The following is a 57,671-nucleotide window of genomic DNA, read 5'->3' as shown; positions in this document are numbered from 1 at the left end:
ACGCGGACTGCAACGTATCGATCGGGTTGAAGTCGATGCGCCTGTGCGCACCGGTGGTGGTGACAGCGAAGAATAAAATGGCTGTAACTTCTTAACCGACAGGGCACATTTGTGCCCTGAAATCGTTTGAGAGGGTTGCAGCGGCCTGAGACTGTTGTGCAGTGCAAAGATTTTACATTTGTATCAATAAAACCGTTGTGCCCTGCTGAATGAGGCTTGAGAATAGTTCACCTCACAGGGAGCGAAACTGCACAGGTTTCTTACCGGCTTCGGCTGTAGTTTTAAGAGGATGTTATGTTATTTATTTTGCGTCTGATTATCGTGGTGGTTTACTCGATTCTGGTCTCTGTTTTTGGTTGTATTTATTGTCTTTTCAGTCCGCGGAACCCGAAACATGTGTCGACTTTCGGTAAGCTGTTTGGTCGTCTGGCACCCGTATTTGGCCTTCGTGTAGAACAACGTATTCCTGCAGAAGCAGTGAATAACGGCAACTGTATTTATATTGCCAACCATCAGAACAATTATGACATGGTGACGGCTTCGTCCGTCGTCATGCCAGGAACGGTGACCGTCGGCAAGAAAAGCCTGGCCTGGATCCCGTTCTTTGGTCAGCTTTACTGGCTGACGGGCAACCTGCTGATTGACCGTGATAATCGCGCCAAAGCGCACGGTACCATTTCTCAGGTCGTGACCCAGATTAAGAAAAAGAATCTGTCGATCTGGATGTTCCCGGAAGGGACCCGCAGCCGTGGCCGTGGCCTGATGCCATTCAAAACCGGCGCTTTCCATGCTGCCATTGCTGCCGGTGTGCCGATTGTGCCGATCTGCGTATCGAACACCAGTAACAAGGTGAAGTTAAATCGCTGGTCAAACGGCCTGGTGATTGTTGAAATGCTGCCGCCAATCGACACCAGCGGTTATACCAAAGAGCGCCTGCGTGAATTGTCCGAGCACTGTCGTCAGATCATGGCGGACAAAATTGCCGAGCTGGATGCCGAAGTCGCCCAGCGCGAAGCCGCCGCAAAAAAATAAAATTCAGTTGATGCCATTTTTCCCGCTGCCATTGATGGCGGCGGATTCTACACAGTTCCTGATCTTGTTTTCATGGAGAAGATATGTCACTCAGTCGTCGCTCGTTCCTGCAAGCCTCCGGCGTGGCTCTTGCCGCAGGTGCTCTGCCATTAAAAGCAGAAGCGAGTGGTTCGCAACCTGTATTGCCCGTTCCGCCGTTGCTCGAATCGCGTCGCGGACAACCCCTGTTTCTGACTTTGCAGGCTGCTCACTGGTCATTCCTGGGTGGCGCAAAAGCGCCGGTCTGGGGCATCAATGGCATGTACCTTGGCCCGACGGTCAAAGTACACAGCGGTGATGACGTAAAACTGATTTACAGCAACCGTCTGGCAGAAGCTGTTTCTATGACCGTCAGCGGTCTGCTTGAACCGGGCACCTTAACCGGTGGCGCCGCGCGTCTGATGCAGCCGGGCGTTGACTGGTCCCCGGTATTGCCTATTCGTCAGGCGGCGGCGACCTGCTGGTATCACGCCAATACCCCGAACCGCATGGCACCGCACGTTTATAACGGTTTAGCGGGGATGTGGATTGTCGAGGACGAAGTCAGCAAAAATCTGCCGTTACCGAACCATTACGGCGTGGATGATTTCCCGATCATCATTCAGGACAAGCGTCTGGATGGGTTCGGCGTGCCGCAATACGACACACCGGCTTCCGGAGGATTCTTTGGCGATACCATGCTGGTGAACGGTGTGCAAAGCCCGTTCGTAGAAGTTTCACGTGGCTGGGTGCGTCTGCGTTTACTCAATGCCTCGAATGCGCGCCGTTATGAACTGAGCATGACCGATAACCGCGCGTTCCACGTTGTCGGTTCCGATCTGGGTTTCCTGCCAGCGCCAATGACGGTAAAACGTCTTTCTCTCGGGCCGGGCGAGCGCCGCGAAGTGCTGGTGGATATGTCACAGGGCGAAGAAGTGTCGATTACTGCCGGTGAAGCCGCAGGCGTGATGGACAGACTGCGCGGCCTGTTCGAACCTTCAAGCATTCTGGTTTCTACCATTGTGCTGACCCTGAAACCGACCGGCCTGCTGCCGCTGGTGACGGATAATCTGCCGATGCGTTTGCTGGCCGATCAGATCCTGACCGGCAACGTCGTCCGTACCCGTGACCTGCGCTTAGGCGACAGTGAACCGGGGATCAACGGCGCGCTGTGGGATATCAACCGTATCGATCTGACTGCGCAGCAAGGCACGTGGGAACGCTGGACGGTGCATGCCGATTTACCGCAGACGTTCCATGTTGAAGGGGTGTCCTTCCTGGTGAAAAGCGTCAATGGCGCCGCGCCGCTGGTGGAAGATGCCGGATTCAAAGATACCGTTTGGGTCGATGGCGATGTCGAACTGCTGGTGTATTTCAATCAGCCTTCTTATGAGCACTTCCCGTTCGTCTACCGCAGTGGCGCGCTGGAACTGGCCGACCGCGGCTCAGCGGCCAATATGCTGGTACAGCCTTCGATGTAAGCGTCATTCGCGCAATAAAAAACCCGCCTCGGCGGGTTTTTGTTTTTCTGCACTCTCAAACGGCTTACAGATCTTTTTCCGGATCCGGCCCCAGACGCTGCTCTTTATCCAGCTTGGTGACTTCCGCCAGTTCTTCTTTTTCCAGTTTGAAATCAAACACGTCGAAGTTTTCGCGGATGCGTTTTGGTGTTACCGATTTCGGGATAACAATCAGCCCGTTATCTAAGTGCCAGCGGATAACAATCTGCGCAGGCGTCTTGTCGTATTTTTCCGCCAGTTTCTGGATCAGCGGCTGATTAAACACGCCTTCGCCGCCCTGTGCCAGCGGGCTCCAGGATTCGGTGGCGATGGTGTGTGTGGCGTTCCAGGCATGCAGCTGGCGCTGTTGCATCAGCGGGTGAAGCTCAATCTGATTCACGACAGGGAAAATGCCGGTTTCATCTTTCAGCTTCTGCAAATGTTGCAGCGGGAAATTACACACGCCGATGCTTTTCGCCAGACCTTGTTCTTTCAGTTTCAGCAGCGCTTTCCAGGCATCGACGTAATGTCCCTGAGCCGGTTGCGGCCAGTGGATCAGGTATAAATCGACATAATCAGTTTTCAGCTTTTTAAGGCTGGTTTCAAGCGCTTGTGGTGCGTTCAGCTGATCGTCATTCCACAGTTTGGTGGTGATAAACAGCTCTTCGCGAGGCACCAGATTGGCGGCAATTGCTTCGCCGACGCCTTCCTCATTTTTGTAGATGGCGGCGGTATCAATATGACGATAACCGGTTTCGATCGCCGTTTTCACCGCGCTGGTGGCTTCCTGATTACTGGCTTTCCATACGCCAAGTCCTAACTGAGGCATCAGATTGCCATCGTGAAGTTTGATGATGGGTTGCGTTGCCATGAGTTTCTCCTTTCAGGGCAGAGTACCCGCCGCAGAGGACGGGCACCGTGTAGGGATTGACGTTAAGTCTAGTAAACGAAACGGCATCTTGCTGAGCAGGCTACGTATATTCAGACACGGAAGATGCCTAGGCGTTCATATCCAGCACCACGCGATAGCGCGCTTTCCCTTCATGCAGATGCTCCACGGCATCATTGATTTTGCTCAGCGGGAAGTGCTCAACCTGCGGCGTGATGTCATGACGGGCGCAGAACGCCAGCATGTCAGCCAGACGGGAAGGGGAGCCGGTCGGTGAACCGGAAACCTCAGCCTGTTTGCTGATCAGCGCCATCACATGCAGCGGTACCGCTTCCGGCACCACGCCGACAAAGTGCAGACGGCCTTTCGGTGCCAGCGCGCCAATAATGGCGTCCCAGTCCAGCGAGGCATTGGCGGTGACCATAATGAAGTCCAGCTGACCGGCGATTTTCTTCAGTTCATCACTGTCACGGGTAGCAATAACGCGGTGCGCACCGAGTGAAACCGCTTCGTCACGTTTCGCCATCGATGACGTAAACGCAGTGACTTCGCAGCCCCAGGCATTCAGGAAACGCAGCGCCATGTGGCCTAAACCGCCGATGCCAATCACGCCAACGCGGTGGGTCGGCAACACGCCAAACTGCAACAGCGGGTTAAAGACGGTAATACCGCCACAGAACAACGGACCGGCGCTGGTGATATCCACGCCTTCCGGCAGCGGAATAGCCCACGCCCAGTGGCTGCGGATCTTGTCCGCGAAACCGCCGTGATGGCCGATGATGGTGGCTTCCACGTCATGACAAAGGTGCTGATCGCCGGACATACAAGGATGACAGTGCATACAGCTGCCACGGTTCCAGCCCACGCCGACAATCTGGCCGACTTTTAGCCCTTTGTTCTGCGCATGATTACCAATTTTGACGATTTTGCCGACCACTTCATGGCCCGGAACAAACGGATACTGCGTGATGCCCCAGTCATTATTAAGCATCGACAGATCCGAATGGCAAACGCCGCAATAATCAATGGCGACTTCAATTTCTTCGTCGCCAATCGGGCCGGCGTCGAAAGCAAACGCTTCGAGTGGCTGGTTCGGGCCGGCAGCGGCCCAGGCGTTAAAGGTATTTTCAGCAGCAACAGGTGCAGACATACAATCCTCCGAACTCTCGGTTAGACGAATAATGAATTGAAATAAGGATTTATCAGAAAAAAAGAATCGGTGACCGAAGGTCGCTCACGATCAGCGAATGAAAAGTACGTCCATACAGACTAGCAGTTCATCGCATTTATGCAGGTGTGTCCCCCTGCGGAAGGCGACATTAACTGTAAGAGAAAATGGGCAGCAGCATGATGCCCATTTCTGCCAGAGTCTTGCCTGTTTCTGCTTGTCTCTGTAGGAACGCAGGAGGTTATGGCAGAATCAGTGCCAGTTTAGTGAATATGTGGAGCGAAATAATGGAAAACGTGAACAGCCTGTGCGCCCGCATGGCGGCAAGAGTCGCCCGGCTCAGTGGTGATAAAAATCTCGTGCCGTCGGCGGTTCCGCAGGTGACGCTGATGTACACCACACGTTACCATCCGCGTCAGCCGGTTTTGTACAATCCCGGCATTGTGATCCTTTTTCAGGGACGAAAAGTCGGTTATCTGGGCAAGAAAACCTTCTCTTACGATCCGCACAATTATCTGATGCTGACCGTTCCGCTGCCTTTCGAATGTGAAACCTTCAGCAGCCCCGAAGAGCCGCTGGCCGGTATTCAGATCAGCATTGATAACCTGATGTTGCAGGATCTGCTGATGGATATGGGCGACGAAAGCATGGCGCGTCAGAAAGAATCGTCAACAGGCATCAACTCCGGCGTGCTGGATGGCGATATTCTTTGTGCGACCGAACGCCTGCTGGATGTGATGGATAAGCCACTGCACGCCCGCATTCTGGGGCCTAAAATTATACGCGAAATCCTGTTCTTTATTCTGACCAGTGAGAACGGCGGCGCGCTCCAGGCGCTGGTTAATCGTCATACCCATTTCAGCCAGATTGCCAAATCCCTGCGCCGTATTGAGGCGCAGTACGCCGACAATCTCAGCGTGGAAACGCTGGCCAGTGAAGTGAACATGAGTATTTCGGCGTTTCACCATAACTTCAAAGCCGTAACCAGCACGTCGCCGCTGCAGTATCTGAAAACCTATCGCCTGCACCGTGCGCGTACCTTGATGATTTATGATGGCGTGAAAGCCAGCGTGGCGGCATTACAGGTGGGGTATGAAAGCGCGTCCCAGTTCAGCCGGGAGTTCAAACGCTATTTTGGCGTCACGCCGAGTGATGAGATGGCGCGTCTGCGCGAAGGGAGTTCCGGTGTGCTGGCGTTAACGGACGTGGCATTTAAGGCCTGAACCGGTCTGTTGCGAAAGGTTTCAGAAAGGGCTCAGAAACGGCATTTCCGTTTTTTCCAGATAACCAGCACCGCGCCAGCCAGACCGACGACCAGCAACAGAACCGGTAAAATCATCAGTCCCGCCATGACCTGATCTTCATGGCGTTTAACAATCGGAATGTGGCTCAGTGCGAAGCCCAGAGAAATCACCACACCCACCCACAATATGGCGCTCAGCCAGTTAAAGAACTGGAAACGGGCATTGTTGAGGCCGGAAATCCCAGCCATTGTCGGTAACAGTGTCCGCACGAAAGCCAGAAAACGCCCGACAAGCAGCGCCATCAGCCCGTGCTGAATAAACATCTGATGCGCTCGCTGGTGATAATGCGCCGGAAGCTGTAACAGCCAGCCTTTGACCAGTTTGGTGTGACCCAGCCAGCGTCCCTGAATATAACTCAGCCAGCAGCCGAGGCTCGCGGCCGTCACCAGAATAATCAGGGTAGGAACGAAGCTCATGACGCCTTTAGCAATCAGCGCGCCGGTCAGCAGCAGCAGGCTGTCACCGGGCAGGAAAGAGGCAGGTAATAAGCCGTTTTCCAGAAACAGCGTGGCAAACAGGACGGCATAAATGACCCAGAGAAGATTCGGGTCGGCGAGCATACTGAAATCATGCTGCCAGAGCGCATGAAAAATGTCGCAAAGCACTGCCATATTCTGTCCTGTTTCTGTTCATTAAAAACTGTCGCCTGCCAGTGTAACGCGGATCGATGTTGGATATGTTGATCTGAGGACACTGTAAAAAAGACAGAAGGCTCCGGCATCAGTCGCCCGGGGCTCTAAAGAGCTTACAGATTATTATCATTTTGCGAATGAATATCCGCCACTTACCTTACCGATCTGCGCGTTATGTCGCAATCTCTGTGGCTCAGGAAGTCGTTATCCGTTCAAAAGCTGTTGAAAGATCGGCAATCAGATCGTCACAGTTTTCCAGCCCGATATGTAATCTAACCAGCGTACCGGTAAAATCGACGGTTTCCGCCGGGCGGATAGCCTGAATTTCTTCCGGCTGATTGGCCAGAACCAGCGATTCAAAGCCACCCCACGAATACGCCATGCTGAAATGCTCGAAGTGGTCGAGATAGTCAGAAAGCTGTTGTTTGCTCAGGCGCTGTTTCAGCACAAAAGAGAACAGGCCGCAGCTGCCGGTGAAATCCCGCTTCCAGAATTCATGGCCTTTGCTGCCGGGCAATGCCGGATGATTGACCACTGCCACTTCCGGACGCTCCGCCAGCCACTGTGCGATGCGGATACTGCTTTCTGCATGCTGTTTCAGCCGCACGCCCATGGTGCGCAGCCCGCGGCTGGCGACATACGCGGTATCAGCATCGACCATTTGCCCCATCAGATAGGAATGTTCACGTAACTGCGCCCAGCAACGTTCATTAGAAACGGCGGTGCCAATCATCGCATCAGAATGACCGACGATATATTTGGTGCCTGCCTGAATCGAAATATCGATATCAAATTCCAGCGCTTTAAACAGAATGCCCGCCGCCCAGGTGTTATCGATCATGATGACAACGTCCGGATTTACTGCGCGCACCGCTTTCACCATCGCCGGGATATCCGGGACTTCCATGGTGATCGAGCCCGGCGACTCGAGGAATACCACTTTGGTATCCGGCTGCATCAGCGAACCTAACTCAGCACCGATATTGGCAGGAAAATAGGTGGTGGAAACACCGAGTTTTTTCAGCACTTTTTCGCAGAAATCCTGCGTCGGTTCGTAAGATGAACCGGCTACCAGAATGTGGTCTCCGCTGCTGACAAAGGAAAGCACCGCATTACTGACCGCCGCCGCGCCGCACGGATACAGCGCGCACCCCGCGCCGCCTTCCAGCTCAACCATCGCTTCCTGTAGCGAGAAATGCGTCAGGGTGCCGCGGCGTCCGTAAAACAGCTCGCCGTTAGCACGGTTGGCGGTGGCGTGTTTTTTATCCGCGACGGTTTCAAAGACCAAAGATGACGCGCGCTGAATGACCGCATTCACGGAGCCTTGCGTGAACTTCTTGTCCCGTCCGGCGCTGACCAGCGCGGTTTCAATTTTTTTAGACGTCATAATCCGTATTTCACCCTGTTACGTTGCACGGCATGCACCAGCATCCGCCGATATGTCATTAACTTAACATGATGAATTTCAGGGATCAGGCTTTTGGCGGGTGGATGAGAAAATTTCAGCAGCCTGCGCCCGTTTCACAGAAAAAAAGCCCGTCGTGACGACGGGCAAGGGAGAAACGAGTTTTGGGCATCAGCCGGTATAGACGCCGAAGAGTTTGGGCAGGAATAGCGAAATGGTCGGAATATAGGTCACCAGCATCAGCACCACGAACAGCACGCAGTAGAACGGCATCATGGCTTTCACCACTTTCTCAATGCTCTGTTTACTCACCGCACTGGCGACAAACAGCACCGAGCCGACCGGCGGGGTGATCAGCCCGATCCCCAGATTCACCAGCATGATCATGCCGAAATGCACCGGATCAATGCCGAGTGATAACACCACCGGCAACAGCACCGGCGTCAGGATCAGAATGATCGGCGCCATGTCCATCAGCGTACCGATCAGCAACAGCATGATGTTGATCCACATGAGGATCACGTACTTGTTGTCGGAGATCGAAGTGAAGAATTCGGTGATGCGCATAGGCAACTGCATGTAGGTCATCACTGCGCCAAAGCTGGCGGCAAAGCCGATCAGAATCATGACGATGCTGACGGTTTTGACCGTGCGGTACATCAGTTTCGGCAGCTCGCTCCACTTGTAATCGCGGTAGATAAACATGGTGACGAAGAATGACCACAGACAGGCAATCGCCGCAGATTCTGTTGCGGTAAATACTCCGCTGAGAATACCGCCCATGATGATGACAACGGTCATCAGCCCCCACAGCGTGTCGATGAAAATCTTCAGCGCCTGGCGGAACGGCACGCGTTCGCCTTTTGGATAACCGCGTTTGTGCGCAAACACCACGCACATCACCATCAGCGTCAGGCTGAGCAGTAAACCGGGCAGAATACCGGCGATGAACAGCGCGGCAATCGACACCGTGCCGCCGGTCGCCAGTGAATAAATCACCGAGTTATGGCTGGGTGGTGTGAGGATAGCCTGCACCGAGCCGCTGGCGGTCACCGCTGCCGCAAAGTCACGCGGATAACCTTTCTTCTCCATTTCAGGGATCATCACCGAGCCGATCGACGCCGTGTCTGCTACCGAGGACCCGGAAATCGCGCCGAAAAAGGTCGAGGCGACGATATTCACCAGCGACAGTCCGCCGCGGATAAACCCGACAAAGATGTAGGCAAAACTGACCAGCCTGCGGGCGATCCCTCCTTCGGCCATGATCGCGCCCGCCAGAATAAAGAACGGGATCGCCAGCAGAGAGAACTTATTCACGCCATTGGTCAGCTGGATCATCAGCGCTTCAAACGGCAGGTCAATCCACCAGGCTCCCGCCAGCGCGCTCAGCCCGACGGCGTAAGCGACCGGCACGCCAATCGCCAGCATTACCGCCAGCGTTAACAACAAGATTAATGCATCCATAACAGGCTCCGGTCAGGCGTCAGAATTGCCCAGCATCACCACTGGCCGCTGATGCTGCGGGCCGGCAATGATCTGCTCAATGATGAATAACAGCGTCAGCGCAGAACCTATGGGCAGCGGCAGATAGGTTTGTCCGGCGGTCAGCAGCGGGAATTCCGCCACCGGCTGTTGCCAGAGTTCGCTGCACAATTGCAGGCTGTACCAGAAAATAAACACGCTGATCGCCAGCATCATCAGGTCAGCCAGCAGGGCGGAGAATTTTTTCAGCGCAGGCGGCAGACGGTCGGTGACCATCGCCACCACAATGTGCGAACCGGCGCGGTAACTGACGGCGGCACCGATAAAGGTGAACGTCACCATGCACATAATCGCGATCGGCTCCGGCCACGACAGGGCGCTGTTCATCACGTAGCGGGCGAAGATCCCAACCGGGATCACCGCGACCATCAGCAGTAACGCAATACCGGCGAGCCACATCGCGCAGCGGTAAAGAATGTCCATCAGGGTGTGATAACTCGAGACCATAAATCCCCCGGCGAAAGATCATAAAGAGGCAGCCCGCAGGCTGCCGGAGTCAGGGTTTACTGAACGTCAGCGATTTGCTGCATCAGTTCCTGATGGTCTTTGCCGAATTCATCGCGCACGGATTGCGTGGCTTTGACATAAGTCGCAGGGTCGATCTCATAGAATTTCACGCCGCCTGCTTTCATCGTTGCCAGCGCTTTCTCGTTATAGGCTTTCCACAGTTCGCGTTGCTCGTCCTGTGCTTCTTTCGCCAGCTTGAGGATTAACTGCTGGTCTTCCGGTTTCAGTTTGTCCCATTTCACTTTTGAATACAGGAACAGCTCCGGAATGATGAAGTGACGGCTGTAGGTGTAGTTTTTTACCACCGGCAGATAGTTGTGGGCGACAAACGTCGGCGGGTTGTTTTCGGTGCCGTCGATAACCCCGGTCTGCATGCCGCTGAACACTTCACTGACGCCCATCGCCACCGGGTTTGCGCCCATGGCTTTCAGCGTCGCCAGCGCAATCGGACTGCCTTGTACGCGGATTTTCATGCCGTGCAAATCTTCCGGTTTCACCACCGGCTCTTTGGTGATCAGGTTACGCGTGCCGCCGTCCATCCAGCCGAGGAACACCAGACGGGAGTTCGGGTTGTTGGTGATTTTGTCGCCGATTTCTTTGCCAATCTGACCGTCGAGCACTTTGTGCATGTGGTCTTCATCGCGGAATATATAGGGCAGGGTGAAGACGTTTATCTCCGGTAAAATCGAGGCAACCGGCGTCATCGATACGCGGATAATATCCAGAGCGCCAAGCTGTGCCTGTTCAATTTCCTGCTTTTCATCCCCCAGAACACCGCCCGGGAACGTTTTGATTTCGAGGCGTCCGTCCGTTTGCTTTTGCAGCTTTTCGCCCATGTGCTGAACGGCGACGACGTTCGGATAGCCTTGCGGATGCACATCGGCGGCCTTCAGCGTTTGTGCGGATACACCCGCGGTAAATAAGAGGGTCGCGGAACTCAGGCAAAGGCTGAGAAGTGCTTTTTGCATTTTCATCAGTTTGTCTCCAGGGTACTCAGTAAGGGAAAGATAAATGAGAGCAAGTGTTGATCAGAGCCAACGGAAGGTCCGGCCTGTTCATTATGAAAAATGTGTAAATAAGCTTTTAAATTATAGGGATACAAGCATTGCCGGTATGCGGTCTTCGCCTGAGTAAGCACCTTATCCTATTTTTTACTGTGCGGTATTTGAGCATTATCACAAACTCGCAACAAATGTAAAAAGGTGTTACTTAATATTTAAAACATTGTTTTGACTTAGATGTTGAAGCTCAGATGATTGATTTACCGCGTAATTCTTTTGGAAAGTGTGACGCAGATTAAATTGTTCATCCCTTGTGCAAACACGAAAAACCTTGTCGTCTGTCAATGACACGCCAGCCTGCAGGCGCGACAATGTAAATAATAATGAGAACGACTATCAATTAGGCCTTTTTCTTTGATATCATTCGGCGTTATTCATTCCTTCTACACACTGATTCTGGCTGGAGGCGACGCGTGAAAACGGCTCGCAATAAGATGAAAGAGGCGACCTCATTACTGATGTCGTTGATGTTGGTTGCTGGCTTAAGCGGCAACGCGATGGCTGCACCTGCGACGCCGGCTGGACAAGCCGTCAATTCTGCAACAACTCAACCGGCAGCGGCGGATGCCCCTGCACCGGCGAACAGTGATGCAACGCCAGCACCGGTGATGCAACCGACTCCGTCCGAAGCGACGCCTGTCATTCCTACCGATTTGTCTGTTATGGGCATGTATCACCACGCCGATGCGGTGGTGAAAACCGTCATGATTGGCCTGCTGCTGGCCTCTGTCGTCACCTGGGCGTTGCTGTTCAGCAAAGGTGCTGAAGTGTTCACTGGCAAACGCCGTATGCGCCGCGAGTTTGATGCGCTGTCTTCTGTCCGTACGCTGGACGAAGCCGCTGAGCAAGCCGAAAGCTTCGCCGCCAGCAGCATCAGCGCCCAGATGATCCGTGACGCACAGAATGAACTCGAGCTGTCAGCAGGTTCCACCGACAACAACGGCATCAAAGAACGTACCGGTTTCCGCCTTGAGCGTCGCGTCAGCGCAGCCGGCCGTTACATGGGCCGTGGTAACGGTATTCTGGCGACTATCGGGGCAATCTCTCCGTTCGTCGGCCTGTTCGGTACTGTGTGGGGCATCATGAACAGCTTCATCGGTATCGCGCAAACGCAGACCACTAACCTGGCCGTTGTAGCGCCGGGCATTGCAGAAGCTTTACTGGCAACGGCTGTCGGTCTGGTTGCCGCGATCCCTGCCGTGGTTATCTACAACATTTTCGCCCGTACCATTACCTCTTACCGTCATCAGGTTGGCGATGTGGCGGCGCAGATTATTCTGTTGCAGGGTCGTGATTTGGATCTGGCTGCCAGCAAAGGCGATGCGCCACGCGGTCAGACAGGTCAGTTACGCGTAGGGTAAGAACAGATTATGGCTATTCGGTTAAACGACGATATCGACGAAAGCGGTGAAATGCATGACATCAACGTCACGCCTTTCATTGACGTCATGCTGGTATTGCTGATCATCTTCATGGTGGCCGCACCGCTGGCGACCGTAGATGTGCGGGTTGATTTACCCGCCTCTACGGCGAAACAGCAGCCGCGTCCTGAGAAACCGATCTTCCTGTCGGTGAAAGCAGACAAACAGCTGTTCCTGGGCGACACGCCGGTCAACAGCGATAATCTGACCTCGATGCTGGATCAACGTACTCAGGGCAATAAGCAGAGCACGATTTTCTTCCGTGCGGATAAGACAGTGGATTACGAAACGCTGATGAAAGTGATGGATAACCTGCGTAAAGCCGGTTACCTGAAAGTCGGACTGGTTGGCGCTGAACAAACCGGTGCCGCTGCGGCGCAGTAAGTTTTTCCTCGAGATCAGACGCACAAAAAAGGCCAGCGATGCTGGCCTTTCGTTTATCTGTAAAACCGAAACTCAGGTCACCGGCGCCGGGTTAAACACCGCCAGCGCATTATGGATGCCCCAGGTGTCTGACCAGGTTTTCTTGCGCCCGCTGGCGATATCGAGAATGAAGTGGAACAGTTCCCAGCCCACATCTTCGATAGTCGCGTCGCCGGTCGCAATAGTACCCGCGTTGATGTCCATCAGATCGTGCCAGCGGTTAGCCAGCGTGGTGCGGGTCGCCATTTTAATCACCGGCACCGCCAGCAGGCCGTAAGGCGTACCGCGTCCGGTGGTAAAGACCTGCACGGTAATCCCGGATGCCAGTTGCTGTGTTCCGCAGACAAAATCACTGGCAGGCGTGGCAGCGTAGATCAGGCCTTTTTTGGTCGGACGCTGACCCGGAGACAATACTTCTGAAATTGCGCTGGTGCCGGATTTTGCAATCGAGCCGAGCGCTTTTTCCACCACGTTGGCCAGACCGCCTTTTTTGTTACCCGGAGACGGGTTGGCGCTGCGGTCGGTTTGTCCCATCGACAGATAATCATCGTACCAGGCCATTTCTTCCAGCAGACGTTTACCCACTTCGACATCCGCAGCGCGCGGCGTCAGTAAGTGGATGGCGTCGCGCACTTCAGTCACTTCTGAGAACATCACGGTCGCGCCACAGCGCACCAGCAGGTCCGAGGCGTAACCTACCGCCGGGTTAGCTGTCACGCCGGAGAAAGCATCGCTGCCGCCACATTGCGTGCCCACGACCAGATCAGACGCCGGACAGGTTTCGCGCTGACGGCGGTTCAGGCGCTCGAGATGGAATTGTGCAACGGTGAGGATATCGTCCACCATCGACTGGAAGCCGACATGCTGTTCATCCTGCAAACGGACGATATGCGTATCGTCGAGGGAAATCGCCTGCACGTCCGGCGTGCCTTCCAGCAGGCGCTCGGGTTGCAGCTTTTCACAGCCCAGACCGACCACCATCACTTCGCCGCCAAAGTTCGGGTTCAGCGCCAGATTGTGGATAGTGCGGATCGGCACCACCGCCGCGGGGGCGTTAATTGCCACGCCGCAACCGTAGAGATGGTTCAGCGCCACGACGCCATCGACGTTGGGGAATTTCGGCAGTAAATCACGCTCGATGATTTTGACCACGTAATCCACCACGCCCGCCACACAATGCACGCTGGTGGTTATACCGAGCAGATTTTTAGTGCCTACGCTGCCGTCGTCGTTGCGGTAACCTTCAAAGGTATAGCCTTCCAGCGGCGGTAAGGCGGGCGGAACGCGGGTGGCCAGCGGCAGGCTGTTAAGCTCCGGCGCGACCGGCAGTTCCACCAGGGATTCGTCAATCCAGCCGCCCTGTGCGATATCACGCACCGCATAGCCGATGACTTCACCATAACGAATAATATCGCCACCCTGGGTAATCGGTTCTAAGGCAACTTTATGGCCTTGTGGAATATGCTCAATTAATTCCAGACCATTAGAAAATCGGGTGCCGGCTTTTAAACCGTTATCGTTCACAATAATAGCAACGTTATCGCTTTCATGAACCTTAATGAAAAGTGCTTCGGTTGCATGTTCTTTATCTTTATTACGTGACATAACTGTCTCCGCGTTTATTAAACATCCCGGAACAAAAGGCTCCGGTTAATTCTCTGAAGTTGACGCTTAACGACGTTTCTCAAAACATGCTCTGTAATACAGGGTATGACGCTCATTATAAGACAGACTTCCACGAACCTCATTGTGCAACTGACCAGCTTTTTACCGGTTTAACATCATTCTGTGGGGCAGGTGACAGAATAAATGTGATGGATATCACCCTTTGATTTGAGCGGTTATCAGCGCGAGATAATCTGTGATTCTCCTCCCACATCGATGTGTGTATGCAAAAGAATAGTCACAATTATCTGCTATATTCTTGGGCGAATGCACAGTGTTATTTCGGGGCCTCTTTTTTATACTGTATTAGCCCTCTGAAGGTGACGTTTTAAGTAATACAGGTAAATTTCGTACAAGGATTAATAAAGGATTAATTCGCCAGATCGTATAAATGCTTCTTATAAAGAAACTATAGGGTAAATAACGCAGAGGAATGGCGGGCGTTATTTGAGCAGCGGTGAATTACCTGAATGAATTTTTCAATATTACAACGAAGGTCACCATGAATATTCAATCTCAGTCTCGGACAATCGCGCAAAGTAAGGTACGAACACATATTCGTTACTACATTTTGCTGATTATCTTTTTAATCACGGCGGTGAACTATGCCGACCGTGCAACGCTTTCCATTGCAGGCACCGAGGTCGCGCGCGAGCTGGGCCTGGATGCTGCGGATATGGGGCAAATCTTTGCGGCATTCGGCTGGGCATATCTGATTATGCAGTTGCCCGGCGGATGGTTGCTGGACAAGTTCGGTTCCAAGAAAGTTTATACCTACAGCCTGTTTTTCTGGTCGCTGTTCACCTTACTGCAAGGCTTTGTTGGCTGGTTCCCGCTGGCGTATGGCGCACTGACGCTGTTTATCCTGCGCTTTATGCTGGGTTTCTCCGAAGCGCCTTCCTTCCCGGCGAACGCCCGCATTGTCGCGGCCTGGTTCCCGACCACCGAGCGCGGCACCGCGTCGGCAATTTTTAACTCCGCACAATATTTCTCGCTGGCGCTGTTCTCTCCGTTACTCGGCTGGCTGACCTACGCCTGGGGCTGGGAACATGTCTTTATCGTCATGGGTGTGATTGGTTTTGTGCTGACGCTGGTGTGGATCAAATTTATTCATAACCCGCCGGAACATCCGCATATTTCCAAAAGCGAGCTGGATTTTCTGAAAGACGGCGGCGCGGTGGTGGATATCGACCACAAGAAAACCGACAGTGCGAAAAATGGTCCGAAATGGAGCTACGTTCGTCAGATGTTGAGCAGCCGCATGATGCTGGGGATCTTCTTCGGGCAGTATTTCATTAACAGTATTACGTGGTTCTTCCTGACCTGGTTCCCGATTTATCTGGTTCAGGAAAAGGGCATGTCTATTCTTAAAGTGGGGATGATTGCCGCAATTCCGGCATTGTGCGGTTTTGCCGGCGGTGTGCTGGGTGGCGTGTTCTCAGATTTCCTGATTAAACGCGGTTTCTCGCTGACCGTGGCACGTAAAATTCCTATCGTGCTGGGCATGTTGTTAGCCACCAGCATCATCTTGTGTAACTACACCGACAACAACGCGCTGGTTGTCACCCTGATGGCGCTGGCCTTCTTCGGCAAAGGCTTTGGTGCGCTGGGCTGGCCGGTGATTGCCGATACCGCCCCGAAAGAAGTCATTGGCCTGTGCGGCGGCATCTTCAACGTGTTCGGAAACGTAGCCTCCATCGTGACGCCGCTGGTGATCGGCTACATGGTAAAAGGGCTGCACTCTTTCAATATGGCATTAATTTTTGTGGGCTGTTCAGCACTGATGGCGATGCTTTGCTATCTGCTGGTGGTCGGCGAGATCAAACGTCTGGAACTTAAGAAACAGTAAATTTTGATGCGGGCACGCCGGATTTTCCGGCTCTGCCCCTGGATGAGGTCAGATATCAGATATGAGTAATCAAATGATTCCAAATCGCTTTCGCCAGGACTTACTGCAAGGAAAAACGCTGATTGGTTGCTGGTCAGCGCTGTGCAGCCCGATCACTACCGAAGTGCTCGGCGTGGCGGGTTTTGACTGGCTGTTGCTCGATGGTGAACACGCGCCGAATGATGTCACCACTTTTGTACCGCAGCTGATGGCGCTGAAAGGCAGCAGCAGCGCGCCGGTGGTGCGTCCGCAATTTAATGATCCGGTGGTGATTAAGCGCCTGCTGGATATCGGTTTCTACAACTTCCTGATCCCGTTTGTGGAAACGCAGGAACAGGCAGAACTGGCGGTGGCATCAACACGTTATCCGCCAGCAGGCATCCGTGGCGTATCGGTTTCGCATCGCAGCAACATGTTCGGCACCGTGCCGGATTACTTCACCAGCATCAACGACAACATTGCGGTGATGGTGCAAATCGAAAGTCAGCAGGGCGTCGATAATCTGGATGCGATTGCCGCCGTTGACGGCATCGATGGGATTTTCGTCGGCCCGAGCGATCTGGCCGCAGGCATGGGGCATCTCGGCAACGCCGGACACCCTGACGTGCAGGCCGCTATCCGTCACATTTTCGCCCGCGCAAAAGCACACGGCAAACCGAGCGGCATTCTGGCACCGGTTGAAGCAGATGCCCGTCGCTATCTGGAATGGGGCGCGACGTTCGTGGCGGTCGGCAGTGATTTAGGCGTTTTCCGCGCAGGGACTCAGGCGCTGTGTGATCGCTTCACCAAGTGATCCGCTCTCAAACATCAATATAAAGAGGATACCCGAATGAAAATTGGCTTTATTGGTTTAGGCATCATGGGCAAGCCTATGAGCAAAAACCTGCTGAAAGCAGGTTACGAGCTGGTGGTGATGGATCGCAATCAGGATACCGTCGGTGAAATTGTGAAACTCGGCGCGACAGCGGCAGATACCCCAAAAGCGGTGGCGTCGGTTTCTGATGTGATCATCACCATGCTGCCAAACTCGCCGCAGGTAAAAGAGGTGGCGCTGGGCGAAAATGGTCTGATTGAAGGCGCACGTCCGGGCACTATTTTCATCGACATGAGTTCTATCGCTCCGCTGGCGAGCCGTGAAATCAGTGAAGCGCTGGCTGCTAAGCAAATCGCGATGCTTGATGCGCCGGTTTCCGGCGGCGAACCGAAAGCCATCGACGGCACGATGTCTGTCATGGTCGGCGGCGACAAAGCGGTGTTCGATAAATGCTATGAAATCATGAAATCCATGGCGGGTTCCGTGGTGCATACCGGTGATATCGGTGCAGGCAACGTCACCAAACTGGCGAATCAGGTGATTGTGGCGCTGAATATTGCGGCCATGTCTGAAGCGCTGGTGCTGGCGACCAAAGCGGGCGTGGATCCTGATTTAGTTTTCCAGGCTATTCGTGGCGGACTGGCAGGCAGCACCGTGCTGGAAGCAAAAGCGCCGATGGTGATGGATCGCAACTTCAAGCCGGGATTCCGAATTGATTTGCACATCAAAGATTTAGCTAATGCACTGGACACCTCACACGGCGTTGGTGCGCAACTGCCTCTGACCTCGCTGGTCATGGAAATGATGCAGGCACTGAAAGCGGATGGTCACGGGCAATCTGACCATAGCGCCATTGCACGCTATTATGAAACCTTAGCGAAGGTTGAAGTTACCCGTTAGTCTGCGGCGGCAACGTGACCCTGAGTTAATGCTCGTTTCGCGTTGCCCTTCAGGCAGGATGCAAAACTGACAGGACGCTTTTCCACATCGGCGCGTGCAGTTTATGAAGGTAATGACTTTATGAAAATAGTGATCGCACCGGATTCATACAAAGAAAGTTTGTCTGCTTTGGATGTGGCAAAAGCCATCGAAAGTGGTTTTCGTGAGATTTTCCCCGAGGCGGAGTACGTCAAACTGCCGGTTGCCGATGGCGGCGAAGGCACTGTTGAGGCGATGGTGGCTGCCACCGGAGGCCGCGTCGTTAAAGTGAATGTCACCGGGCCGCTGGGAAAACCGATCGAGGCGTTCTTCGGGTTATCAGGTGATGAGAAAATCGCTTTCATCGAAATGGCGGCGGCCAGCGGGCTGGAAAGCGTTCCACCTGCGCAACGTAATCCGCTGAAAACCACCTCTTACGGCACCGGCGAACTGATCCATTCCGCGCTGGACCATGGCGTGAAACACTGCATCATCGGCATTGGCGGCAGTGCGACCAATGATGGCGGCGCGGGAATGATGCAGGCGCTTGGCGCGAAGCTGCTGACCAGAGAGGGCAAGCCGATTGGTCAGGGCGGCGGTGAGCTGGAAAAACTGCATCATATTGATATCAGCGATCTGGATCCGCGGATCAAAAAATGTCGCTTTGAAGTGGCGTGTGACGTGACCAATCCGCTGACCGGAAAAGACGGGGCGTCTGCTATCTTCGGTCCGCAAAAAGGCGCGACACCGGAGATGATCGAACAGCTCGACGGCTATCTGCATCATTATGCGCAAGTGATCAAAAAGGATCTGGGCATTGATGTTGAGCACGTTCCCGGTGCTGGCGCCGCGGGCGGTATGGGGGCGGCACTTTACGGATTCTGCCATGCGGAATTACGTCAGGGGATCGAGATAGTCACTGATGCGCTGGGGCTGGATGAGCTGGTGAAAGACGCCACGCTGGTGATCACCGGTGAAGGGCGTATCGACAGCCAGAGCATCAACGGTAAAGTGCCGATTGGTGTGGCGCGGGTCGCCAAGCGTTATAACAAACCGGTGATTGGGATTGCGGGCAGCCTGACAAAAGATGTGGATGTGGTTTATGACCACGGGCTGGACGCCGTTTTCAGTGTGCTTTACAGCATTTGTACACTCGATGACGCCCTGAAAAACGCGGCGGACAACCTGCGTAAATCCGCACGAAATATTGCCGCGACCATTAAATTATCGCAAAAACTTTAACCCACAGCAGTCAGGATAAAAAACCGGTGTTCAGGCCCAGCCTGCGCCGGTTTTTGTATTTTATTTGTGGCGGTTTTACGTTAGGTTTTAAAGACATTCGCCAATGAGAAAACACGTATGTCAGAGATTGATTTTTCACAGCAGCCGGTAAACACCCTGACCAAAGGGCTGGGGCCGCTGAGCGCCGGTGCGCGTAAGGGCGATATCCGCGGGCAAGGCTGGAATATTCTGCGTGAAGACGTCAGCCTGCCGGTGGCGGTGCTGCTCGAAGAGAGAGTCGAACATAATCTTTCCTGGATGCGCGAATTCATCCAGCGTTATCAGCTGAAACTGGCACCGCACGGCAAAACTACCATGAGCCCTGAGCTGTATCAGATGCAGCTGGAGTTTGGTGCGTGGGGTATTACGCTGGCGACTGCGCCGCAGGTTAATGCGGCATTCGCGCATGGCGTGCGCAAAGTGATTATGGCCAATCAGCTGATCGGCAAAGGCAATATGGCGATGATCGCCGGGCTGATGCGTGAAGACCCGTCTTTCGATTTCACCTGCATTGTGGATTCAGCGGACAACGCCGACGCGCTCGGGCATTACTTTGCCAGTCAGCAGCTGACACTGCGCGTGATGTTTGAATACGGCATTGCGGGCGGCCGGACGGGCATCCGCACCGAAGAACAGGAAGCTGACGTGCTGGCGGCGGTGAAACGCTGGCCGCAGTCGCTGGCGCTGGTCGGTGTCGAGCTTTACGAAGGTGTCAGTAATGACGAGGCGGTGATCCGCGGTTTTCTGCGCCACGTTATGACCCGCACGCAAGTGCTGGCACAGGCCGGAGAATTTGCCGAACCGCAGGTGATTTTAACCGGTGCCGGTTCCGCCTGGTTCGATGTGGTGGCAGAAGAACTGACCCGCGAAGACACGCATCTTGATGCTGAAAAACGCTATACCCTCGATATCATCCTGCGTTCCGGTTGTTACGTGACACACGACGTCGGCGCGTATCAGGCGGCGCTTGAGCGTATGCAAACCAGCAATCCGGTGGCGCGCGAGATGAACAGCAGTTTACAGCCCGCGTTGCAGGTCTGGGCGGCGGTGCAATCGTTGCCGGAGCCGGGCAGGGCGATTATCGCTTTCGGTAAGCGTGATGCCGGTTATGACGCCGGATACCCGAAAGCCGCCGGGCATTTCCGTCCGCGCAGCGCCACGCAGGCGGGATACACCACGGTGGTGCCTGCGCCGGAAGACTGGAAGGTGTTCGCGATGATGGATCAGCATGCGTTTATGTCGATACCGGAAAACGCTGACCTGAAAGTCGGTGACATGCTGGTCTTTGATATCAGCCACCCTTGCCTGACGTTCGACAAATGGCGGCAGCTGCTGCTGGTCAATGAACAGTGGGATGTGACCGGTGCGGTGACCACCTGGTTCTGATGAGACGAAAACGCCCGGACGATGCCGGGCGTTACTCTCTTACCGGATTATTTTCTACTTAGGTAAATAGGCCAGCGCAGCGCGCTTCACGTTGTCTATTTCATCAAGCAGTTCAAACCATTCAGGTTCGAGTGTTTCCACGCTGACGCCCTGTCGCAACTGTTGTTCAATGTAGAAACACAGCTGTTTCAGACGCGGTACGCCGCTGTAACTGCAACTGCCGTGCAGTTTGTGAATAAGCGCCAGAATGTCGTCGTCCGGTTCGCCCCGCGTTACCGCCTCCACGCGTTCAGCCACCTGTGGCAGGAATTCCACCAGCATTTGCAGTAAATCCTGCGCCAGCGCCACTTTATTGGCCGACTGACTCAGCGCCAGTTGCCAGTCGAGCGTGCTGATCGGCGCGAGGGATTCTCCGGACTGCAACGGAGAATCCAGCTGCGCCTGATGAGTCTGATGCCGTGACAGCACGTTTTTCAGCATACTTTCATCAATCGGTTTAGACAGATAATCGTCCATGCCCAGCTTCAGCAATTGCTCGCGTTCGCCACTCAGCGAGTGCGCCGTGACCGCCACGACCGGCGTTTTGGCATGGCGCGCCATCTGATGAATGATTTCACTGGCGCGGATACCGTCGATATCCGGCATCTGAATATCCATCAAAATGATGTCGAGGTCCGTATGACGCGCGACTTCAATCGCTTCTTCACCGCTGTGACACAGCACGGTGGTTTCCACTAATTCTTCCAGCAGCGCGCCAATCAGTTTGAGGTTGGCCGGATTATCATCCACCGCCATTGCGGTCAGCGGCAGACGCGACGTTTTGTTCTCATCATTGTTAATCACCCGCACCGACGCCTGCTGCTCTTTGAGCAATAACGGCAGTAAACGGATGCTCGACATCGGTTTAATCAGACAAGCCTCGACGCCGCGCCGTTTCAGCTCTTCGGCATCCACCTGGAACTGGCTTGGCAGTGCCAGCAACAGATGCTGAGTCATGCTGAACACTCTTTGCAGTTTGCCGTCGTAATCGGACAGCGTCATATCGGGGTTCACCGGAATACTGCACAGCATAATGTCGTAATGGGTTTCCGGAAGCGCTGCAATTGTCGTGCGGTGCGTAACATCCAGCGGCGTGGCTTGCAGGATTTCCATCGTGGCTTTTGCTGCCGCCGGATTGGCTTCAACATACGCCAGACGTTTACCTTCAAGGTGACTCATGGAAACCGGCGTGATGTGGCGGTTTTCATTCAGCTCAAGGGTGACGTGGAACCAGAACGTCGAGCCGCGGTTGATCTGGCTGTAGAAACTGATATCGCCGCCCATTTCTTTAACCAGACGCTGGGTGATGACCAGCCCTAATCCGGTGCCGCCGTGACGGCGTGAAATGCTGGCGTCTGCCTGACGGAAAGCCTGGAATAACTGCGACTGCTGACGCTCGGAAATCCCGATGCCGGTGTCGTGAATTTGCACTTCCAGTTCAACCTGCAAATTGTTCTGAGAACGCAGTTCCACGTTGATATCAATATTGCCTGTTTCGGTGAATTTAATCGCATTTCCAAGCAAGTTCGTTACCACTTGCTGCATGCGCATCGGATCGCCCAGCACGTTTTCCGGCACATTGTTGTGGACGTTGAGCGTCAGTTCCAGCCCTTTATCGTGGGCGGTATGCGCCAGCAAAATCACCACTTCATCGAGCATTTCACGCAGCGAGAAGGGAATATGCTCCAGCACCAGTTTGCCGGCTTCCAGTTTTGAGAAATCCAGCACGTCATTAATGATGGTCAGCAGATGGTTAGCGGAACGTTCAATGGTTTGCAGGTAATCCGCCTGCGTTGGCGACAGCGGGGTTTTCAGCGTCTGACGGGTAAAACCAATCACGCCGTTGAGCGGCGTACGCAGCTCGTGGGACATATTGGCCAGGAATTCTGATTTGATACGCGCCGCTTCCTGCGCACGCTTTTTCGCCAGATCCAGCTCGACGTTCTGGATTTCCATCTGCTCGAGGGTTTCGCGCAGATCTGACGTCGCCTGATCGATGTTCTGCTGCACTTCTTCGTGATACGCCGTCAGCGACATCGCCATCGAGTTAATGCCGTTTTTCAACATGCTCAGTTCGCCCGGCATGTTGCCTTCCACGCGGCTGTCGAGCTGCCCGCGGCGGATACGGTCAACGGTATTCACCATATTGCGGATAGGGCCGGTGACATCGCGCATCAGGCGATAGGCGAACAGGGTGGCGATCCCCAGACACAACAGCAGCAACATAGTGGAAACAAACGCTTCCTGATATTGCGCCAGTTTGACCGAGCGTAAATCCAGCTCAATGGCGATGTAACCTAACTGATGATTCGGTGACGCGCTGAAAGAATCATCGTCGGCTTCCGTGTGGTTTTCAGCCTGAATGGGCGTGCGTAAAATCAGCACATCACCGGAGCGTTCCTTGGTGAGTTCGCGGGGAATATCGTCAACGCGTTTGACCTGCAACGGACTGCCGTCGTGCTGCGTTGTGGAACTGGCAAACAGTTTATTGTCGCCATCATACACGGTGATGCTGCGCACAATATCCGAATGATTGCGGTGCAGGCGGCTGATCAGGCGCTGAACCGGTTGGCGTTCCCGGAACGTCATGCCATATTCGCTCGCGACCGCCAGAGGCTCGATAATACTGGCTCCGGCTTGCGTCAGCTGATTCTGCAATTCGTTGTAGCGATGGACCACAAAGAAGGTGCTGAGCAGCAAACCGATCATTAATGTCGGTGCCAGAATCAGGATCATCATCCTTGCGCGAAGGCTATATTTGGTCATGGGGTTCCAATGTGGGAGAATTAGCTCCAGCTAAGCTTAATAAACCAGCGTGTAATCGACAATAATGGCTCAATTCTACTCTCCGAACCGCCGCGTGACGACCCGGCAAACGATAACTGTGACCGCGACCGACCTTGATGCTTTCGGGCAGGGTGTGGCGCGCCACAACGGCAAAGCCGTGTTTGTCAGTGGTTTACTGCCCGGTGAACAGGCAGAAGTCACTTTAACAGAAGATAAAAGTAAGTACGCCAAAGGGCGGCTGAAACGTTTGCTGACCACCAGCGCCGATCGTGTGAAACCGGTTTGTCCGCACTATTCGGTCTGCGGCGGTTGTCAGCAACAACATGCCAGTGAGGCACTGCAACAGAGCAGCAAATCGGCATCACTGCTGCGCCTGATTTCGCGGGAAACCGGCGTTCAGGCGGATCCTCAGCCGGTGATTGCCGGTCCGCAATACGGTTACCGCCGTCGCGCGCGTCTGGGATTACAAATCGCCGGCGTTAAACCGGGGCGTAAAGCGGGAACGGCGAACGGTCCGCTGGTGATGGGTTTCCGTCAGGAAGGCTCAAACGATCTGGTGGCCATCACTAAATGTCCTGTTCTGCGGCCTGAACTGGAGCAACTGCTGGTGCCGGTGCAGGAATGTCTGTCGTCGTTGTCGGCGGCAAAACGTCTCGGGCATCTGGAACTGGTGCTGGCGGATAACGGTCCGTTGCTGGTACTGCGCCACCTTGAACCGCTCAGTGAAGCCGATCGCGCACGCCTGACCACCTTTGCCGCACAACATCAGCTGACGATTTTCCTGGCGCCTGACAGCGATACGCTGGAACGTTTATGCGGTGAAACACCTTATTATCAGATTGACGGTCTGAATCTGAAATTTGGTCCGCGCGATTTTATTCAGGTGAATGACGCGGTTAACCAGCAAATGGTGGCACAGGCCTTGCAATGGCTGGAACTGACGCCGGAAGATCGCGTGCTGGATTTGTTCTGCGGGATGGGGAATTTCACTCTTCCGCTGGCAAAAAGAGCTAAGCAGGTTGTCGGCGTCGAAGGTGTTGCTACACTGGTGGCGAATGGGCAAGATAATGCCCGAAATAATGGCTTGGAAAATGCCTCTTTCTTCCACGAGAATCTGGAAGATGATGTCAGTAAACAACCCTGGGCGGCGCAAGGTTTCAATAAAATCTTGCTGGATCCGGCCCGGGGCGGCGCTGCTGGCGTGATGGCGCATATCGTTAAGCTGGCCCCGGCGCGTGTGGTGTATGTGTCATGCAACCCCACAACATTGGCGCGGGACAGTAAAATTTTGTTGGAGGCGGGCTATCGATTGGCTCAGGTACGTATGCTGGATATGTTTCCGCACACCGGGCACCTTGAATCGATGGCTCTGTTTATCAACCCGTCTGACACAGGCGTTGTGTCAGAAACGTAGGGAGAGGGTATGGTTGCGGTAAGAAGTGCACATCTGAACACAGCTGGCGAGTTCGCACTCGACGACTGGATCAACAGTTTAGGACTGTCCAGCCAGCAATCATGTGAGCGTTTAGCCGAAACCTGGCGCTACTGCGAGCAACAAACGCAGGGCCATCCTGACGCCTCGCTGCTGCTGTGGCGCGGCCTCGAGATGGTTGAAATCCTCTCGACCCTCAGTATGGATAACGACAGTATGCGCGCGGCGCTGCTGTTCCCGCTGGTTGATGACGGCATCATCGATGAAGATACCCTGACCCAACAGTTCGGCAAAGGCATCACCGATCTGGTGCACGGCGTGCGCGATATGGACGCCATCCGCCAGCTGAAAGCCACGCAAAATGACTCCATGGCCTCCGAGCAGGTGGACAACGTCCGCCGAATGCTGCTGGCGATGGTGGAAGATTTCCGCTGCGTGGTGCTGAAACTTGCCGAACGTATCGCGCACCTGCGCGAAGTAAAAGATGCGCCGGAAGAAGAACGCGTTCTGGCGGCGAAAGAATGTACCAACATCTACGCACCGCTGGCCAACCGTCTGGGTATCGGCCAGCTGAAATGGGAGCTGGAAGATTTCTGCTTCCGTTATCTGCATCCTGACGAATACAAACGCATCGCCAAACTGCTGCACGAACGTCGTATCGACCGTGAGCAGTACATCGACGATTTTGTCTCGACGGTTAAAAATGCGATGGCGGAAGAGGGCATCAAAGTTGATGTCTATGGCCGCCCGAAACATATCTACAGCATCTGGCGCAAGATGCAGAAAAAATCTCTGTCCTTCGACGAACTCTTCGACGTGCGCGCCGTGCGTATCGTGGTGGAACGTTTGCAGGATTGCTACGCCGCCTTAGGGATTGTGCATACCCATTTCCGCCATCTGCCGGATGAGTTTGACGATTACGTCGCCAACCCGAAACCGAACGGTTATCAGTCGATTCACACCGTGGTGTTAGGGCCGCGCGGTAAAACGCTGGAAGTGCAGATCCGTACCCGCCAGATGCATGAAGATGCCGAACTGGGCGTCGCCGCGCACTGGAAATACAAAGAAGGTACTGCCGTGGCCGGTGGCCGCAGCGGTGGCTACGAAGGGCGCATTGCCTGGCTGCGTAAACTTATCGCGTGGCAGGAAGAAATGGCCGATTCGGGCGAAATGCTCGACGAAGTGCGCAGCCAGGTCTTCGACGACCGCGTGTACGTGTTTACGCCAAAAGGCGACGTTATCGATCTGCCGATGGGCTCCACGCCGCTCGACTTCGCGTACCACATCCACAGCGATGTCGGTCACCGGTGTATCGGGGCGAAAATTGGCGGGCGTATCGTGCCGTTTACCTACCAGTTGCAGATGGGCGATCAGATTGAAATCATCACCCAGAAGCATGCGAACCCAAGCCGCGACTGGCTGAACCCGAGCCTTGGTTACGTCACGACCAGCCGCGGGCGTTCGAAAATCCAAAACTGGTTCCGTAAACAAGATCGCGATAAGAACATTATTGCCGGTAAACAAATCCTCGATGACGAGCTGGACAGACTGGATATCAGCATCAAAGATGCCGAGAAACTGCTGTTGCCACGCTACAACGTCAACTCGCTGGATGAAGTGCTGGCGGCCATCGGTAACGGCGATATCCGCATCAATCAGATGGTCAACTTCCTGCAATCTCAGTTGAAAAAGCCGAGTGCGGAAGAACTGGATAAAGAAGCGCTGCGCCAGCTGACGCAGAAAACCACGCCGCCACCGACCCGTACCAAAGACAATGGTCGCGTCGTCGTCGAAGGCGTCGGTAATCTGATGCACCACATTGCGCGTTGCTGCCAGCCGATTCCTGGCGATGAGATCGTCGGTTACATCACTCAGGGTCGCGGGATTTCAATCCATCGTGCCGACTGTGATCAGCTGGAAGATTTACGCTCGAATGCGCCGGAACGCGTGGTAGACGCCGTGTGGGGCGAAAGCTACTCCAGCGGTTATTCGCTGGTAGTGCGCGTGGTGGCCAACGACCGCAGCGGCCTGCTGCGTGATATCACCACCATTCTGGCTAACGAAAAAGTGAACGTGCTTGGCGTTGCCAGCCGCAGCGATACACGTCAGCAACTGGCGACTATCGATATGGATATCGAAATCTACAACCCGCAGGTGCTGGGACGCGTGATCGCCAAACTGAACCAGTTGCCGGATGTGATTGAAGCCAAGCGACTTCACGGCAGTTGATCAAACGCTTATAAGGCCCGCCAGTCGGGCCTTTTCTTTTATGTTGTTGACTCCTCTATTTTAAAACGGACAGATCCCATGACCGATTCTTCTTTGCAACGCCTGCTCACCATTATGAAAACCCTGCGTGATCCGCAAGCCGGTTGCCCGTGGGATAAAGAGCAAACTTTTGACACCATTGCCCCGTACACGCTGGAAGAAACCTACGAAGTGCTGGACGCCATCGCCCGTAAAGATTACGACGATGTGCGCGACGAACTGGGTGATCTGCTGTTTCAGGTGGTGTTCTACGCGCAAATGGGCAGCGAGCAGGGTCTGTTTGAGTTTGACGACATCTGCAATGCCATTTCAGACAAATTAGAGCGCCGCCATCCGCAAATTTTTGGCACTGAAGCGGCGTGGTCGAACGACGCCAGCAGCAAAGATGTGCTGGTGAAATGGGAAGCGCGTAAGGCGCAGGAGCGGGCGGAGAAATCCCTGCATTCGGCGCTGGATGACATTCCTTCCGCACTGCCTGCCCTGATGAAAGCGCACAAAATTCAGAAACGCTGTTCGAATGTTGGTTTTGACTGGACCACGCTCGGGCCGGTGCTCGACAAAGTGTATGAAGAAATCGACGAAGTGATGTTTGAAGCGCGTCAGGCAGTTATCGACGAAGAAAAGCTCGGTGAGGAAATCGGTGATCTGCTGTTCGCGACGGTGAATCTTTCCCGTCATTTGGGCCATAAAGCCGAAGATGCGCTGCAGGCCGCCAACCGCAAGTTTGAGCGTCGTTTCCGGCATGTTGAAGAGATTATCCGCGGGAAAGGCTTAAACATGGAAGAAGCTACACTTGAGCAGATGGAAGACGCCTGGCAGCAGGTGAAAAAATCGGAAGCCTGAGTTAGCTCTCCGACTTTGATCGGAAACAAGATCTGGATCTGCTGAAACGGTTAAGCTCAGTGTCATTCAGTGCTTAACCGGCTGATCTGAGAGCAGTAAAGTTCAACAAATTGATATCTAAGATGTTTTAGTGGTTCATGCGAGCAACTCAGCACTTTTCTGAAGTTAACTGATTGTTTTTGAAAGAATGAAAGAAAAGGGCTGGCAGGGTTAACCCTTCTGAACTGACGCTAAGGAAAACGATGATGGACAGCAAAACGTTTATTTGTGGCGCACACAAGGTTCCGGTATACTGTTTTCCCGTCTTGGTTACTCCATCATCTTTAAACCTAACCTCTCAGGTTCAGCATGACAACTAATTATATTTTTGTGACCGGCGGGGTCGTATCCTCTCTGGGTAAAGGCATTGCCGCAGCCTCCCTGGCGGCTATTCTCGAAGCCCGTGGCCTCAACGTGACCATCATGAAACTGGACCCGTATATCAACGTGGATCCGGGTACGATGAGCCCAACTCAACACGGCGAAGTCTTCGTTACCGAAGATGGCGCTGAAACCGATCTCGATCTGGGTCACTACGAGCGTTTCATCCGCACCAAGATGACCCGCCGCAACAACTTCACCACGGGCCGTATTTATTCCGACGTGCTGCGCAAAGAGCGCCGTGGCGATTATCTCGGTGCAACTATTCAGGTTATCCCGCACATCACCAACAACATCAAAGAACGCATCATTGAAGGCGGCGAAGGCCACGATGTCGTGCTGGTTGAAATTGGCGGTACTGTCGGTGATATCGAATCCCTGCCGTTCCTGGAAGCAATTCGTCAGATGGCAGTGGAAGTGGGCCGCGAGCACACGCTGTACATGCACCTGACGCTGGTGCCTTACATGGCTGCTGCCGGTGAAGTGAAAACCAAACCGACCCAGCACTCTGTAAAAGAACTGCTGTCTATCGGTATCCAGCCAGACGTACTGATCTGCCGTTCAGACCGCGCAGTGCCAGCCAACGAACGTGCGAAAATCGCACTGTTCTGTAACGTGCCGGAAAAAGCAGTTATTTCTCTTAAAGATGTTGATTCTATTTATAAAATCCCGGCCCTATTGAAATCTCAGGGTCTCGACGACTATATTTGTAAACGTTTCAGCATCAACGCGCCGGAAGCTAACTTGTCCGAATGGGAACAGGTTGTTTACGAAGAAGCCAATCCGGGCGGCGAAGTCACCATCGGTATGGTTGGTAAGTACATTGAGCTGCCAGATGCCTATAAATCTGTGATTGAAGCGCTCAAACACGGCGGCCTGAAAAATCGTCTGACCGTGAACATTAAACTTATCGACTCTCAGGATGTCGAAACCCGTGGTGTCGAAGTGCTGAAAGGCCTGGACGCGATCCTTATCCCGGGCGGCTTCGGCTACCGTGGTGTAGAAGGGAAAGTAGCGACGGCGCGCTATGCACGTGAAAACAACATCCCTTATCTGGGCATTTGTCTGGGTATGCAGGTTGCACTGATTGAGTTCGCCCGTAACGTTGCGGGTATGGAGAACGCCAACTCCACCGAATTTGTGCCAGACTGTAAGTTCCCGGTGGTTGCACTTATCACCGAATGGCGTGATGAAGAAGGTAACGTCGAAGTACGTTCCGAAGACAGTGATTTAGGCGGTACCATGCGTGTAGGCGGGCAGCAATGCCACCTGAACGACGGTAGCCTGGTTCGTGAGATGTACGGCGAGCCGACAATAGTTGAACGCCATCGTCACCGTTACGAAGTGAACAATATGCTGCTCAAACAAATCGAAGCCGCAGGTTTACGCGTAGCCGGTCGCTCTGGCGATAAGCAACTGGTGGAAATCATCGAGCTGCCTAACCATCCGTGGTTTGTGGCTTGCCAGTTCCATCCAGAATTTACGTCAACGCCGCGTGATGGTCATCCGTTGTTTGCAGGCTTTGTGAAGGCTGCCGGTGAGTATCAGAAGCGTCAGGTAAAATAAAATACCGGGGAAGAGATGCGCCACTGGCGCATCTCTTGTCTGAAGCTTTAGTTAACTTGTACTGAGGAAATCTTAATGTCTAAAATCGTTAAAGTTATCGGCCGTGAAATCATCGACTCCCGTGGTAACCCGACCGTAGAAGCTGAAGTTCATCTGGAAGGTGGTTTTGTTGGTCTGGCTGCTGCGCCATCTGGTGCTTCTACCGGTTCCCGCGAAGCGCTGGAACTGCGTGACGGTGACAAATCCCGTTTCCTGGGCAAAGGCGTACTGAAAGCCGTTGCTGCGGTTAACGGTCCTATTGCTCAGGCTGTAACCGGTAAAGACGCGAAAGACCAGGCTAACATCGATAAAATCATGATCGACCTGGACGGTACTGAAAACAAATCTAACTTCGGTGCTAACGCGATTCTGGCTGTTTCCCTGGCTGCTGCTAAAGCGGCTGCTGCTTCTAAAGGTCTGCCACTGTACGCTCACATCGCAGAACTGAACGGCACCCCAGGCAAATACTCTATGCCACTGCCTATGATGAACATCATTAACGGCGGCGAACACGCTGATAACAACGTTGATATTCAAGAGTTCATGATCCAGCCTGTTGGCGCTAAAACGCTGAAAGAAGCCATCCGTATGGGTTCTGAAGTGTTCCATACCCTGGCTAAAGTTCTGAAATCTAAAGGCATGGGTACTGCTGTTGGTGACGAAGGTGGCTACGCGCCAAACCTGGGTTCTAACGCAGAAGCTCTGGCTGTTATCGCTGAAGCGGTTAAAGCTGCTGGCTATGAACTGGGTAAAGACATCACTCTGGCGATGGACTGTGCGGCATCTGAGTTCTACAAAGATGGCAAATACGTTCTGGCTGGCGAAGGCAACAAAGCGTTCACTTCTGAAGAGTTCACTCACTTCCTGGAAGACCTGACTAAACAGTACCCAATCGTGTCTATCGAAGACGGTCTGGACGAGTCTGACTGGACTGGCTTTGCTTACCAGACTAAAGTTCTGGGCGACAAAATCCAGCTGGTAGGTGACGATCTGTTCGTTACCAACACCAAAATCCTGAAAGAAGGTATCGACAAAGGCATCGTTAACTCCATCCTGATCAAATTCAACCAGATCGGTTCTCTGACCGAAACTCTGGCTGCGATCAAAATGGCGAAAGACGCTGGCTACACTGCCGTTATCTCTCACCGTTCAGGCGAAACTGAAGATGCGACCATCGCTGACCTGGCTGTAGGTACTGCTGCTGGCCAGATCAAAACCGGTTCAATGAGCCGTTCTGATCGTGTTGCTAAATACAACCAGCTGATCCGTATCGAAGAAGCGCTGGCGGCTGCGGGTACTCCTGCTCCGTTCAACGGTCTGAAAGAAGTTAAAGGTCAGTAATTACTGCCCCGTAACGCTTTCTTAAAAAACCCGCTCCGGCGGGTTTTTTTATGTCCGCAATTCAGGGAAAGATGCGGATGTCATCGGCTTACAGCAATAAAGAAAGCGTGGCGCTCGCACTGTGTTCGCTGGCCTGCAGATAATCCGGGGAGTGCGTTAACAGCTGATTGATCAGTAATTCCACCAGTAACATCCCGCCAACTTTTGACGTCAGTAATCCCGCCGTCAGCGGACCTTCGGGTTTGGCAGCCACCAGTAAAATATCGGCCAGCGAGGAAAGCGGACTGCGCAGCGTATTACTGATGCCGATAACGGTGGTGCCCTGACGCTTCGCCAGTGCGGCAGCGTGCAGCACATCTTTCGTTGAACCTGAGCTGGAAATCACCACCACAATATCCCGGTCGTCCAGACTCACGGCATTCATCGCTGCGCGGTGCATATCGGCGAAACACTGCGACGTTTTGCCCAGACGCAGCAATTTATAGCCCAGATAGTCCGCGACGATCGCGCTGGCCGCGACACCATACACCTGAACGGAGCGCGCGTGATGAATGTGCGATGCCGCGTCCGCCAGCACCTGACGGTCGAGCAGTTTTCCGGTATCACGCAGCGCGGTGATGCTGTCTTCAATCAGCGTCTGAACGTCGTCATTTCCTTGTGCCGCTGGTGACGACGGATTTTGCCGCGTCTCCAGCGCCAGGCCCATCTTAAATTCGGTAAACCCTTTGCAACCCAGCTGGCGACAAAGCCGCGTGACGCTGGCTTCACTGGTATCACTCTCACGCGCCAGCTCAGTGATGGTCAGGTAAAGCACGCGCTGTGGCTGCTCGAGTACATAGCTGCCCAGTTTATGCAGAGTCGGACTGTAATTCTCCAGCCCCTGACGCATTCGCAGTAACAGCGTGCCTGTTTCCTTGGTCTGACTCACTCGGCTCTCCTCAGAATAATTGACCTGACTAGTTTGGCTGATGTGACGCAGTTAACGCCAGAAGAATTCCGTATGGATAACGCCGTGCATTTGATGGTAATTATTATTTTAATTATATAGTGTGGTGAAAATAATTATCACAACAACACAACGCGGAGTCATCTCATGTCGATATTTAATGGTTCAGGGGGCGGGGCATGGTTCGAAAGAGCCCAGAAGTTTGGCAAGTCATTCATGTTGCCCATCGCTATTTTGCCTGCAGCCGGATTGCTGCTGGGAATTGGCGGGGCGTTTTCTAACCCTAATACGCTGGCGGCGTATCCGTTTTTAAATATCCCGGTCTTGCAGGCGATATTCACCGTCATGGCCAGTGCAGGTTCGATCGTCTTTGCCAATATCGCGGAGCTTGATTGCTGTGCAACGCGTTTGCGTATCAGCGTCTATCAGGCCGCCGGAATCGATGAAAACAAGCTGAAATCGAGCGGGGCGCGTGCCGTGCTGATACGCGGAAACGGCATTCAGGTCATTTACGGACCGCACGTGACGATTATTAAAAATGAAATTGAGGAGATGTTGGGAGTATGAACCAGTCAATGTTAACGACCGTCAGGGGACAGTTGATCGTGTCCTGTCAGGCGCTGGATGACGAACCGCTGCACAGCGATTTTATTATGAGCCGCATGGCGCTTGCTGCTTTGCAGGGCGGCGCAGCGGGGATCCGCGCGAACAGTGTTGCTGATGTGAAAGCCATTCGCGCTACCATTCCGCTGCCGGTTATCGGCATCATCAAGCGGGATTATCCGGCAAGCGATGTTTATATCACCGCGACCCTGAAGGAAGTGCGCGAGCTGATGGCCGTCGCGCCAGAGATGATCGCGATGGATGCCACGTTCCATCAGCGTCCGGGGGAATTGCAACTTGCGGCGCTGGTGCAACACATTCGTAAAGAGTTTCCGTCCCTGTTGCTGATGGCGGATATCGCGACCTTAGAAGAAGCACAAAACGCACAGGCTTTAGGCTTTGATTGTATCGGTACAACATTGCACGGCTATACTCATGAAACGCAGGGCAGCAAACTCTGGCATGACGATTTCGCCTTCCTGCGACAGGTGCTGGCGCAGTGCACGACGCCTGTCATTGCCGAGGGAAACGTGGATACACCAGAAATGGCGGCGCGATGTTTAGCGCTCGGGGCGCATGCTGTTGTGGTCGGCGGGGCAATTACCCGCCCGCAGCAGATCACGCAACGCTTTACTGACGCCATCCGCTCTTTGCGCTCATAAACATTTTTGCACACACTCCCGTTGCGGCCTGTATTTGGCGCAGCGGCTGTTGTCTGCGATAATGCGCGCTGATTTTTTTAGAGATGACTGAGAAACTGATGCAGTACCCGATTAATGAGATGTTCGAAACCCTGCAAGGGGAAGGCTATTTTACCGGCGTGCCGGCGATTTTCGTTCGCCTGCAAGGCTGTCCTGTGGGTTGCAGCTGGTGCGATACCAAACACACCTGGGATAAAATTGCCGATCGGGAAGTCGATATGCAGCGCATTCTGGTCAAAACTGAAGAGAGTGATGCCTGGGGCAATGCCACGTCCGAACAACTGCTCGAGGTGATCGCGCAGCAAGGCTACACCGCGCGTCACGTGGTGATCACCGGCGGCGAGCCGTGCATTTATGATCTGACTGAACTGACGTCATTGCTGGAAAAGAACGGATTCAGCTGCCAGATTGAAACCAGCGGCACGCATGAAGTCCGTTGCTCGGTGAATACCTGGGTGACCGTTTCCCCGAAAGTGAATATGCGTGGCGGTTACGACATTTTGCCGCAGGCGCTGAAACGTGCTGATGAAGTGAAGCATCCGGTGGCGCGTCAGCGTGATATCGACGCTCTGGATGCCCTGCTGGAAACGCTGACTGACAGCAAAGCGCGGATAATTGCCCTGCAGCCAATCAGTCAAAAAGAAGAAGCCACCAGACTGTGCATTGCGACCTGCATTGCAAGGAACTGGCGGCTTTCAATGCAGACACATAAGTATCTGAACATCGCATAAGAGATATGCTGAGTTAGCCTTTATATACGCAACCCGCTGTGCAGGTTTCTTTGACGCGCACGGCGCTGAGCAGTGGCAGCTTAGGTTTCATCTCGTTCCAGATCCACGCGGCCAGCACTTCGCTGGTCGGGTTTTCTAAGCCCGGAATGTCGTTCAGATTATAGTGATCGAGACGATCCAGAGTCGGATTAAACGCGGCTTTCAGATCGGCGAAATCCATCACCCAGCCGGTATGCGGATCCACTTCACCGGTGATTTCTAAACGAACGGTGAAAGAGTGGCCATGCAACCGTCCGCATTTATGCCCGGCAGGCACATGCGGTAAATGGTGGGCGGCTTCGAACTGAAAATCTTTAAATAATGTGGTGGTCATGAGGCAGTCTCGTTGCTCGAAAAAACGCGGCATAGTACCGGAATACCGGCTTACGTGCCATGACTTAACTGCGCTTTTCTTCACCAAATCCTGACTTTTACTCTCTTTACTCCGCCCGCATTGCTGGCATACAGTGAGCCGGTAGAAACTAACCTGTTGAGATAGTGAATGATTACTGTGCTTCGTTGCGCTGTTCTGGCGCTGTTGTTCTCTGCCAGCGTGCAGGCTGAAACTACGGCACCCGCTCAGGATGCTGCGCCGGCTGCGGCGAAAGCCCCGGTCGCCAAAGCGCCGGCAGGCAAAACCCCTCTGGTTTTCCCGCAGGGGTCGGGCGTGATGCATATTCCTCTGGCGGGGGGTAAAAAGCCGCTGGAAGTTTTCACCTATCAGCCGGTCGGTGCCGATGAAACCACGCCGGTGGTGATGGTGATGACGGGTGTGGATCGTAACGCTGCCACCTACCGGAATGACTGGATGACCGTTGCCGATCAGTATCATTTACGCGTGGTCGTGCCGCATTTCAGCGAGCAGGATTTCCCCGGCGCTGCGGGCTATAACCTGGGTAATCTGACCGACAGCAAAACCCATCATCGTTTGCCGAAATCTCAGTGGGCGTTCAGCATTGTCGATAACGTGTTTACCTCGCTGCAAAAGCAGGGCATCACTCAGCAGAAGCAATATTATCTGTTTGGCAACAGCGCGGGCTGCCAGTTTGTCCATCGTATGCTGACGTTGTTGCCGGAGCCGAATGTCAAAGCGGCGGTCTGTGCGGCGGCAGGCTGGTGGACATTGCCGGATACCGATCAGCGCTGGCCTTACGGTCTGCGTGAAGCGCCGGTCGCGGTCAGTCAGCAGCAACTGAATGATTACTTCGCCAAACCGGTGCTGATTGCCGTGGGTGCAGAAGATGATGATCCGGAAAACCGCCTGCTGCGTAAATCCAAACAGGCGATGGCGCAGGGCACCAACCGTCTGGAGCGCGCCGAAAGCTATTTCACCACGTCGCAGCAACGCGCCGAACAGAACAACACGCCGTTTAACTGGCACTTTATGGACTTGTCAGATGTCGGCCACAGCGGCAGTAAAATGTCGGTGTTTGCCGCAGGGCAGTTTGCCTGGTTTGAGCAGCACAACGCTTTCCATCTCTGAAAACGTCTGTGCGAACGCCTGCCTGAAAAAAAATCATCACCCCGCTCCGGCGGGGTTTTTCTTTATGCGCCCGCGACTTGGCGATGAACAAACAAACTGATGATATTTTTTTTAGCGATTTCAGTACGATAAAAATCTTCGCTTACCACTTTTTCAGATAGAACTTACCTCTAAATCCTCTTAGTCATTTTGGTTATTTATTATTTCCATCACTTCTTTAATTGTTATTATCCGGCTCGTTAACCTACATCTTCTAAAAGGTCTTTCCCGCGCGAACTCACACAGAATAAGCCGCCGGAGGCCGGATTGATGACTTGCTTCTGCATAAGGGAATTCGTACCGCGATGACGACTCAGGCACCTCCAATTTCACTGCTCCCGCTGACCCCCGAGCAAATGGCTCGCCTTCAATCGGCGATAGGTGATTATTCGCCGACTCAGATGGCCTGGTTGTCCGGCTATTTCTGGGGAATGGTCAATCAGCAACCGGGCGCAGTGGCCGCTCCGGCACCGGTGCAGGTTTCTGCGTCGGTCACCCTGATTTCTGCTTCACAAACCGGTAACGCCCGTCGTGTCGCGGAACAGTTACGCGATGATCTGAAGGCTGCGAAAATTAACGTCAACCTGGTGAATGCCGGTGACTATAAATTCAAACAAATTGGTCAGGAAAAGCTGTTGCTGATCGTGGCCTCCACGCAGGGCGAAGGCGAACAGGCTGAAGAAGCGGTCGCGTTGCATAAATTCCTGCAATCCAAAAAAGCCCCGCAAATGAAAGACACCGCTTTTGCGGTGTTTGCACTGGGCGACACGTCCTACGAATTCTTCTGTCAGGCGGGTAAAGACTTTGATACCCGTCTGGGTGAGCTCGGCGCAGAACGTCTGTTAGATCGCGTTGATGCCGATGTGGAATATAAAGAAGCCGCTGAAAACTGGCGTAAGCGCATTGTCGATGTACTGAAACAGCGCGTTCCGGCTGATTCTGGCGCACAACCCGCGCCGACGCTGGCGGGCAGTGTTAATCAGGTCGACAGCAGCCCTTACACCAAAGAAGCGCCGCTGACGGCGACGCTGTCTGTTAATCAGAAAATTACCGGCCGTGATTCTGACAAAGATGTGCGTCATCTGGAAATCGAACTCGGTGATTCCGGCCTGCGTTACCAGCCGGGCGATGCACTGGGGATCTGGTTTGAAAACGATCCGCAACTGGTGCAGGAAATCGTCGAGTTGCTGTGGCTGAAAGGTGATGAAATCGTTGAAGTGAACGATAAAAAACTGCCACTTTCAGAGGCGCTGCAACATCACATCGAGCTGACTCAGAACACCACGCCGATTATCGAGAAATACGCCGCGCTTTGCCGCGACGAACATCTGACCGGTCTGCTGGCGGATAAACCTGCGTTGCAGCAATACGCGCAGACCGTGCCGTTCGCCGACATGGTACGCCGTGCGCCGACTGAGCTGGATGCCCAGCAACTGGTGGATTTACTGCGTCCGCTGACGCCGCGTCTGTATTCGATTGCCTCTTCGCAGGCGGAAACTGAATCTGAAGTACACATTACGGTGGGCGTGGTGCGTTACGACATCGACGGGCGTGCACGCACCGGCGGTGCTTCCGGCTATCTGGCCGACCGTCTGGAAGAAGACGGCGAAGTGAAAGTCTTTATTGAACATAACGACAACTTCCGCCTGCCGGCCAGTCCGGAAACACCGGTCATTATGATAGGACCCGGCACCGGCATTGCGCCATTCCGCGCCTTTATTCAGCAGCGTGATAACGACGGCGCCACCGGCAAAAACTGGCTGTTCTTCGGCAACCCGCACTTTACCGATGATTTCCTGTATCAGGTCGAGTGGCAGCGTTACGTGAAAGACGGCCTGCTGACCCATATCTCTCTGGCATGGTCACGCGATCAGGCAGAAAAAGTGTACGTACAGGACAAACTGCGTGAGCAGGGTGCGGAAGTCTGGCAGTGGTTGCAGGAAGGCGCGCATGTGTATGTCTGCGGCGATGCCAACCGTATGGCGAAAGACGTAGAGCAGGCGTTACTGGAAATCATCGCCGAATACGGTGTGATGGATCTGGAAACTGCTGACGAATATCTCAGTGAATTGCGCCTTGATCGCCGTTACCAGCGCGACGTCTACTAATGCCCTGCATCCTTCTAATTGCAGGGGCGTTGGCTTCCTTCAGTCACCCGAATCACTGACTTGAGTCAGCTCATCGGGATTCCTTCAGTTGCCGCCTGCCTGCAACTCGAATGATTTTGGGCATAAAGTTATGAGTGAAAAAATTATGAGCAACAAGTTGTGGAGTGAACTCAATCCCGGTCCGGGCCCGTTGATCGTCGATGCCCCGCTGGCTGACGCCGAACGCCTGAAGAAGGAAAGTAATTTCCTGCGCGGGACTATCACTGAGGATTTAAAAGACGGTCTGACCGGTGGCTTCAACGGAGACAACTTCCTGTTGATCCGCTTCCACGGCATGTATCAGCAGGATGACCGTGATATCCGTGCGGAACGCGCTGAGCAGAAGCTGGAACCGCGTCATGCCATGATGTTGCGTTGCCGTTTGCCGGGCGGCGTGATGACGCCAGCGCAGTGGCTGGGCATCGATAAATTTGCTGAAGACAGCACGCTGTACGGCAGCATTCGTATTACTAACCGTCAGACTTTCCAGTTCCACGGCATTCTGAAACCGAACGTAAAACCGGTGCATCAGTTACTGAATAAACTCGGTCTGGATGCACTGGCGACCGCCAACGACGTTAACCGTAACGTGTTGTGTACCTCGAATCCGGTGGAGTCTGAACTGCATCAGGAAGCGTATCAGTGGGCGAAGAAAATCTCCGAACACTTGCTGCCGCGCACCCGCGCTTACGCCGAAGTCTGGCTGGATCAGGAAAAAGTCGAAACCACCGACGAAGAGCCGATCCTGGGCGCGACCTATCTGCCACGTAAATTCAAAACGACGGTGGTTATTCCTCCGCAGAATGATGTGGACCTGCACGCCAACGACCTGAACTTCGTGGCGATTGCTGATAACGGCAAACTGGTCGGCTTCAACGTGCTGGTCGGCGGCGGGCTTTCTATCGCACACGGTGATAAAGCTACGTATGCGCGTACTGCCAGCGAACTGGGCTTTATTCCGCTGGAGAACACGCTGGCTGTTGCCGAAGCGGTGGTGACCACGCAGCGTGACTGGGGTAACCGCACCAACCGTAAAAACGCCAAAACTAAATACACGCTGGAACGCGTCGGCGTGCCGGTTTTCAAAGCCGAAGTTGAAAAACGCGCAGGCATTCAGTTTGGCGATGTTCGTCCTTACGAATTTACCGGTCGCGGCGATCGCATCGGCTGGGTAAAGGGCATCGACAAACAATGGCACCTGACGCTGTTTATCGAAAATGGCCGTATTCTCGATTATCCGGGCAAACCGCTAAAAACCGGACTGGCAGAAATTGCTAAGATCCATAAAGGCGACTTCAGGCTTACTGCTAACCAGAACCTGATCGTGGCCGGTGTCGCTGAAAAAGACAAAGACGCGATCGAAACCCTGGCGCGTAATCACGGCCTGATTGACGAAGGCGTCACTGAGCAGCGTAAAAATTCGATGGCCTGCGTGTCGTATCCGACCTGCCCGCTGGCGATGGCGGAAGCGGAACGTTTCCTGCCTGAGTTTGTGACCAAAGTAGAAGGCATCATGCACGGTCACGGCGTGGGCGATGAACACATTGTTCTGCGTGTCACAGGCTGCCCGAACGGCTGTGGACGCGCGCTGCTGGCTGAAATTGGCCTGGTGGGTAAAGCGATGAACCGCTACAACCTGCACCTCGGCGGTAACCGCGCCGGAACACGTATTCCGCGCATGTACCGTGAAAACATTTCTGATGCTGAGATCCTGAGCATCATTGACGAACTGGTCGGACGCTGGTCGAAAGAGCGCGAAACCGGTGAAGGCTTTGGTGACTTCGTGATCCGCGCCGGGATCATTAAGCCGGTGCTGGATCCAGCACGCGACTTTTATGACTAAGCGCGATAACCGCCTGGAGGCAATATGAGTTTGCTGAATCTTACTCTGGCTGAACTGAACGAACTGCCGAAGTCCGGACAATCTATGGCGCTGGCGGAAATTAACGTCAGCCTGGAAAAACTGTCCGCGCAGGAGCGTGTGCAATGGGCGCTGGAAAATATGCCCGGCGAATTCGCGCTGTCTTCCAGCTTCGGCATCCAGGCGGCGGTCTGTCTGCACTTAGTCACTCAGCAGAAACCGGACATTCCGGTGATCCTGACCGATACCGGCTATCTGTTCCCGGAAACCTACCAGTTCATCGATACGTTAACCGAACAGCTGAACCTGAATTTACAGGTATTCCGCGCGGAACATTCTGCGGCGTGGCAGGAAGCGCGCTATGGCAAACTGTGGGAGCAGGGTGTCGAGGGTATCGAGAAGTACAATCACATCAACAAAGTCGAGCCGATGAATCGTGCGATTCAGACGCTCGGCGTGCAGACCTGGTTCGCCGGTCTGCGGCGCGAGCAATCCGGCAGCCGTGCGCATCTGCCGGTGCTGGCGGTGCAACGCGGTGTGTTTAAAATCCTGCCGATCATCGACTGGGATAACCGTCAGATCTTCCAGTATCTGAAAGAACACGGCCTGAGCTATCACCCGTTATGGGATCAGGGCTACCTTTCCGTCGGTGACACGCACACCACGAAGAAGTGGGAAGAAGGGATGAAAGAAGAAGACACGCGCTTCTTTGGGCTTAAACGCGAGTGCGGCCTGCACGAATAAATCCCCGTCATACTTCGGGTTGCAGATGCGTTGGCTGCGCGCTCTTACCCCGGTCACATAGTAATCTATGCTCCCGGGGATGCGTTTACTTGCCGCCTTCCTGCAATCCGAATTATTTAAGGGATTCCAGATAAGAATCCCTTAAATTGTCCTCTTAATCAGGCATGTTTTGCCGGTTTCGCCAGATCCTTCAGCAGCGGGAATAACACTTTCACCGTATCCCGTGAGCGTTTTTCAATGCGTCCCGGCAGCGCTTTATCCAGATATTGCAGATTGTCGAACTGGCTCTGATAACGCGTGGTGCCCAGCGGGAAGTGGCTGGTGATCGCACGTTGTTGCACGCCGTCTTTCTTACCGAGCGCAAAGTTGGTCGCGGTGACATTCAGCAGCGGCAGACGCGCGTCATCCAGCGCTTTGATGCCATCGCAGCAATGTGCGCCTTCATGACTTTCTGCCGGAATGCCCAGACTGCGCGCAATATTCAGCGCCCGCACGCGGGTGAGTTTCGCCACCGCCACCGACGTGTTAGTGCCGCTGTTGAAATACAACCGGTCGCCGGTGATAAGCGAACTCAGGTTAATGACCAGCAGGGTATTTTTCTTCTCCTCAGCACTCATCCGGTTCACGAAATCTTCCGCACCTTTTGTGCCGGTTTCTTCCGCGCTGAGCGCCACGAAACGCAGACTGTAATGCGTCGGGATGGCCTGCATGCGTTCGGCCAGCTCAAGCATCACACCGACGCCTGAAGCGTTGTCATCGACACCCTGCAAGGTCAAACCGCCGAGATTGTGATTGGTATCGCTGTCGCTTTGCGGCACATAAGTATCGAAATGCGCCATCACGATGATTTGCTGCGGGACTTCACCAGCACGTGCGGCAATCACTGACGTGGCGTGAATGTTCCGCCAGTCCTTTTTGCCCGCGCTACTGGTGTAAAGATAACGGGTATCGAATCCGCGTAAATCGCTCTTATACCCTAATTTGGTGAACTGCTGATTCAGATATTCCGCGGCGATAAGTTCTGCCGGGCTGCCGGCCATGCGCCCCGGGAAATAGGTCGCGATATGGCGGATTTGCTGACTGGCGATGAAGCCCATTGCCGGAAGCGGGGCGGAAGCCGCCAGCGCATGACCCAAACCGGCACAGCTCAGGCTCAGCGCCAGCAGTGTCCGCGTCATGCGTGAAAAAGAAAACATAGCCAAAAATCCTTATTTACTGGTCAAGACGACCGGAAGGCAATCAAACAACAGGCCGCGTATGGCGGTCTTTCTGGGGCATACAGTATGCGATTCTCTGGGCGATTAGACAATTTCCCGTTATCCCAAACCGCTCTTTTTGTCGGGCTATATTCCATTTAGTAACTATTCATTCCTTTTCGTCATTTCAGATCAATTATTCCCTGCACGTATAGTTTGTTTATTAATTCTGATAATCATTTAAGGCTTTTGTGGACTATCTACCAATATTTGCCGACCTCAAACAACGCCCTGTGCTGGTTGTGGGTGGTGGCGAAGTCGCTGCTCGCAAAATCGATCTTCTCCTGCGGGCGGGTGCGCAAGTACGGATAGTCGCACAGGCACTTTCTCCCGAGCTGGAACAACGCAGACAGGCCGCTGAAGTCAGCTGGTCAGCACAGGCGTTTTTGCCGGAACAACTCGACGACGTGTTTCTGGTGATTGCCGCCACTGATGACGCTGCGCTGAATGCTGAAGTGTTTGAGCAGGCGAACCTGCGCCATGTGCTGGCTAACGTGGTTGACGACCAGCCGAAGTGCTCTTTCATTTTTCCTTCGATTGTCGACCGTTCGCCGATTGTCGTGGCGATTTCTTCCAGCGGTAAAGCGCCGGTGCTCGCCAGAATGCTGCGTGAAAAGCTGGAAACGTTGCTGCCGAACAGCCTCGGGCAAATGGCCGATATCGCCGGACGCTGGCGTGAAAACGTGAAAGCGCAGTTCAGTTCGATGCGCGCGCGTCGCCGTTTCTGGGAACATGCGTTCGCCGGACGTTTCGCCAGCCTCGCGTCTGCGGGAAAGCTCGCAGAAGCTGAACAGGCGCTGCAACAACAGTTAGAAAACGCGGAAGACATCTCGCATAACGGCAATGTCACGCTGGTCGGTGCCGGGCCGGGTGATGCAGGATTGCTCACCTTACGCGGGTTGCAGGTGATGCAGCAGGCCGATGTGGTGCTTTACGACTATCTGGTCAGCGAAGAAGTGCTGGATCTGGTGCGTCGTGATGCGGACAAGATTTGTGTCGGTAAACGTGCGGGCAGCCATTCTGTCGCGCAGGAAGAAACTAACCGTCTGCTGGTCGAACTGGCGCTGCAGGGGAAAAAAGTCGTCCGCCTTAAAGGCGGTGACCCGTTTATTTTCGGTCGCGGCGGCGAAGAATTACAGGCGGTGCAGGCCGCTGGCATTCCTTTCCAGGTGGTGCCGGGCGTGACCGCAGCGGCGGGTGCAACGGCTTACGCCGGGATCCCGCTGACGCACCGCGACCACGCGCAGAGCGTCATATTTGTCACAGGACATTGCCGCCCGGAAAACAACGGCGTGCAGTGGGAGACTCTGGCGAAAGGCCAGCAAACATTGGCGATTTACATGGGCACGCTCAAAGCGGCTGAAATCAGCCAGCAACTGATCGCTCATGGTCGCGCAGCGAATACGCCCGTTGCCGTTATCGGACGGGGAACGCGTTCTGACCAGCAGGTGCTGACCGGAACACTCGATAATCTTGAACATCTGGCTCAACAGGCGCCGGCGCCGGCGTTACTGGTGATTGGTGAAGTGGTTTCGCTTCATCAGCAACTGGCCTGGTTTGGGCATCATCCTGAGACTGACGGCACCCAACGCCCGTCGGTTGTGAATTTGGCTTAAAGGATCTGTTATGGACGAAAAACGACTGACTCATTTGCGGCAACTGGAGGCGGAGAGTATCCATATCATCCGTGAAGTGGCTGCTGAATTCGCCAACCCGGTGATGATGTATTCCATCGGGAAAGACTCCTCGGTGATGCTGCATCTGGCACGCAAAGCCTTTTTCCCGGGCACCTTGCCGTTCCCGCTGCTGCACGTGGATACCGGCTGGAAATTCCGTGAAATGTACGAATTCCGTGACCGCACGGCGAAGAACTACGGTTTCGAGCTGATTGTGCATAAGAACCCGGAAGGCGTGGCGATGGGCATTAACCCGTTCGTTCACGGCAGCGCCAAACACACCGATATCATGAAAACCGAAGGGCTGAAGCAGGCGCTGAGCAAACACGGTTTTGATGCGGCTTTCGGCGGTGCTCGTCGTGACGAAGAAAAATCCCGCGCCAAAGAGCGTATTTATTCCTTCCGCGACCGCTTCCACCGCTGGGATCCAAAAAACCAGCGCCCTGAGCTGTGGCACAACTACAACGGCCAGATCAACAAAGGCGAAAGCATCCGCGTGTTCCCGCTCTCCAACTGGACTGAGCTGGATATCTGGCAGTACATCTATCTGGAAAACATCGAGATCGTTCCGCTGTATCTGGCCGCGCCGCGTCCGGTGCTGGAGCGCGACGGTATGCTGCTGATGGTGGATGACGATCGTATTGATCTGCAACCGGGCGAAGTGATCGAGAAGAAAATGGTGCGTTTCCGCACATTAGGTTGCTGGCCGCTGACCGGTGCCGTTGAATCCGAAGCGCAATCGCTGCCGGAGATCATCGAAGAAATGCTGGTGTCGACCACCAGTGAACGTCAGGGACGCGCGATCGACCGTGATCAGGCCGGTTCGATGGAACTGAAAAAGCGTCAAGGGTACTTCTGAGGAGCCGCAGCTAATGAATAACGCAATTGCACAACAAATCGCGGAGCAGGGCGGCGTCGAAGCTTACCTGCACGCTCAGCAACACAAAAGCCTGCTGCGCTTTCTGACTTGTGGCAGCGTCGATGACGGTAAAAGTACCTTGATCGGACGTCTGCTGCATGACACCCGTCAGATCTACGAAGATCAGCTGTCTTCTTTGCACAACGACAGCAAGCGCCACGGCACGCAGGGCGAGAAACTGGATCTGGCTTTGCTGGTGGACGGGCTGCAGGCTGAACGCGAGCAGGGCATTACCATCGACGTGGCTTACCGTTATTTCTCCACCGAGAAACGTAAGTTTATTATCGCCGACACGCCGGGGCATGAACAGTACACCCGTAATATGGCGACCGGTGCATCGACCTGTGATCTGGCGATCTTACTGATCGACGCCCGTAAAGGCGTGCTGGATCAAACCCGCCGCCACAGCTTCATTGCGACATTGCTCGGGATCCGCCATCTGGTAGTGGCCGTCAACAAAATGGATCTGGTGGATTACAGCGAAACAGTTTACGAGCAGTTTAAACAGGATTATCTGGATTTCGCTCAGCAACTGCCGACCGATCTGGACATCAAATTTGTGCCGCTTTCTGCGCTGGAAGGCGATAACGTCGCCACGCCAGGCGAGAACATGAGCTGGTACACCGGCCCGACGCTGCTCGACGTGCTGGAAACGGTCAATATCATCAACATCCGTGAACAGCAGCCGATGCGTTTCCCGGTGCAATATGTGAACCGTCCGAACCTCGATTTTCGCGGTTATGCCGGTACGCTGGCGTCCGGCTCCGTGCGTGTCGGTCAGAAAATTAAAGTGCTGCCTTCAGGTGTGGAATCCACCGTGGCGCGCATTGTGACTTTCGATGGCGATTTGCAGGAAGCCTGGGCTGGCGAGGCGATTACGCTGGTGCTGGCCGATGAACGCGATATCAGCCGTGGCGACACGCTGGTGGATGCACAAGAAACCGTTAAGCCGGTGCAGAACGCCAAAGTTGACGTGGTGTGGATGGCGGAGCAGCCACTGAGTGTCGGCCAGAGTTACGACATCAAAGTCGGCGGCAAGAAAGCCCGTGCGCGGGTGGAAAACATCGAATATCAGGTGGAAATCAACTCGCTGACGCAGCGTGTGGTGGAAAACCTGCCGCTCAACGGCATCGGCCTGGTCGAACTGGCCTTTGACGAGCCGCTGGTGCTGGATAACTACCAGAGTAATGCGGTCACCGGTGGCATGATCTTTATTGATCGCCTGACTAACGTCACCGTCGGTGCCGGTCTGGTGCGCGAAGCGGTTGAACAGGTTTATCAGGAATCCGATAAATACAGCGCGTTTGAGCTGGAACTGAACAGTCTGGTGCGTCGTCACTTCCCGCACTGGGGCGCGCGCGACCTGCTGGGTGGCAAATAAGATGGCGTCACAAGACAGCACTTTGTTAAAAGATGAGAATGTTGTCTGGCATCCGCACGCGGTTACGCGTGCAGATCGCGAGAAACAGCATGGCCATCGCGGTGCCGTATTGTGGTTCACCGGGCTTTCGGGCTCGGGGAAATCCACCGTCGCTGGCGCGCTGGAGCAGGCGCTGCATGCGCAGGGCGTCAGCACGTATCTGCTCGATGGCGATAACGTCCGCCACGGGTTGTGCCGTGATCTGGGCTTCACTGACGATGACCGTCGTGAAAACATCCGTCGCGTGGGTGAAGTGGCAAAACTGATGGTGGATGCCGGACAGGTCGTGCTGACTGCGTTTATCTCGCCGCACCGCGCCGAGCGTGACATGGTGCGTGATTTGCTGGAAGACGGTCAGTTTATCGAAGTGTTTGTAGATACGCCGCTGGCTATCTGTGAGGCGCGGGATCCGAAAGGTTTGTACAAGAAAGCCCGGGCGGGTGAACTGAAAAACTTCACCGGTATTGACTCCGAATATCAGCCGCCACAGACCCCGGATGTGCATCTTGATGGTGAACAATTGGTAACACATTTGGTCCCTCAATTATTAGATGTGATGCGCCAGCGCGCTATTATCAATCCCTGAATGTTGCCGGCCAAACGCCACAGAGCGTGCCGGTTTACACTGAAATACAGGGATCACCTATGCAGGCTTTACTTAGCAGACTTGTCAGCCGGATCCGCGAAGATCGTACCGGGGAAATCAGCCCCCGGACACGCGTGCTGGTGCCGGTAACCGACAGCTCAGACAACGAAGATCCTTCCTACTCCATGCAGGGCGGATTCATCGGGTTTGTCTTCTACTGGCTGGCGTTTGCGATCCCTTTTCTGGTTTATGGTTCCAACACCCTGTTTTTCCTGCTCTACACCTGGCCGTTCTTTCTGGCGCTGATGCCGGTTTCCGTCCTGATAGGCATTGCGTTCAGCACGTTCTTTGGCGGTGGCTGGTTTAAAGCCTCTCTGGCCAGCGCGGTCTGCGTTATCGGCATGTTCTGGACAGTCTTCTCTTTCCTGTCTGGCTGGTGACTTTTCCTGGCGGTTTTCCCTGCAAATTCCCTTCACGATGTAACCCATTGTGTCATTCTAACCCGTAATTGCGTGCGTAAGTCTGATTCTCACCGGCATTTACCCTGCCACAGTGGAGTCAGAGGGAAAGTTGTGGGATGATTGTCCGGCTTTTTTAGGGGGCGGGGATGGGCAAACTAACACTGCTTTTACTGATTTTACTTGGCTGGCTACAGTATTCGCTGTGGCTGGGTAAGAATGGTATTCACGATTATGTTCGTGTAAACGATGACGTTCAGGTGCAGCAAGGTAATAACGGCAAACTGAAATCACGTAATGATCAACTTTTCGCAGAAATCGACGATTTAAACGGCGGTCAGGAAGCGATCGAAGAACGCGCACGCAACGAACTGGGCATGATTAAACCCGGCGAGACTTTCTATCGTCTGGTGCCTGACAACAAACGTGCGCCGGGCAGCACCGTTTCGCAAAACAACCTGAATCAATAGCCATGAGTCTTACCGCAGTTTCCCTTCCAGAGGTCATTGCCGTGTTACCGGCTGCCGGAATTGGCAGCCGTATGCAGGCAGAATGCCCCAAGCAATATCTTTCTGTTGGCGGTAAAACGCTGATAGAACATTCCATTCGCGCTTTGCTGCAAAGCGGCAGAGTCAGCCAGGTTATCGTGGCGTTAAGCCCGCACGACACGCAGTTCGCCGAACTTCCCATTGCCCGTGATCCGCGGATCCGCGTGGTGGCCGGCGGGGCTGAACGCGCTGAATCGGTTATGGCCGGACTGGACGTCGCCGGTGACCGTGGCTGGGTGCTGGTGCATGACGCCGCACGCCCGTGTTTGCATCCCGACGACCTCAGTAATTTGCTGGCGATTTCCGCCACCAGCAAAGTCGGCGGGATCCTCGCCGCCCCGGTGCGTGACACCATGAAACGCGGCGAACCCGGTGTCGCGGCAATTGCGCATACTGTCGATCGTCAGGATCTCTGGCACGCGCTGACGCCACAATTTTTCCCGCTCGAATTACTGAAAACCTGCCTGCGCCGTGCCCTTAATGAAGGTGCAGTGGTCACAGATGAAGCTTCTGCAATGGAATATTGCGGGTTTCATCCTATGCTGATCCCGGCACGGGCCGATAATATTAAAGTCACCCGGCCCGAAGATCTGGCGCTGGCAGAATTCTATTTAACCCGCTTATCCCAGGAGGAGAACGCATAATGCGTATCGGTCACGGTTTTGATGTACATAAGTTTGGCGGCGAAGGTCCGCTGGTGATCGGTGGTGTGCGTATCCCTTATCCGCAGGGTTTACTGGCGCATTCTGACGGCGATGTCGCGCTGCACGCGGCCACTGACGCACTGCTCGGTGCTGCTGCGCTGGGTGACATCGGCAAATTGTTCCCGGATACCGATCCGGCATTCAAAGGCGCTGACAGCCGTGAACTGCTGCGTGAAGCTTATCGCCGTATCCGTGCGAAGGGCTACAAGCTGGGCAATCTGGATATCACCATCATTGCACAGGCACCGAAAATGGCGCCGCACATCCCGCAGATGCGCGTGTTTCTGGCCGAAGATTTGCAGTGCCATATGGATGACGTCAACGTAAAAGCCACTACCACTGAACAGCTGGGCTTCACCGGTCGCGGCGAAGGTATCGCCTGCGAAGCCGTTGCCCTGCTGATTAAGGAATGATGTTGTGGAAGATTACCGCATGATAGATATGTCACGTCTCACCTGGTTACTGGGCGAACCTGTTGCCACCGGCCAGCTGAAAGCCAATCCGGAAGACTTTATCGTCGAAGAGGATCTGGGCTTTGAGCCGGACGGAGAAGGTGAACATCTGTTGGTGCGGATCCGCAAAAATGGCTGCAACACCCAATTTGTTGCCGAGCAGCTGGCGCGGTTTGCCAAAGTGCATCCGCGCGACGTCAGTTATGCCGGTCTGAAAGACCGTCATGCAGTCACCGAACAATGGTTTTGCCTGCATCTGCCGGGCAAGGCTGATCCAGATTTAAGCCAGTTTGACCTCGAAGGCTGCGAAGTGGTCCGCGCCTCACGTCATCGCAAAAAAATGCGTATCGGCACGCTGAAAGGTAATGCGTTTACGCTGGTGCTGCGCCAGATAAGCGATATCGCGGATGTTGAAGCACGTCTGGAAAAAATCACCCAACAGGGCGTACCGAACTATTTCGGCACCCAGCGCTTTGGTCGTGGCGGCAATAATCTGGTGCAGGCGAAACGCTGGGCAACCAACGAAGCCCGTCCGAAAGAACGCGCCAAGCGCAGCTTCTATCTTTCCGCCAGCCGCAGCGCGATGTTCAATATCGTCGCCAGCCAGCGACTGGCCGATGGCACCGTGCGTCAGCCGATGCTTGGCGATGCCCTGCAACTGAGCGGACGCGGCAGCTGGTTTGTGGCAAAAGCCGAAGAGTTTGAATCGCTGCAACCTCGTGTTGAAAGCGGTGAACTGCTGGTGACGGCACCTTTACCCGGTGACGGCCCGCTTGGCACGCTGGAAGACGCCGAAGCGTTCGAGCAAACCTGTCTCAGTGATCAGACAGATTTGCTGTCACTGCTCAAACGTGAACGGGTGGAACCTGCGCGTCGTGCCATTATGCTGCAACCTTTGCAGATGCAATGGCAGCGCTGGGATGACGTCACTCTGGAACTCAAATTCTGGTTACCGGCCGGCAGTTATGCCACCAGCGTGGTGCGTGAACTGATGAATCTGGATGAAACTGATGCGGATATTACTGAGTAACGACGACGGCGTACTGGCTCCGGGCATTCAGGCGCTGGCGTCAGCGCTGCGTGAGTTTGCCGACGTGAAGCTGGTGGCCCCTGACCGTAACCGCAGCGGCGCATCAAACGCGCTGACGCTGGACGGCCCGTTGCGTATTCAGTCTTACCCCAACGGCGATACTGCCGTGATTAATGGCACGCCGACCGACTGTGTGTATCTTGGCGTCAATACGCTGATGCGTCCGAAGCCGGATATCGTGGTCTCCGGCATTAACGCCGGACCGAATCTGGGCGACGACGTGATTTACTCCGGCACCGTTGCTGCCGCCATGGAAGGCCGTCATCTGGGCTTTCCTGCGCTGGCGGTCTCGCTGGACGGTCATCAGCATTACGACACGGCGGCGATCATCACTTGTCGTATTCTCAGGGCGCTGGCGCGTGAGCCTTTGCGTACTGGCAAAATTCTGAATATTAACGTCCCGGATCTGCCGCTTTCGCAGATTAAAGGGATCAAAGTGACGCGTTGCGGTAGCCGTCATCCGGCTGAGCAGGTATTTTGTCAGCAGGATCCGCGTGGTCAGGACTTGTACTGGATTGGTCCGCCGGGCGATAAATTTGATGTCGCACCTGACACTGATTTTGCCGCTGTCGCGCAAGGTTATGTTTCAGTGACGCCACTTCAGGTGGATTTAACTGCCTATGCGGCTCAGGATGTCGTGGTCTCATGGTTGGAAAAGGCCGGGGTGAGCGCGAATGGTGAATAAGCCGATGTACAACCTGCTGGAACAGCTGCGCCAGCAGGGCATTCATGATGAAAAACTGCTGCATGCCATTGAATCCGTGCCGCGAGAGCGGTTCGTCGATGAGGCATTTCAGCATAAAGCCTACGAAAACACTGCGTTGCCGATTGGCTCCGGCCAGACCATTTCTCAGCCCTATACGGTGGCGAGAATGACTGAGCTGCTGCGCCTTGAGCCGTCTTCACGTGTGCTGGAAATTGGCACCGGTTCGGGCTATCAGACCGCGATTTTGGCGCATCTGGTGGAGCATGTTTTCTCGGTCGAGCGCATCAAGGGATTGCAGTGGCAGGCGAAAAGACGCCTCAAGCAACTCGATTTGCATAACGTCTCCACCCGTCATGGTGACGGCTGGCAGGGCTGGCCTTCGCGCGGTCCGTTTGACGCCATTATTGTCACCGCCGCACCCCCTGAAATACCTCAAGATTTACTGCAACAACTCGATGATGGCGGCGTTTTAATTCTGCCCGTGGGCGAAGAAAATCAGACACTGCAACGGGTCACCCGTCGTGGTGATGAGTTTGTCGCCGAAAACATCGAAGCCGTTCGTTTTGTTCCGCTGGTGAAAGGCGAACTTGCCTGAAACCGGCGCTGTGCAGGTGCCTTCAGGACTAACCCCTTAAAATTTAAATACAACTGTTATATGGTGCTGTACTGGCGATGTTGATAGCATCCACTACAGTTTTTTATGGCACAGCGGCATTCGGGCAACGTCCTGAATGCGCATGTTGCCTGCCCGCACCGTGTCAGGTGACACGAAAAGCGCCAGCTGGCGCGGTGTGCGCGGTTAAAGAGATATTCTGAGATTGCCGTAACGGGGGAAATATGAGCACGGGAAGCCCAATAAAAACACTAAGCCGCATTGCAGTGTGTACTTTTATCAGTGCCTGGATGGCGGGATGTTCGAACAATTCAACGACATCTGCACCTATCAGCAGCGTTAATGGCGGCGGAAACAGTGGCAACAGTAGTCAGAATACTCTGAATTCCAATCCGCAAATGGCACCCGCCGTGGGGCCTGGCGGACACATTGTGTACAACCGCAGCTACAACTCCATCCCTAAAGGAAGTTACAGCGGCAGCACCTATCAGGTGAAGCGTGGCGACACCCTGTTCTACATTGCGTGGATCACCGGCAATGACTTCCGTGACCTGGCCGCGCGCAACAATATCCCTGCGCCATACAGCCTCGAAGTCGGGCAGACAGTCCAGATAAATAACGTCTCTTCTGCGGCCAGTACCAGCAGCGCGCCAGTGGTTACCGATGCCACAAATGGCGGTGTTCCGAAAGTACCAACCGGAGGAATGCTTGCAGGTTCTGTGGTTGCATCTCAACCAACTACCACGTATTCTGATTCTTCTGGTAAACAGAATGTAGGTAAGATGTTGCCTTCATCAGGTGCAGTTACTACCACCACAACACCTGTTGCTGTAGCCAGCACTCCCGTCGCCACGACAACAAATAATGGCGGTCCGGTTTCCTCCTGGAAATGGCCGACTGACGGGAAAATTATCGATAATTTCTCAGCTTCTGAAGGGGGAAATAAGGGGATCGATATTGCTGGTTCGCGTGGACAATCCGTCGTAGCAACCGCCTCGGGGCGTGTGGTTTACGCGGGTAATGCTCTTCGCGGTTACGGTAATCTGATCATCATTAAACACAATGATGATTACCTGAGCGCCTATGCACATAACGATACAATGCTGGTCCGGGAACAACAAGAAGTGCAGGCGGGACAAAAAATAGCGACTATGGGTAGCACCGGAACCAGTTCAGTAAGATTGCATTTTGAAATTCGTTACAAGGGGAAATCCGTAAACCCGCTGCGTTATCTTCCGCAGCGATAAATCGGGGCAGAGCATTGATTCTGCCCTCGGGACCACGGGTAGGAGCAGCTTATGAGTCAGAATACGCTGAAAGTTAACGAGTTACATGATGATGTAGATTTCGATGAGAACAGCGCTGAAGCCTTTGACGAGAAAGCATTAGTCGAAGAGACTGCCGACAACGATGCTGAAGAAGAATTGTTGTCGCAGGCTGTAAGCCAGAGAGTGCTGGACGCCACTCAACTGTACCTCGGTGAAATCGGTTATTCCCCTCTGCTTACCGCAGAAGAGGAAGTTTATTTCGCACGACGCGCGCTGCGGGGAGATGTTCCTTCCCGCCGCCGTATGATTGAAAGTAACCTGCGTTTGGTGGTTAAGATTGCCCGCCGCTACAGTAATCGCGGTCTGGCACTGCTGGATTTGATCGAGGAAGGCAACCTGGGTCTGATCCGTGCGGTTGAAAAATTCGACCCTGAGCGCGGTTTCCGTTTCTCTACCTATGCAACATGGTGGATCCGTCAGACAATCGAACGGGCGATCATGAATCAAACCCGTACTATTCGTCTGCCGATTCACATCGTTAAAGAACTGAACGTTTACCTGCGTACTGCACGTGAACTTGCACATAAACTGGACCATGAACCGAGCGCTGAAGAGATTGCTGAGCAACTCGACAAGCCGGTACATGACGTCAGCCGTATGTTGCGCCTGAATGAACGCATCACTTCTGTAGACACCCCGTTAGGTGGTGACTCAGAGAAAGCGTTGTTAGATATTCTGGCGGATGAAAAAGACAACGGCCCGGAAGACACCACACAAGACGACGATATGAAACAGAGTATCGTTAAGTGGTTATTCGAGTTGAATGCAAAACAGCGTGAAGTACTGGCGCGTCGTTTCGGCCTGTTGGGCTATGAAGCGGCAACGCTGGAAGATGTGGGCCGCGAAATTGGCCTGACACGTGAACGTGTTCGTCAGATTCAGGTAGAAGGTTTGCGTCGCCTGCGTGAAATCCTGCAGGGGCAAGGCCTGAGCATTGAAGCATTGTTCCGCGAATAAACAACGCGTCAGACAGTGACTGCATCATGCAGTATCTGCAAGAACGAAAAATAAAAACGGTGGGTTAATCCCCACCGTTTTTTTATGCACGCTGATCGGGCCAGCAGACGCTTACACCATATCTTTCAGACGATAGATCCACTCCAGCGCCTGACGTGGCGACAATGAATCCGCATCGAGAGCCTCCAGGGCTTCCACCGCCGGAGACACTTCTTCGGTCAGTAATGCCAGCTGCGGACCATCAACTTTGCTGGCAGCGGCGTTGTTCGACAACGTTTCCAGCTCTTTCAGTTTCTGGCGCGCACGCTTAATCACATCACGCGGAACACCGGCCAGTGCAGCCACAGCCAGACCGTAGCTTTTGCTGGCCGCGCCGTCCTGCACGCTGTGCATAAAGGCAATGGTGTCGCCGTGTTCGATAGCATCCAGATGCACGTTGACCGTGCCTTCCATTTTTTCCGGCAGGGTGGTCAGCTCGAAATAATGGGTGGCGAACAACGTCATGGCTTTAATACGACTGGCGAGGTTTTCCGCACACGCCCAGGCCAGTGACAGACCATCGTAGGTTGACGTCCCGCGTCCGATTTCATCCATCAGCACCAGACTGTTTTCGGTCGCGTTGTGCAGGATATTCGCCGTCTCTGTCATTTCCACCATAAAGGTCGAACGCCCGGAAGCCAGATCGTCCGCTGCACCGACGCGGGTGAAGATGCGATCCACCGGCCCGATGACGGCAGTCTCAGCGGGAACATAGCTGCCGATATGCGCCATCAAAACAATCAGTGCCGCCTGACGCATATAGGTACTTTTACCGCCCATGTTAGGACCGGTGATGATCAGCATCCGTCGCGCCGGAGACATGTTCAGCGGGTTGGAGATAAAGGGTTCGCTCAGCACCTGCTCAACCACCGGATGGCGACCGCCGGTAATATTAATACCCGGCTTTTCACTCATGGTCGGGCAAGCGTAATTGAGCGTGTAAGCACGTTCCGCCAGATTGCTCAGCACATCCAGCTCGGCCAGCGCGCTGGCGCTTTGCTGCAACGCAGACAGATGCGGCATCAGCAGGTCGAACAGCTCTTCATACAGCGCTTTTTCCAGAGACAGCGCCTTGCCTTTGGAGGTCAGTACTTTGTCTTCGTATTCTTTCAGCTCAGGAATGATGTAGCGCTCGGCATTTTTCAGCGTCTGGCGACGGACGTAATGAATCGGCACCAGATGGCTCTGACCCCGGCTGACCTGAATGTAATAACCGTGAACGCCGTTGAAACCGACTTTCAGCGTATCCAGCCCCAGCTTTTCACGTTCGCGGATCTCCAGACGATCGAGATAATCCGTCGCGCCGTCTGCCAGCGCACGCCATTCATCCAGCTCAGCGTTGTAACCCGGTGCGATTACGCCACCGTCACGCACCAGAACCGGCGGGCTTTCGATCACGGCGCGTTCGAGCAGTTCCACCAGTTCGGTAAAGTCACCGGTTTGCTCCACCAGCGTTTTCACATGAGCGGCTTCGGTTCCCTGCAAGATCTCGCGGATTTCCGGCAGTTGCTGCATGGCATGACGCATTCGGGCCAGATCACGCGGACGTGCGCTGCGCAGTGCCAGACGTGCCAGAATACGCTCGAGGTCGCCGACCTGACGCAGCACTGGCTGTAAATCGGCGGTGATATCCTGCAACGCACCAATCGCCTGCTGACGATGCGTCAGCAGTTTGATATCGCGGCTCGGCATGTGGATCCAGCGTTTGAGCATACGGCTGCCCATCGGCGTCACCGCCTGATCAAGCACCGCGGCCAGCGTGTTTTCGACGCCACCGGCCAGATTTTGCGTCAGCTCCAGATTACGGCGGGTGGCCGCATCCATAATAATGCCATCCTGCTGGCGTTCCATGGTGACACCACGGATATGCGGCAGGGCAGTGCGCTGGGTATCTTTCACGTATTGCAGCAGACAACCGGCAGCACGCAGCGCCTGAGCCGCCTGCTCAACGCCAAAGCCGCTTAAATCGCGGGTACCAAATTGCAGATTGAGCTGCTGCTTCGCGGTTTCCAGCTCAAATTCCCACATCGGACGGCGACGCAATCCGCGACGGGAAGAGATAAGCTGCATGGCTTCAAAGCTTTCCGGATACAGCAATTCCGCCGGATTGGTACGCTGCAATTCCGCCGCCATGGTTTCCAGATCGTCGGGCTGAGCCACACGGAAACGGCCGGAGCTGATATCCAGCGTCGCATACCCAAATCCACGGCCGTCCTGCCAGATAGCCGCCAGCAGGTTGTCATGGCGCTCGCTCAGCAACGCTTCATCGCTGACGGTGCCGGGCGTGACAATACGCACGACTTTACGCTCAACCGGCCCTTTACTCAGCGCCGGGTCGCCAATCTGTTCGGCGATCGCGACGGATTCACCGAGCTGCACCAGTTTCGCCAGATAACCTTCCACCGCATGATAAGGCACGCCCGCCATAGGGATCGGCTCACCGGCAGAAGCACCGCGTTTGGTCAGGGAGATGTCCATCAGCTGCGATGCGCGTTTCGCATCGTCATAAAACAGTTCGTAGAAGTCGCCCATGCGATAGAACAGCAGAACCTCCGGGTTCTCTGCTTTGAGACGCAGATACTGCTGCATCATCGGCGTGTGGGCATCCAGGTTTACATTATTTGTCATAGACTTAATCTTTTTAATCCATTTTTCGACGCGATGGGTTTAAGGATTTTTTCTGTTGCGTATCTTAGCCCAGCGGGCAAGAAGCTGTCACAACTAAAACTGGAAAGCATCGCGCAAAGCTGACATGTAACATGCCCCTCATTTGCAGAGCGTAGCGTTTTGTGAATTTGAGCATGTCGATATGGCGTATTAATACCTTTTTTATTTTTTATGAGAATAATAATAACAGGCATGATAATCATAAAATTGTGCCGTTATATTAATGCGATTGTTGTCAGGTGATATTAATAATAACAACTGCATAAAATGAATTAAGTGTTTCGATGAATGTTTTACTGCTCTGCTAGGGTGATGGCTGTTCCCGGATGACCTTATTAATACGGGATTTTTTTTCACTGTTTACCCATCTTTGCGGAGAAGTATTATGCAATTGCAATTCAAATTAAATATGACCAACGATGCGTGGTATCCCACTCTCGATTTGAATGAAATTAAATCAACGTCAGGCAGCGCGGTTGATATTAAAGAAAAGTTAGTGATCGTATTTTCAGCACCGGGAAAAATCACTGCCGGTGATATTAACGTCGAAACTAATCCGTGGAAACCACTCGGTATTAAGGTGGAATCAACAGACGTCGGCGGCGGAATTTTCGATGTCAAAGTGATCGTCGAACCGACTGACGGTCAGCCTGTCGGCGACGCTATTCAGAAAATCCATATGGGGCTGAACGTCTCTTCTGCCGATTCGCCTGCCTGGTCTGATTTCCGTGAAACCTTTGCGCTGGCCGCAGACGAAGAGCCGGGTGTGACCGGTGAGCTGTCAGTCAGTTGCCCGCCGCTGCCCGCCGGATTAAAAAATACCGCAGTCGAACTGCGTCTGGTACGCGGCGACAAGACTCTGCGTGTTTTGCCGGGGTTTGGTCACGTGTCTACTTTCTCCGTCAACGCCGGGAATTACACTGTCATTGCGACAGATTTAAGCACGGATGACGGCACGATCCGCGTTCCTGTTAATATTGGTCAGGCAGAAATCACCATTGATAAAGGCCGCACCACGTCGCTGGCCATCACCTTCGGCGCAGTGGACCGCAGTACGACCATTGATGTTGCCCTGAATTTCTCAGGTCTTGCCGGTTTACGCGATGAAGAACTGACGCTGATTTGCAGCGAGAATGGCACGGATAAACTGAGCCTGCCGGTACGTTCCGGCCAGCAATATCGTCTGGAACATTTACCTGTTTCTGGCCGGTTTGAAATCCGCCTCGCCGATTTACGTCTGAACAATGTTCATTATCTGTTTGATGATTACGACGGTCAGTTCGACGGTCAGTATCACAGCATTAATTACACCCAGGCACAGGTCAGCCAGCGTGGCGATTCACAGTCCAATGCGGCGAAGCTGACGGTCA

Annotated in this window: 48 protein-coding genes and 2 pseudogenes (2 of these 50 running past the window's edge); 37 read left to right on the top strand and 13 right to left on the bottom strand. The window is 54.1% G+C overall.

The genetic code is table 11. From position 1 onward, the window contains the following. The 3 genes from parC to ftsP form a co-directional block, all read left to right on the top strand. Positions 1 to 76: the 3' portion of a DNA topoisomerase IV subunit A gene (gene parC / locus ACM615_RS13365; protein WP_129639270.1), read on the top strand. 2,198 nt of this gene lie to the left of the window's left edge; 76 of the gene's 2,274 nt are visible here — the last part of the coding sequence; the start codon falls outside the window, past its left edge; it ends in the stop codon at positions 74 to 76. 218 nt (positions 77 to 294) lie between these two features. Continuing rightward, on the top strand, positions 295 to 1,032 hold the full coding sequence (locus tag ACM615_RS13360) for a 1-acylglycerol-3-phosphate O-acyltransferase (protein WP_112286706.1): 738 nt from the start codon (positions 295 to 297) through the stop codon (positions 1,030 to 1,032). A gap of 83 nt (positions 1,033 to 1,115) precedes the next feature. Continuing rightward, a complete protein-coding gene (gene ftsP, locus ACM615_RS13355) occupies positions 1,116 to 2,531 on the top strand; it encodes a cell division protein FtsP (RefSeq protein WP_113877383.1) in 1,416 nt (471 codons plus the stop codon). 64 nt (positions 2,532 to 2,595) lie between these two features. Here ftsP and dkgA read toward each other — a convergent pair whose 3' ends face one another. Continuing rightward, positions 2,596 to 3,420: a 2,5-didehydrogluconate reductase DkgA gene (gene dkgA / locus ACM615_RS13350; protein ID WP_129639268.1), complete on the bottom strand. Its 825-nt coding sequence runs from the start codon at positions 3,418 to 3,420 to the stop codon at positions 2,596 to 2,598. A gap of 127 nt (positions 3,421 to 3,547) precedes the next feature. Next, a complete protein-coding gene (ahr, locus tag ACM615_RS13345) occupies positions 3,548 to 4,588 on the bottom strand; it encodes an NADPH-dependent aldehyde reductase Ahr (protein WP_112287746.1) in 1,041 nt (346 codons plus the stop codon). Between the two features lie 305 nt (positions 4,589 to 4,893). Here ahr and ACM615_RS13340 point away from each other — a divergent pair, with 305 nt between their 5' ends. Further along, positions 4,894 to 5,829 carry an AraC family transcriptional regulator gene (locus tag ACM615_RS13340; RefSeq protein WP_112287745.1) on the top strand — a complete coding sequence of 312 codons (936 nt, stop codon included), beginning with the start codon at positions 4,894 to 4,896 and terminating at the stop codon, positions 5,827 to 5,829. A gap of 32 nt (positions 5,830 to 5,861) precedes the next feature. On the opposite strand, the gene ACM615_RS13335 is transcribed toward ACM615_RS13340, so the two are convergent. The 5 genes from ACM615_RS13335 to ACM615_RS13315 all read right to left on the bottom strand — a co-directional run bounded on the left by ACM615_RS13335 (position 5,862) and on the right by ACM615_RS13315 (position 10,970). After that, positions 5,862 to 6,521: a DedA family protein gene (locus ACM615_RS13335; RefSeq protein WP_112287744.1), complete on the bottom strand. Its 660-nt coding sequence runs from the start codon at positions 6,519 to 6,521 to the stop codon at positions 5,862 to 5,864. Positions 6,522 to 6,735: 214 nt separating this feature from the next. Next, the gene (metC, locus tag ACM615_RS13330) at positions 6,736 to 7,929 is read right to left on the bottom strand and encodes a cystathionine beta-lyase (protein WP_431012021.1); all 1,194 of its coding nucleotides are present in this window, start codon (positions 7,927 to 7,929) and stop codon (positions 6,736 to 6,738) included. 189 nt (positions 7,930 to 8,118) lie between these two features. Then, positions 8,119 to 9,411, bottom strand: coding sequence for a TRAP transporter large permease (locus tag ACM615_RS13325; RefSeq protein ID WP_112287742.1), 1,293 nt, complete (start codon positions 9,409 to 9,411; stop codon positions 8,119 to 8,121). 12 nt (positions 9,412 to 9,423) lie between these two features. After that, positions 9,424 to 9,936, bottom strand: coding sequence for a TRAP transporter small permease (locus ACM615_RS13320; protein WP_112287741.1), 513 nt, complete (start codon positions 9,934 to 9,936; stop codon positions 9,424 to 9,426). A gap of 56 nt (positions 9,937 to 9,992) precedes the next feature. Then, on the bottom strand, positions 9,993 to 10,970 hold the full coding sequence (locus ACM615_RS13315) for a TRAP transporter substrate-binding protein (RefSeq protein WP_112287740.1): 978 nt from the start codon (positions 10,968 to 10,970) through the stop codon (positions 9,993 to 9,995). A 521-nt stretch (positions 10,971 to 11,491) separates the two neighbouring features. On the opposite strand from ACM615_RS13315, the gene exbB reads away from it, so the two are divergent. Both exbB and exbD read left to right on the top strand, forming a co-directional pair. Next, complete coding sequence (exbB, locus tag ACM615_RS13310) at positions 11,492 to 12,418, top strand: tol-pal system-associated acyl-CoA thioesterase (protein ID WP_240783352.1); 927 nt, start codon at positions 11,492 to 11,494, stop codon at positions 12,416 to 12,418. 9 nt (positions 12,419 to 12,427) lie between these two features. Beyond that, a complete protein-coding gene (gene exbD, locus ACM615_RS13305) occupies positions 12,428 to 12,862 on the top strand; it encodes a TonB system transport protein ExbD (protein ID WP_112287738.1) in 435 nt (144 codons plus the stop codon). 72 nt (positions 12,863 to 12,934) lie between these two features. Here exbD and garD read toward each other — a convergent pair whose 3' ends face one another. After that, entirely contained in the window at positions 12,935 to 14,506 is a 1,572-nt protein-coding gene (garD, locus tag ACM615_RS13300) for a galactarate dehydratase (RefSeq protein WP_129639265.1), read from the bottom strand. A gap of 562 nt (positions 14,507 to 15,068) precedes the next feature. On the opposite strand from garD, the gene ACM615_RS13295 reads away from it, so the two are divergent. The 5 genes and pseudogenes from ACM615_RS13295 to ACM615_RS13275 all read left to right on the top strand — a co-directional run bounded on the left by ACM615_RS13295 (position 15,069) and on the right by ACM615_RS13275 (position 20,853). Further along, entirely contained in the window at positions 15,069 to 16,415 is a 1,347-nt protein-coding gene (locus ACM615_RS13295; protein WP_431012020.1) for an MFS transporter, read from the top strand. 61 nt (positions 16,416 to 16,476) lie between these two features. Further along, a complete protein-coding gene (garL, locus tag ACM615_RS13290) occupies positions 16,477 to 17,247 on the top strand; it encodes a 2-dehydro-3-deoxyglucarate aldolase (protein ID WP_431012019.1) in 771 nt (256 codons plus the stop codon). A 24-nt stretch (positions 17,248 to 17,271) separates the two neighbouring features. After that, positions 17,272 to 18,168 (top strand): annotated as a pseudogene (gene garR, locus ACM615_RS13285) (2-hydroxy-3-oxopropionate reductase); the annotation flags it as partial. A gap of 120 nt (positions 18,169 to 18,288) precedes the next feature. Further along, positions 18,289 to 19,428, top strand: a complete 1,140-nt coding sequence (locus tag ACM615_RS13280) for a glycerate kinase (protein ID WP_113877393.1) — start codon at positions 18,289 to 18,291, stop codon at positions 19,426 to 19,428. Positions 19,429 to 19,545: 117 nt separating this feature from the next. Beyond that, positions 19,546 to 20,853 (top strand): amino acid deaminase, encoded by a 1,308-nt coding sequence (locus tag ACM615_RS13275; protein ID WP_129639263.1) that lies wholly within the window; start codon positions 19,546 to 19,548, stop codon positions 20,851 to 20,853. Positions 20,854 to 20,907: 54 nt separating this feature from the next. Here ACM615_RS13275 and barA read toward each other — a convergent pair whose 3' ends face one another. Continuing rightward, positions 20,908 to 23,658: a two-component sensor histidine kinase BarA gene (gene barA / locus ACM615_RS13270; protein ID WP_129639262.1), complete on the bottom strand. Its 2,751-nt coding sequence runs from the start codon at positions 23,656 to 23,658 to the stop codon at positions 20,908 to 20,910. Positions 23,659 to 23,722: 64 nt separating this feature from the next. Between barA and rlmD the strand changes: the two genes are divergently transcribed. From rlmD to eno, 5 genes are all read left to right on the top strand, one after another. Further along, the gene (gene rlmD, locus ACM615_RS13265) at positions 23,723 to 25,093 is read left to right on the top strand and encodes a 23S rRNA (uracil(1939)-C(5))-methyltransferase RlmD (protein WP_431012018.1); all 1,371 of its coding nucleotides are present in this window, start codon (positions 23,723 to 23,725) and stop codon (positions 25,091 to 25,093) included. 9 nt (positions 25,094 to 25,102) lie between these two features. Further along, a complete protein-coding gene (gene relA / locus ACM615_RS13260; RefSeq protein WP_112287730.1) occupies positions 25,103 to 27,340 on the top strand; it encodes a GTP diphosphokinase in 2,238 nt (745 codons plus the stop codon). 78 nt (positions 27,341 to 27,418) lie between these two features. Beyond that, complete coding sequence (gene mazG / locus ACM615_RS13255) at positions 27,419 to 28,222, top strand: nucleoside triphosphate pyrophosphohydrolase (protein WP_431012017.1); 804 nt, start codon at positions 27,419 to 27,421, stop codon at positions 28,220 to 28,222. Between the two features lie 348 nt (positions 28,223 to 28,570). Next, entirely contained in the window at positions 28,571 to 30,208 is a 1,638-nt protein-coding gene (gene pyrG, locus ACM615_RS13250) for a glutamine hydrolyzing CTP synthase (RefSeq protein ID WP_013573994.1), read from the top strand. Positions 30,209 to 30,283: 75 nt separating this feature from the next. Beyond that, positions 30,284 to 31,588 carry a phosphopyruvate hydratase gene (gene eno / locus ACM615_RS13245; RefSeq protein ID WP_112287728.1) on the top strand — a complete coding sequence of 435 codons (1,305 nt, stop codon included), beginning with the start codon at positions 30,284 to 30,286 and terminating at the stop codon, positions 31,586 to 31,588. Positions 31,589 to 31,676: 88 nt separating this feature from the next. Here eno and ACM615_RS13240 read toward each other — a convergent pair whose 3' ends face one another. Further along, positions 31,677 to 32,477: a MurR/RpiR family transcriptional regulator gene (locus ACM615_RS13240; RefSeq protein ID WP_181955568.1), complete on the bottom strand. Its 801-nt coding sequence runs from the start codon at positions 32,475 to 32,477 to the stop codon at positions 31,677 to 31,679. 204 nt (positions 32,478 to 32,681) lie between these two features. Here ACM615_RS13240 and ACM615_RS13235 point away from each other — a divergent pair. The 3 genes and pseudogenes from ACM615_RS13235 to queE form a co-directional block, all read left to right on the top strand. After that, a pseudogene (locus ACM615_RS13235) lies at positions 32,682 to 32,919 on the top strand (PTS transporter subunit EIIC); the annotation flags it as partial. Between the two features lie 190 nt (positions 32,920 to 33,109). Next, the gene (locus ACM615_RS13230; protein ID WP_431012072.1) at positions 33,110 to 33,799 is read left to right on the top strand and encodes an N-acetylmannosamine-6-phosphate 2-epimerase; all 690 of its coding nucleotides are present in this window, start codon (positions 33,110 to 33,112) and stop codon (positions 33,797 to 33,799) included. A gap of 98 nt (positions 33,800 to 33,897) precedes the next feature. Beyond that, positions 33,898 to 34,569 (top strand): 7-carboxy-7-deazaguanine synthase QueE, encoded by a 672-nt coding sequence (queE, locus tag ACM615_RS13225; RefSeq protein WP_112287755.1) that lies wholly within the window; start codon positions 33,898 to 33,900, stop codon positions 34,567 to 34,569. A 13-nt stretch (positions 34,570 to 34,582) separates the two neighbouring features. Here the strand turns inward: queE and queD are convergent, their stop codons facing one another. Beyond that, positions 34,583 to 34,942 carry a 6-carboxytetrahydropterin synthase QueD gene (gene queD, locus ACM615_RS13220; RefSeq protein WP_113877448.1) on the bottom strand — a complete coding sequence of 120 codons (360 nt, stop codon included), beginning with the start codon at positions 34,940 to 34,942 and terminating at the stop codon, positions 34,583 to 34,585. A 168-nt stretch (positions 34,943 to 35,110) separates the two neighbouring features. On the opposite strand from queD, the gene ACM615_RS13215 reads away from it, so the two are divergent. The 4 genes from ACM615_RS13215 to ACM615_RS13200 all read left to right on the top strand — a co-directional run bounded on the left by ACM615_RS13215 (position 35,111) and on the right by ACM615_RS13200 (position 40,882). After that, positions 35,111 to 36,091, top strand: coding sequence for a hypothetical protein (locus ACM615_RS13215; protein WP_132965807.1), 981 nt, complete (start codon positions 35,111 to 35,113; stop codon positions 36,089 to 36,091). A gap of 344 nt (positions 36,092 to 36,435) precedes the next feature. After that, positions 36,436 to 38,238, top strand: coding sequence for an NADPH-dependent assimilatory sulfite reductase flavoprotein subunit (gene cysJ / locus ACM615_RS13210; protein ID WP_431012071.1), 1,803 nt, complete (start codon positions 36,436 to 36,438; stop codon positions 38,236 to 38,238). Positions 38,239 to 38,383: 145 nt separating this feature from the next. Beyond that, positions 38,384 to 40,120 carry an assimilatory sulfite reductase (NADPH) hemoprotein subunit gene (cysI, locus tag ACM615_RS13205; protein WP_431012016.1) on the top strand — a complete coding sequence of 579 codons (1,737 nt, stop codon included), beginning with the start codon at positions 38,384 to 38,386 and terminating at the stop codon, positions 40,118 to 40,120. 24 nt (positions 40,121 to 40,144) lie between these two features. Then, the gene (locus ACM615_RS13200; RefSeq protein WP_132965809.1) at positions 40,145 to 40,882 is read left to right on the top strand and encodes a phosphoadenylyl-sulfate reductase; all 738 of its coding nucleotides are present in this window, start codon (positions 40,145 to 40,147) and stop codon (positions 40,880 to 40,882) included. A gap of 158 nt (positions 40,883 to 41,040) precedes the next feature. Here ACM615_RS13200 and ACM615_RS13195 read toward each other — a convergent pair whose 3' ends face one another. Then, positions 41,041 to 42,078 carry an aminopeptidase gene (locus ACM615_RS13195; protein WP_129639255.1) on the bottom strand — a complete coding sequence of 346 codons (1,038 nt, stop codon included), beginning with the start codon at positions 42,076 to 42,078 and terminating at the stop codon, positions 41,041 to 41,043. A gap of 251 nt (positions 42,079 to 42,329) precedes the next feature. Here ACM615_RS13195 and cysG point away from each other — a divergent pair, with 251 nt between their 5' ends. From cysG to rpoS, 13 genes are all read left to right on the top strand, one after another. Next, complete coding sequence (cysG, locus tag ACM615_RS13190) at positions 42,330 to 43,754, top strand: siroheme synthase CysG (RefSeq protein WP_279919471.1); 1,425 nt, start codon at positions 42,330 to 42,332, stop codon at positions 43,752 to 43,754. A 10-nt stretch (positions 43,755 to 43,764) separates the two neighbouring features. Then, positions 43,765 to 44,673, top strand: a complete 909-nt coding sequence (gene cysD / locus ACM615_RS13185) for a sulfate adenylyltransferase subunit CysD (RefSeq protein ID WP_112287719.1) — start codon at positions 43,765 to 43,767, stop codon at positions 44,671 to 44,673. Between the two features lie 13 nt (positions 44,674 to 44,686). Next, on the top strand, positions 44,687 to 46,114 hold the full coding sequence (gene cysN / locus ACM615_RS13180) for a sulfate adenylyltransferase subunit CysN (protein WP_129639253.1): 1,428 nt from the start codon (positions 44,687 to 44,689) through the stop codon (positions 46,112 to 46,114). A gap of 1 nt (position 46,115) precedes the next feature. Continuing rightward, positions 46,116 to 46,739 carry an adenylyl-sulfate kinase gene (gene cysC / locus ACM615_RS13175; RefSeq protein ID WP_112287717.1) on the top strand — a complete coding sequence of 208 codons (624 nt, stop codon included), beginning with the start codon at positions 46,116 to 46,118 and terminating at the stop codon, positions 46,737 to 46,739. 59 nt (positions 46,740 to 46,798) lie between these two features. After that, on the top strand, positions 46,799 to 47,179 hold the full coding sequence (locus ACM615_RS13170) for a DUF3561 family protein (RefSeq protein WP_113877409.1): 381 nt from the start codon (positions 46,799 to 46,801) through the stop codon (positions 47,177 to 47,179). 167 nt (positions 47,180 to 47,346) lie between these two features. Further along, positions 47,347 to 47,667, top strand: coding sequence for a cell division protein FtsB (gene ftsB / locus ACM615_RS13165; protein ID WP_112287715.1), 321 nt, complete (start codon positions 47,347 to 47,349; stop codon positions 47,665 to 47,667). 2 nt (positions 47,668 to 47,669) lie between these two features. Then, on the top strand, positions 47,670 to 48,389 hold the full coding sequence (gene ispD / locus ACM615_RS13160; RefSeq protein WP_159282337.1) for a 2-C-methyl-D-erythritol 4-phosphate cytidylyltransferase: 720 nt from the start codon (positions 47,670 to 47,672) through the stop codon (positions 48,387 to 48,389). Further along, positions 48,389 to 48,862: a 2-C-methyl-D-erythritol 2,4-cyclodiphosphate synthase gene (gene ispF / locus ACM615_RS13155; RefSeq protein WP_015695903.1), complete on the top strand. Its 474-nt coding sequence runs from the start codon at positions 48,389 to 48,391 to the stop codon at positions 48,860 to 48,862. The genes ispD and ispF overlap by 1 nt, the downstream gene beginning before the upstream one ends. A gap of 22 nt (positions 48,863 to 48,884) precedes the next feature. Further along, positions 48,885 to 49,931, top strand: a complete 1,047-nt coding sequence (truD, locus tag ACM615_RS13150; RefSeq protein WP_165353181.1) for a tRNA pseudouridine(13) synthase TruD — start codon at positions 48,885 to 48,887, stop codon at positions 49,929 to 49,931. Next, on the top strand, positions 49,912 to 50,676 hold the full coding sequence (gene surE, locus ACM615_RS13145) for a 5'/3'-nucleotidase SurE (protein ID WP_166654458.1): 765 nt from the start codon (positions 49,912 to 49,914) through the stop codon (positions 50,674 to 50,676). Before truD ends, surE begins: the two co-directional genes overlap by 20 nt. Then, complete coding sequence (locus ACM615_RS13140; protein ID WP_112287713.1) at positions 50,666 to 51,292, top strand: protein-L-isoaspartate(D-aspartate) O-methyltransferase; 627 nt, start codon at positions 50,666 to 50,668, stop codon at positions 51,290 to 51,292. Before surE ends, ACM615_RS13140 begins: the two co-directional genes overlap by 11 nt. A gap of 242 nt (positions 51,293 to 51,534) precedes the next feature. Then, complete coding sequence (nlpD, locus tag ACM615_RS13135) at positions 51,535 to 52,557, top strand: murein hydrolase activator NlpD (protein ID WP_314721293.1); 1,023 nt, start codon at positions 51,535 to 51,537, stop codon at positions 52,555 to 52,557. Between the two features lie 51 nt (positions 52,558 to 52,608). Then, a complete protein-coding gene (gene rpoS, locus ACM615_RS13130; RefSeq protein ID WP_112287711.1) occupies positions 52,609 to 53,595 on the top strand; it encodes an RNA polymerase sigma factor RpoS in 987 nt (328 codons plus the stop codon). 111 nt (positions 53,596 to 53,706) lie between these two features. Here rpoS and mutS read toward each other — a convergent pair whose 3' ends face one another. Beyond that, complete coding sequence (mutS, locus tag ACM615_RS13125) at positions 53,707 to 56,262, bottom strand: DNA mismatch repair protein MutS (protein WP_132965815.1); 2,556 nt, start codon at positions 56,260 to 56,262, stop codon at positions 53,707 to 53,709. Between the two features lie 424 nt (positions 56,263 to 56,686). Between mutS and ACM615_RS13120 the strand changes: the two genes are divergently transcribed. Next, positions 56,687 to 57,671, top strand: partial view of a hypothetical protein gene (locus tag ACM615_RS13120; RefSeq protein ID WP_431012015.1) — the 5' portion only. Its footprint extends 1,676 nt past the window's final position; 985 of the gene's 2,661 nt are visible here — the first part of the coding sequence; the start codon lies at positions 56,687 to 56,689; its stop codon lies beyond the right edge, outside the window.

The sequence above is a fragment of the Rahnella sp. PAMC25617 genome (assembly GCF_050606005.1).
GTDB classification, from domain to species: domain Bacteria; phylum Pseudomonadota; class Gammaproteobacteria; order Enterobacterales; family Enterobacteriaceae; genus Rahnella; species Rahnella variigena.
Note: the sequence above shows the minus strand (reverse complement) of the source record. Positions and strands in the feature narration are given on the sequence as shown.

Bases quoted from the DNA above. Each gene is read 5' to 3' on its own strand.
- queE (WP_112287755.1), top strand. From the start codon at position 33,898: ATGCAGTACCCGATTAATGAGATGTTCGAAACCCTGCAAGGGGAAGGC.
- nlpD (WP_314721293.1), top strand. From the start codon at position 51,535: ATGAGCACGGGAAGCCCAATAAAAACACTAAGCCGCATTGCAGTGTGT.
- garL (WP_431012019.1), top strand. From the start codon at position 16,477: ATGAGTAATCAAATGATTCCAAATCGCTTTCGCCAGGACTTACTGCAA.
- ACM615_RS13320 (WP_112287741.1), bottom strand. From the start codon at position 9,936: ATGGTCTCGAGTTATCACACCCTGATGGACATTCTTTACCGCTGCGCG.
- garD (WP_129639265.1), bottom strand. From the start codon at position 14,506: ATGTCACGTAATAAAGATAAAGAACATGCAACCGAAGCACTTTTCATT.
- ACM615_RS13325 (WP_112287742.1), bottom strand. From the start codon at position 9,411: ATGGATGCATTAATCTTGTTGTTAACGCTGGCGGTAATGCTGGCGATT.
- mutS (WP_132965815.1), bottom strand. From the start codon at position 56,262: ATGACAAATAATGTAAACCTGGATGCCCACACGCCGATGATGCAGCAG.
- ispF (WP_015695903.1), top strand. From the start codon at position 48,389: ATGCGTATCGGTCACGGTTTTGATGTACATAAGTTTGGCGGCGAAGGT.
- relA (WP_112287730.1), top strand. From the start codon at position 25,103: ATGGTTGCGGTAAGAAGTGCACATCTGAACACAGCTGGCGAGTTCGCA.
- cysI (WP_431012016.1), top strand. From the start codon at position 38,384: ATGAGCAACAAGTTGTGGAGTGAACTCAATCCCGGTCCGGGCCCGTTG.
- ACM615_RS13215 (WP_132965807.1), top strand. From the start codon at position 35,111: ATGATTACTGTGCTTCGTTGCGCTGTTCTGGCGCTGTTGTTCTCTGCC.
- pyrG (WP_013573994.1), top strand. From the start codon at position 28,571: ATGACAACTAATTATATTTTTGTGACCGGCGGGGTCGTATCCTCTCTG.
- ACM615_RS13360 (WP_112286706.1), top strand. From the start codon at position 295: ATGTTATTTATTTTGCGTCTGATTATCGTGGTGGTTTACTCGATTCTG.
- ftsP (WP_113877383.1), top strand. From the start codon at position 1,116: ATGTCACTCAGTCGTCGCTCGTTCCTGCAAGCCTCCGGCGTGGCTCTT.
- ACM615_RS13340 (WP_112287745.1), top strand. From the start codon at position 4,894: ATGGAAAACGTGAACAGCCTGTGCGCCCGCATGGCGGCAAGAGTCGCC.
- ACM615_RS13195 (WP_129639255.1), bottom strand. From the start codon at position 42,078: ATGTTTTCTTTTTCACGCATGACGCGGACACTGCTGGCGCTGAGCCTG.
- cysD (WP_112287719.1), top strand. From the start codon at position 43,765: ATGGACGAAAAACGACTGACTCATTTGCGGCAACTGGAGGCGGAGAGT.
- ACM615_RS13280 (WP_113877393.1), top strand. From the start codon at position 18,289: ATGAAAATAGTGATCGCACCGGATTCATACAAAGAAAGTTTGTCTGCT.
- ahr (WP_112287746.1), bottom strand. From the start codon at position 4,588: ATGTCTGCACCTGTTGCTGCTGAAAATACCTTTAACGCCTGGGCCGCT.
- ACM615_RS13335 (WP_112287744.1), bottom strand. From the start codon at position 6,521: ATGGCAGTGCTTTGCGACATTTTTCATGCGCTCTGGCAGCATGATTTC.
- eno (WP_112287728.1), top strand. From the start codon at position 30,284: ATGTCTAAAATCGTTAAAGTTATCGGCCGTGAAATCATCGACTCCCGT.
- metC (WP_431012021.1), bottom strand. From the start codon at position 7,929: ATGACGTCTAAAAAAATTGAAACCGCGCTGGTCAGCGCCGGACGGGAC.
- ACM615_RS13200 (WP_132965809.1), top strand. From the start codon at position 40,145: ATGAGTTTGCTGAATCTTACTCTGGCTGAACTGAACGAACTGCCGAAG.
- ACM615_RS13170 (WP_113877409.1), top strand. From the start codon at position 46,799: ATGCAGGCTTTACTTAGCAGACTTGTCAGCCGGATCCGCGAAGATCGT.
- surE (WP_166654458.1), top strand. From the start codon at position 49,912: ATGCGGATATTACTGAGTAACGACGACGGCGTACTGGCTCCGGGCATT.
- ACM615_RS13140 (WP_112287713.1), top strand. From the start codon at position 50,666: ATGGTGAATAAGCCGATGTACAACCTGCTGGAACAGCTGCGCCAGCAG.
- exbD (WP_112287738.1), top strand. From the start codon at position 12,428: ATGGCTATTCGGTTAAACGACGATATCGACGAAAGCGGTGAAATGCAT.
- ispD (WP_159282337.1), top strand. From the start codon at position 47,670: ATGAGTCTTACCGCAGTTTCCCTTCCAGAGGTCATTGCCGTGTTACCG.
- ftsB (WP_112287715.1), top strand. From the start codon at position 47,347: ATGGGCAAACTAACACTGCTTTTACTGATTTTACTTGGCTGGCTACAG.
- dkgA (WP_129639268.1), bottom strand. From the start codon at position 3,420: ATGGCAACGCAACCCATCATCAAACTTCACGATGGCAATCTGATGCCT.
- ACM615_RS13275 (WP_129639263.1), top strand. From the start codon at position 19,546: ATGTCAGAGATTGATTTTTCACAGCAGCCGGTAAACACCCTGACCAAA.
- ACM615_RS13315 (WP_112287740.1), bottom strand. From the start codon at position 10,970: ATGAAAATGCAAAAAGCACTTCTCAGCCTTTGCCTGAGTTCCGCGACC.
- queD (WP_113877448.1), bottom strand. From the start codon at position 34,942: ATGACCACCACATTATTTAAAGATTTTCAGTTCGAAGCCGCCCACCAT.
- cysJ (WP_431012071.1), top strand. From the start codon at position 36,436: ATGACGACTCAGGCACCTCCAATTTCACTGCTCCCGCTGACCCCCGAG.
- exbB (WP_240783352.1), top strand. From the start codon at position 11,492: ATGAAAGAGGCGACCTCATTACTGATGTCGTTGATGTTGGTTGCTGGC.
- rpoS (WP_112287711.1), top strand. From the start codon at position 52,609: ATGAGTCAGAATACGCTGAAAGTTAACGAGTTACATGATGATGTAGAT.
- cysN (WP_129639253.1), top strand. From the start codon at position 44,687: ATGAATAACGCAATTGCACAACAAATCGCGGAGCAGGGCGGCGTCGAA.
- ACM615_RS13230 (WP_431012072.1), top strand. From the start codon at position 33,110: ATGTTAACGACCGTCAGGGGACAGTTGATCGTGTCCTGTCAGGCGCTG.
- ACM615_RS13240 (WP_181955568.1), bottom strand. From the start codon at position 32,477: ATGCGTCAGGGGCTGGAGAATTACAGTCCGACTCTGCATAAACTGGGC.
- cysC (WP_112287717.1), top strand. From the start codon at position 46,116: ATGGCGTCACAAGACAGCACTTTGTTAAAAGATGAGAATGTTGTCTGG.
- mazG (WP_431012017.1), top strand. From the start codon at position 27,419: ATGACCGATTCTTCTTTGCAACGCCTGCTCACCATTATGAAAACCCTG.
- rlmD (WP_431012018.1), top strand. From the start codon at position 23,723: ATGGCTCAATTCTACTCTCCGAACCGCCGCGTGACGACCCGGCAAACG.
- ACM615_RS13295 (WP_431012020.1), top strand. From the start codon at position 15,069: ATGAATATTCAATCTCAGTCTCGGACAATCGCGCAAAGTAAGGTACGA.
- barA (WP_129639262.1), bottom strand. From the start codon at position 23,658: ATGACCAAATATAGCCTTCGCGCAAGGATGATGATCCTGATTCTGGCA.